Origin of the sequence: Komagataeibacter xylinus, from assembly GCF_004302915.1 — a bacterium.
Lineage (GTDB): Bacteria > Pseudomonadota > Alphaproteobacteria > Acetobacterales > Acetobacteraceae > Komagataeibacter > Komagataeibacter xylinus_C.
On sequence record NZ_QQBI01000002.1, the window covers coordinates 1 to 57,671 of the forward strand.

At 66.6% G+C, this 57,671-nt stretch carries 49 protein-coding genes; 22 read left to right on the forward strand and 27 right to left on the reverse strand.

Annotation, left to right across the window (positions count from 1 at the left end):
* Positions 1-106: 106 nt before the first annotated feature.
* Genes DV027_RS01695 through DV027_RS01720 form a run of 6 tightly spaced genes read right to left on the reverse strand, consistent with a single transcriptional unit; the run spans position 107 to position 6,230 of the window.
* Entirely contained in the window at positions 107-547 is a 441-nt protein-coding gene (locus DV027_RS01695; protein ID WP_130730261.1) for an NADH-quinone oxidoreductase subunit B family protein, read from the reverse strand.
* Complete coding sequence (locus DV027_RS01700; RefSeq protein ID WP_130730262.1) at positions 547-1,947, reverse strand: NADH-quinone oxidoreductase; 1,401 nt, start codon at positions 1,945-1,947, stop codon at positions 547-549. The genes DV027_RS01695 and DV027_RS01700 overlap by 1 nt, the downstream gene beginning before the upstream one ends.
* On the reverse strand, positions 1,944-3,008 hold the full coding sequence (locus tag DV027_RS01705; protein WP_130730263.1) for a hypothetical protein: 1,065 nt from the start codon (positions 3,006-3,008) through the stop codon (positions 1,944-1,946). The genes DV027_RS01700 and DV027_RS01705 overlap by 4 nt, the downstream gene beginning before the upstream one ends.
* The gene (locus DV027_RS01710; RefSeq protein ID WP_130730264.1) at positions 3,005-3,550 is read right to left on the reverse strand and encodes a hypothetical protein; all 546 of its coding nucleotides are present in this window, start codon (positions 3,548-3,550) and stop codon (positions 3,005-3,007) included. The genes DV027_RS01705 and DV027_RS01710 overlap by 4 nt, the downstream gene beginning before the upstream one ends.
* A gap of 2 nt (positions 3,551-3,552) precedes the next feature.
* Positions 3,553-4,518: a hypothetical protein gene (locus DV027_RS01715; protein ID WP_242621692.1), complete on the reverse strand. Its 966-nt coding sequence runs from the start codon at positions 4,516-4,518 to the stop codon at positions 3,553-3,555.
* Complete coding sequence (locus DV027_RS01720; RefSeq protein WP_242621693.1) at positions 4,518-6,230, reverse strand: hypothetical protein; 1,713 nt, start codon at positions 6,228-6,230, stop codon at positions 4,518-4,520. Before DV027_RS01720 ends, DV027_RS01715 begins: the two co-directional genes overlap by 1 nt.
* A 983-nt stretch (positions 6,231-7,213) precedes the next feature.
* Here DV027_RS01720 and DV027_RS01725 point away from each other — a divergent pair.
* Positions 7,214-7,519, forward strand: coding sequence for a hypothetical protein (locus DV027_RS01725; RefSeq protein ID WP_130730266.1), 306 nt, complete (start codon positions 7,214-7,216; stop codon positions 7,517-7,519).
* A gap of 109 nt (positions 7,520-7,628) precedes the next feature.
* Here DV027_RS01725 and DV027_RS01730 read toward each other — a convergent pair whose 3' ends face one another.
* The 3 genes from DV027_RS01730 to DV027_RS01740 are packed head-to-tail and all read right to left on the reverse strand — an operon-like array spanning position 7,629 to position 10,491.
* The gene (locus DV027_RS01730) at positions 7,629-8,480 is read right to left on the reverse strand and encodes an aldo/keto reductase (protein WP_130730267.1); all 852 of its coding nucleotides are present in this window, start codon (positions 8,478-8,480) and stop codon (positions 7,629-7,631) included.
* A 52-nt stretch (positions 8,481-8,532) separates the two neighbouring features.
* Positions 8,533-8,979: a DNA polymerase III subunit chi gene (locus DV027_RS01735; RefSeq protein WP_130730268.1), complete on the reverse strand. Its 447-nt coding sequence runs from the start codon at positions 8,977-8,979 to the stop codon at positions 8,533-8,535.
* Positions 8,980-9,021: 42 nt separating this feature from the next.
* Positions 9,022-10,491, reverse strand: coding sequence for a leucyl aminopeptidase (locus DV027_RS01740; RefSeq protein WP_165399088.1), 1,470 nt, complete (start codon positions 10,489-10,491; stop codon positions 9,022-9,024).
* Positions 10,492-10,644: 153 nt separating this feature from the next.
* On the opposite strand from DV027_RS01740, the gene cysQ reads away from it, so the two are divergent.
* From cysQ to rsmA, 9 genes are all read left to right on the forward strand, one after another.
* Entirely contained in the window at positions 10,645-11,430 is a 786-nt protein-coding gene (cysQ, locus tag DV027_RS01745) for a 3'(2'),5'-bisphosphate nucleotidase CysQ (protein ID WP_130730270.1), read from the forward strand.
* Positions 11,431-11,441: 11 nt separating this feature from the next.
* Complete coding sequence (locus tag DV027_RS01750) at positions 11,442-12,419, forward strand: L-threonylcarbamoyladenylate synthase (RefSeq protein WP_130730271.1); 978 nt, start codon at positions 11,442-11,444, stop codon at positions 12,417-12,419.
* A gap of 38 nt (positions 12,420-12,457) precedes the next feature.
* A complete protein-coding gene (locus DV027_RS01755) occupies positions 12,458-13,111 on the forward strand; it encodes a hypothetical protein (RefSeq protein WP_130730272.1) in 654 nt (217 codons plus the stop codon).
* The gene (locus DV027_RS01760; protein ID WP_130730273.1) at positions 13,108-14,565 is read left to right on the forward strand and encodes an FAD-binding oxidoreductase; all 1,458 of its coding nucleotides are present in this window, start codon (positions 13,108-13,110) and stop codon (positions 14,563-14,565) included. The genes DV027_RS01755 and DV027_RS01760 overlap by 4 nt, the downstream gene beginning before the upstream one ends.
* A gap of 100 nt (positions 14,566-14,665) precedes the next feature.
* Positions 14,666-15,832, forward strand: coding sequence for an LPS export ABC transporter permease LptF (gene lptF / locus DV027_RS01765; RefSeq protein ID WP_130730274.1), 1,167 nt, complete (start codon positions 14,666-14,668; stop codon positions 15,830-15,832).
* Complete coding sequence (lptG, locus tag DV027_RS01770; RefSeq protein WP_130730275.1) at positions 15,829-16,944, forward strand: LPS export ABC transporter permease LptG; 1,116 nt, start codon at positions 15,829-15,831, stop codon at positions 16,942-16,944. Before lptF ends, lptG begins: the two co-directional genes overlap by 4 nt.
* Positions 16,944-19,322 (forward strand): LPS-assembly protein LptD, encoded by a 2,379-nt coding sequence (locus DV027_RS01775; protein WP_130730276.1) that lies wholly within the window; start codon positions 16,944-16,946, stop codon positions 19,320-19,322. The genes lptG and DV027_RS01775 overlap by 1 nt, the downstream gene beginning before the upstream one ends.
* 25 nt (positions 19,323-19,347) lie before the next feature.
* Positions 19,348-20,724: a peptidylprolyl isomerase gene (locus DV027_RS01780; protein ID WP_207303394.1), complete on the forward strand. Its 1,377-nt coding sequence runs from the start codon at positions 19,348-19,350 to the stop codon at positions 20,722-20,724.
* 8 nt (positions 20,725-20,732) lie between these two features.
* Positions 20,733-21,584, forward strand: coding sequence for a 16S rRNA (adenine(1518)-N(6)/adenine(1519)-N(6))-dimethyltransferase RsmA (rsmA, locus tag DV027_RS01785; protein ID WP_130730278.1), 852 nt, complete (start codon positions 20,733-20,735; stop codon positions 21,582-21,584).
* A 100-nt stretch (positions 21,585-21,684) separates the two neighbouring features.
* Here the strand turns inward: rsmA and DV027_RS01790 are convergent, their stop codons facing one another.
* The 9 genes from DV027_RS01790 to DV027_RS01830 form a co-directional block, all read right to left on the reverse strand.
* Entirely contained in the window at positions 21,685-22,908 is a 1,224-nt protein-coding gene (locus DV027_RS01790; protein ID WP_130730279.1) for an SAM-dependent methyltransferase, read from the reverse strand.
* Between the two features lie 121 nt (positions 22,909-23,029).
* On the reverse strand, positions 23,030-23,620 hold the full coding sequence (gene rplI / locus DV027_RS01795; protein WP_061271280.1) for a 50S ribosomal protein L9: 591 nt from the start codon (positions 23,618-23,620) through the stop codon (positions 23,030-23,032).
* 13 nt (positions 23,621-23,633) lie between these two features.
* A complete protein-coding gene (gene rpsR, locus DV027_RS01800; protein ID WP_061271282.1) occupies positions 23,634-23,909 on the reverse strand; it encodes a 30S ribosomal protein S18 in 276 nt (91 codons plus the stop codon).
* A 6-nt stretch (positions 23,910-23,915) separates the two neighbouring features.
* Positions 23,916-24,401 carry a 30S ribosomal protein S6 gene (gene rpsF / locus DV027_RS01805; protein ID WP_061271284.1) on the reverse strand — a complete coding sequence of 162 codons (486 nt, stop codon included), beginning with the start codon at positions 24,399-24,401 and terminating at the stop codon, positions 23,916-23,918.
* A gap of 159 nt (positions 24,402-24,560) precedes the next feature.
* Positions 24,561-25,115, reverse strand: coding sequence for a hypothetical protein (locus tag DV027_RS01810; RefSeq protein ID WP_130730280.1), 555 nt, complete (start codon positions 25,113-25,115; stop codon positions 24,561-24,563).
* A gap of 93 nt (positions 25,116-25,208) precedes the next feature.
* On the reverse strand, positions 25,209-25,811 hold the full coding sequence (locus DV027_RS01815) for a GNAT family N-acetyltransferase (protein WP_130730415.1): 603 nt from the start codon (positions 25,809-25,811) through the stop codon (positions 25,209-25,211).
* Positions 25,801-27,780, reverse strand: a complete 1,980-nt coding sequence (gene rpoD, locus DV027_RS01820; RefSeq protein WP_130730281.1) for an RNA polymerase sigma factor RpoD — start codon at positions 27,778-27,780, stop codon at positions 25,801-25,803. Before rpoD ends, DV027_RS01815 begins: the two co-directional genes overlap by 11 nt.
* Positions 27,781-28,000: 220 nt before the next feature.
* Positions 28,001-29,794, reverse strand: a complete 1,794-nt coding sequence (gene dnaG / locus DV027_RS01825; protein WP_130730282.1) for a DNA primase — start codon at positions 29,792-29,794, stop codon at positions 28,001-28,003.
* 21 nt (positions 29,795-29,815) lie between these two features.
* Entirely contained in the window at positions 29,816-30,274 is a 459-nt protein-coding gene (locus tag DV027_RS01830) for a GatB/YqeY domain-containing protein (RefSeq protein WP_130730283.1), read from the reverse strand.
* A 152-nt stretch (positions 30,275-30,426) separates the two neighbouring features.
* Between DV027_RS01830 and carA the strand changes: the two genes are divergently transcribed.
* The 4 genes from carA to DV027_RS01850 all read left to right on the forward strand — a co-directional run bounded on the left by carA (position 30,427) and on the right by DV027_RS01850 (position 36,908).
* Positions 30,427-31,824 carry a glutamine-hydrolyzing carbamoyl-phosphate synthase small subunit gene (gene carA / locus DV027_RS01835; protein ID WP_130730284.1) on the forward strand — a complete coding sequence of 466 codons (1,398 nt, stop codon included), beginning with the start codon at positions 30,427-30,429 and terminating at the stop codon, positions 31,822-31,824.
* A gap of 13 nt (positions 31,825-31,837) precedes the next feature.
* A complete protein-coding gene (carB, locus tag DV027_RS01840; protein ID WP_130730285.1) occupies positions 31,838-35,092 on the forward strand; it encodes a carbamoyl-phosphate synthase large subunit in 3,255 nt (1,084 codons plus the stop codon).
* A 134-nt stretch (positions 35,093-35,226) separates the two neighbouring features.
* Positions 35,227-35,700, forward strand: a complete 474-nt coding sequence (gene greA / locus DV027_RS01845) for a transcription elongation factor GreA (RefSeq protein ID WP_078524521.1) — start codon at positions 35,227-35,229, stop codon at positions 35,698-35,700.
* A gap of 11 nt (positions 35,701-35,711) precedes the next feature.
* Positions 35,712-36,908: a threonine ammonia-lyase gene (locus tag DV027_RS01850; protein WP_130730286.1), complete on the forward strand. Its 1,197-nt coding sequence runs from the start codon at positions 35,712-35,714 to the stop codon at positions 36,906-36,908.
* A 146-nt stretch (positions 36,909-37,054) separates the two neighbouring features.
* On the opposite strand, the gene upp is transcribed toward DV027_RS01850, so the two are convergent.
* Positions 37,055-37,708 carry a uracil phosphoribosyltransferase gene (gene upp / locus DV027_RS01855; protein WP_130730287.1) on the reverse strand — a complete coding sequence of 218 codons (654 nt, stop codon included), beginning with the start codon at positions 37,706-37,708 and terminating at the stop codon, positions 37,055-37,057.
* Positions 37,709-37,805: 97 nt separating this feature from the next.
* Positions 37,806-38,207: a peptide-methionine (R)-S-oxide reductase MsrB gene (msrB, locus tag DV027_RS01860; RefSeq protein ID WP_130730288.1), complete on the reverse strand. Its 402-nt coding sequence runs from the start codon at positions 38,205-38,207 to the stop codon at positions 37,806-37,808.
* Between the two features lie 92 nt (positions 38,208-38,299).
* On the opposite strand from msrB, the gene gpmI reads away from it, so the two are divergent.
* Positions 38,300-39,856, forward strand: a complete 1,557-nt coding sequence (gene gpmI, locus DV027_RS01865; protein ID WP_130730289.1) for a 2,3-bisphosphoglycerate-independent phosphoglycerate mutase — start codon at positions 38,300-38,302, stop codon at positions 39,854-39,856.
* A 59-nt stretch (positions 39,857-39,915) separates the two neighbouring features.
* On the opposite strand, the gene DV027_RS17810 is transcribed toward gpmI, so the two are convergent.
* Positions 39,916-40,224: a hypothetical protein gene (locus tag DV027_RS17810; RefSeq protein ID WP_242621694.1), complete on the reverse strand. Its 309-nt coding sequence runs from the start codon at positions 40,222-40,224 to the stop codon at positions 39,916-39,918.
* Between DV027_RS17810 and DV027_RS01870 the strand changes: the two genes are divergently transcribed.
* The 3 genes from DV027_RS01870 to DV027_RS01880 all read left to right on the forward strand — a co-directional run bounded on the left by DV027_RS01870 (position 40,201) and on the right by DV027_RS01880 (position 43,496).
* Complete coding sequence (locus tag DV027_RS01870; protein WP_242621695.1) at positions 40,201-41,220, forward strand: murein hydrolase activator EnvC family protein; 1,020 nt, start codon at positions 40,201-40,203, stop codon at positions 41,218-41,220. The genes DV027_RS17810 and DV027_RS01870 overlap by 24 nt on opposite strands.
* 147 nt (positions 41,221-41,367) lie before the next feature.
* Complete coding sequence (locus DV027_RS01875; RefSeq protein ID WP_130730291.1) at positions 41,368-42,972, forward strand: S41 family peptidase; 1,605 nt, start codon at positions 41,368-41,370, stop codon at positions 42,970-42,972.
* Positions 42,973-42,992: 20 nt separating this feature from the next.
* Entirely contained in the window at positions 42,993-43,496 is a 504-nt protein-coding gene (locus DV027_RS01880) for an RNA pyrophosphohydrolase (RefSeq protein ID WP_130730292.1), read from the forward strand.
* Here DV027_RS01880 and DV027_RS01885 read toward each other — a convergent pair.
* The 6 genes from DV027_RS01885 to DV027_RS01910 form a co-directional block, all read right to left on the reverse strand.
* A complete protein-coding gene (locus DV027_RS01885; RefSeq protein WP_130730293.1) occupies positions 43,478-43,897 on the reverse strand; it encodes an NUDIX hydrolase in 420 nt (139 codons plus the stop codon). The two genes, DV027_RS01880 and DV027_RS01885, sit on opposite strands and share 19 nt — an antisense overlap.
* Positions 43,898-44,006: 109 nt before the next feature.
* Positions 44,007-45,581 carry a DHA2 family efflux MFS transporter permease subunit gene (locus DV027_RS01890; protein WP_130730294.1) on the reverse strand — a complete coding sequence of 525 codons (1,575 nt, stop codon included), beginning with the start codon at positions 45,579-45,581 and terminating at the stop codon, positions 44,007-44,009.
* A complete protein-coding gene (locus tag DV027_RS01895; RefSeq protein ID WP_130730295.1) occupies positions 45,578-46,666 on the reverse strand; it encodes an HlyD family secretion protein in 1,089 nt (362 codons plus the stop codon). The genes DV027_RS01890 and DV027_RS01895 overlap by 4 nt, the downstream gene beginning before the upstream one ends.
* 143 nt (positions 46,667-46,809) lie before the next feature.
* Positions 46,810-48,594, reverse strand: a complete 1,785-nt coding sequence (locus tag DV027_RS01900; RefSeq protein ID WP_408884442.1) for an ABC transporter ATP-binding protein — start codon at positions 48,592-48,594, stop codon at positions 46,810-46,812.
* A 59-nt stretch (positions 48,595-48,653) separates the two neighbouring features.
* Positions 48,654-49,841: a CCA tRNA nucleotidyltransferase gene (locus DV027_RS01905; protein WP_130730416.1), complete on the reverse strand. Its 1,188-nt coding sequence runs from the start codon at positions 49,839-49,841 to the stop codon at positions 48,654-48,656.
* Positions 49,842-49,870: 29 nt separating this feature from the next.
* Entirely contained in the window at positions 49,871-50,440 is a 570-nt protein-coding gene (locus tag DV027_RS01910; RefSeq protein ID WP_130730297.1) for a DUF1285 domain-containing protein, read from the reverse strand.
* Positions 50,441-50,534: 94 nt separating this feature from the next.
* Here DV027_RS01910 and DV027_RS01915 point away from each other — a divergent pair, with 94 nt between their 5' ends.
* The 4 genes from DV027_RS01915 to DV027_RS01930 are packed head-to-tail and all read left to right on the forward strand — an operon-like array spanning position 50,535 to position 57,473.
* Positions 50,535-51,587 carry an AAA family ATPase gene (locus DV027_RS01915; RefSeq protein WP_130730298.1) on the forward strand — a complete coding sequence of 351 codons (1,053 nt, stop codon included), beginning with the start codon at positions 50,535-50,537 and terminating at the stop codon, positions 51,585-51,587.
* A gap of 2 nt (positions 51,588-51,589) precedes the next feature.
* Positions 51,590-52,591 carry a DUF58 domain-containing protein gene (locus tag DV027_RS01920; protein ID WP_242621696.1) on the forward strand — a complete coding sequence of 334 codons (1,002 nt, stop codon included), beginning with the start codon at positions 51,590-51,592 and terminating at the stop codon, positions 52,589-52,591.
* Positions 52,588-55,332 (forward strand): DUF4159 domain-containing protein, encoded by a 2,745-nt coding sequence (locus DV027_RS01925; RefSeq protein WP_130730299.1) that lies wholly within the window; start codon positions 52,588-52,590, stop codon positions 55,330-55,332. The genes DV027_RS01920 and DV027_RS01925 overlap by 4 nt, the downstream gene beginning before the upstream one ends.
* A 5-nt stretch (positions 55,333-55,337) precedes the next feature.
* On the forward strand, positions 55,338-57,473 hold the full coding sequence (locus tag DV027_RS01930) for a VWA domain-containing protein (RefSeq protein ID WP_130730300.1): 2,136 nt from the start codon (positions 55,338-55,340) through the stop codon (positions 57,471-57,473).
* Positions 57,474-57,671: the final 198 nt, after the last annotated feature.

A 57,671-nucleotide genomic window follows, 5' to 3' on the forward strand; every position in this document is an offset into this window, starting at 1 on the left:
ATGAAGCGCTCCATATGGCCTTTGAATCATATTTAGAGACTTCAAAAAAGCATAATTCCCAACAGGCCCTGAAAAAAGCTTCACCAAAAACTTTTATCTTTTTACTTCAGGACTCTCCAGCAGCCTGCCAGCGCACCAGGGCTGTCAGGATTTCATCCGGCGCGGGCGGGCATCCGGGTAGCGACACGGTGGTGCGCGCCCGCACGCCCACGCCGCCCAGCACGGCGTAATTGCCGCCAAACAGCCCCCCATCCACCGCGCAGTCTCCCACCACGGCCAGCACGCGCGGACCGGGCATGGCCTGCCAGGCCAGTTCGACCACGGGCGCCATGCCCACCGTCAGGCTGCCGGTCAGCAGCAGCATGCCCGCCTGCCGGGGCGTGGGCACGAAGCGGATGGGGTGATTGCCTGCCAGCAAGGCGCGTGACAGGCTGGCCAGTTCAAGCGCGCAGCCGGTGCAGCCGCCACTTTCGATATGAAAGACATCCAGCGCCTCAAGTCGCGGCAGCGGCGTGCCTTCGGGCCAGAACAGGTGCAGTTGCGCCATTACAGGTCCGCCCCGGTGGCTGACAGGCCCAGCGAGACCAGAATCAGCTCCACATCCTCACAGGCCGCGCCCGACAGGATCGTGGGCAATGCCTGCACCAGCGCCAGTGACGGGTCACCACACCACCAGGCCGCAACATGCCCCGCCTCAAGGCGCAGCCAGTGCCAGACCGGGCCTGCCGGGCCATCGGCCCGGCCCAGACCTTCCCCCCCTCCGCCTTCGACCTCCATGACAGGGCTTTCGGGCAAGGCTGCAAGCAGGGACAGGCTTTCCCCGATCTCGCTCAGGCGGGCATCAAGCCGGTCGGTCACATCGCCCTGCCCCCTTTCCGCCGCCCGTGCGTTACAGCCCATGATGCCCCAGCGGGCAGCCGTTGCGGCTGATAGCACGCCCTTGCCACGCGCCTGCGCCGCAAGGCCACGGGGCCGCCAGAACAGCCGGTGCAGGGCGGTGTGCCCTGCTGCCAGCATGGTCAGTTGCGTGTCATCCATACGCGGCTTCAGGGCGGCCGGGGGCGGGATGACATCGAACAGCAGGCGCCGCCCGCACAGATCCCGGCAGGCCTGCCGCACCTGCTCCAGCATGGTGGCGGCCAGGGTGGCGCTGCGTCCATCGCCCAGCATCGAGCCGGCCTGTGCCAACACATCCAGATGGGTGGCAATCCGCTCCACATGACCCAGCATCACGCCTGCCGCCACGCCCTGCGCGGGCATGGGGGTGCCGGTGGCGTTGTGCAGGGCACGGGCAAAGGCAAGCTGGTGCGCGACGGTTGCTGTCGCATCAATCCGGGCGACCAGCCTGACTGCCTGCTGTGGCGCAAGCCCCCGCAGCCGCGCGGCCAGACCCCGATGCGCGTAGCCCATGCAGGGCTGCACTGCCACAATGCGCTCGCCCGGCAGGCCGAGCCGCAGATGGAACGGGGCGCGAAAATTCCCTTCCGCCGGACCATGACCCAGCACAGTGCCGCCTGCCTGCATCACTGCCGGTCCATCAATGAACTCCCGCCCCTCCGGCAGGCCAGGCGTGGGGGCGGGATGGGCCGCCAGCGGGGTTGCCACCGGCCATCGGCCCTGATCCAGCCACGGATCGCACCGCCCCCCGATGGCCGGAATACCCCACAGCTCATGGATGATGCGCTCGGGCGCCTGGGCCCCCACCCGCACGGGCGACAGGGCGGGATAGCCATCGGGTGATACCGCAACGCTGGCAACCAGCGGTGTTGGGCCATGGCGGAACAGGGCATGCACCTGCACGCCGTCAGACCATAGCCCCAGCAGGGGCAGGTCGGTCGCGCGCAACCCCGCGATCATGGCCTGCCACGCATCAGCCTCCAGCACAAAGCGCCCGGCGCAGGGCGTGGGGGCACCGTGCCGAATGAGGGCTGCGGCATCGGCGCTCATGCCAGCACCATCCCGCCACGCAGGGCCAGCGCCAGCACCATGCAGCCCAGTGCCAGCGCCAGACCTGCCCGCGCCCGTGCCGCCGGGTCCGGTTCTGTCCCGGCAGGCGCAGCACCGGTGAACACTGGCCACAGGCAGGCCCCGGCCAGAAGGGCCACCCCCGGCGTGGCCTCCATCTCGGCCAGCAGCAACAGGGCCAGCGCCACCCCGGGCAGGAAAGGTGGCCACAACAGGCCCGGAGCCCCGGCCCCGCGCCCGGCCCTGCCACCACAGGCCAGCGCCAGCAGGCAGGCCGCAAGCGGCAGGGATGCCGTAGCAGAGGGCAGCCCCGCAGCCAGCACGGCACAGCCCGACCAGTCCACACCGCCTGAAGGTGCGCGGAACCGGGGCAGGAGCGACCACAGCAGGCACACGCCGCCCAGAAAGGTCAGCGCGGCATGAAGGGCAGGCCACGTTATCGCCGCCTGCGCCAGCACTGCCGTCGTGGCCAGCAGCGCCATCTGCCCCTCTGGCGCCCCCGCCGGGCGCTCCTTGCCCGACAGCACGCCACAGGCCAGCAGCAGCCCGCCTGCCAGCAGCACCGCACCGGCCTGCTCCTGCCGCGCGCCCCACCCGGCCTGCAGCACGAACAGCCCGCCCTGCGCCATGACCAGCCCCCCCAGCCCCACGCGCAGCGCGGTCCAGTCGCCCTGCCTGCCCAAGGCGAGATGCACGCCCAGCCCCAGCCCGATGAACATGACCAGCAGGTCGCACCGCCCGCATGACAGGGCCAGCGTGGCATTGCCTGCCAGGAGAAAGGGCCCAAGCCCCGCCATGCCGCCTGCTTCCCGCGCCACAGTTTCCGGCATGAAAACACGCACGCACAGCGCCAGCGCCGGGCTGGCCAGCATCAGCGCCTGCACCATGGTGTGGGCAGGCTGGCAGCCAACAGCGCACAACCCCATGAGCAGCACGGCCAGCAGGCCACGCAACGCCTGTGAGCCGCCGGTTGCCAGCAGGGCAGTAAACGCCAGCACCATCCAGCCCGTCACCAGGCTGATGAAAAGAGCGGGCGACATCATGATGCTGACCCTCCGGACCGGCGCGCGCGCAGCAGCATGAGGTTGAGGGCCGCTGCCGCCACGAGTGTTTCCGCCATGACCAGCGGGCTATCGGCCAGCCCCGCCAGCAGCATGACGCCATCAAGCCCGCAGGCCAGCCCCGCGCACAGGGCGGGAGCCGCCCGCGCAATGCACGCGCCCCACACCCCGCACATGATGGCGGATAGCCCCGCCAGGCCCATGAGCCGCCCCGTCATGCCGCCGGGCATGCCGGGCACGATCACCTGCGCCAGCACCGCAACACAGACCAGCCCACCGGCAAGGCGCAGGCCAGTGCGCTCACGCGGGCCTGCCTGCCCGTACAGGAGTTGCAGGCCCAGCAGGCCGACCATCCCCGCCTGCGCCACCGCCAGCAGGCATGCGACCCCCACCCTGCCCTGTGCCCATTGCCACAGCCACACGCATGCCGCCGCAAGCCCCGCATGCCAGGCAAGGCCGCCGCCTCGCCCCCCGGAGCCCGAAAGCGACAGGATCACCACCATGCCCAGCAACAGCACCAGCATGCTCAATCCGCCCCCCGGCCCGCAAACAGCAGCACCCCGGCCATCAGCGCGCATAACAGGGCAAGCCCGGCCCGCCAGCCCGCATGCTGCCTGCCCGCCGCGACCACGAATACCCGCAGCCCCGCAACACATCCGCACGCCAGCAGCATATGCCCGGCCCACACCCCCATTGCCTCCAGCAGCGACACACCCCGCCATGAGCGGGCCATGAGATCGGGCTCCACGATCGCTTCGGGCCAGACCAGATCACGCGCCACCATCATCCACACCACCGCCAGCAGGTCACGTGCATACAGCGCCACCGCGCGGTCGGGGCCTGCCAGATCCTCCAGCATGGTGGCAAACAGGCGTAATGCCGCGCCATCGCTTTCCTCCACCCCCGCCAGCACCAGTGCAGCCGCCACCAGCGCCAGCGGCACGCGCACCACGTTCATATCCGCCACATGCGCCTGCCGCACCAGCCCCGCCAGCGTGCCATCGGGCAGGCACAGCCCCAGCACCACGCACACCAGCAGCAGCACGGGCTGGATCATGATGCCCATGCACGCCGCCTTCAGCCCCGCATGGCCGGGCCGGGCCAGCCCTGCCGCAAGCGCCGTGACCACAAGGGCCAGAAACGCCATTTCCAGCAACCCGCCCACGATCAGCAGGTCCGACAGGTCGCTGCCGGGCAGGCCGATGCAGAACGAAGGCACCAGCCCTGCCGCAGCCAGGCCTGCCGCAAGGCCCAGCCAGGGCGCCACCGCCGTAACCTGCGCGCCCGCGGCCGAGCGCACCCCCGCCTGCCGCCATGCATGGCGCAGCACGCGCCAGTGGGCCAGCGGGGCGGGCGGGCGGCGCTCGCCTTCCATGCAGGCTGCCATCCAGCGCAGCAGGGCAATCCAGACCGGCGCCATCAGTGCAACCAGCGCCATGTGCCAGCCCGCCAGCAACAGCGCCTGCATGCGTGCCGCAAGGAACGGTGCCATCACCCCTGCCCCCGCCACGCAATGAACATGAGCGCCCCTACGCAGGCCGCCAACAGCACTACCGGCCCCGGCACCCGCCGCCAGCATGCTGCGCCTGCCACCCGGCCCGCGCCCACCCGCACGAGCCTGCGCGCCAGCCGCAGGCCATGCGCGTAATCGCGCACGAAATACTGCCGCGCCGGTGCGGCCGCGACCATATCGAGCAGCATGCGCGCGGGGTTGCCCGGCCCCACCTGCGTGAGCGGATCACCAAATACCATCCACGGTGGCACCCCGGGCGCACCCTGCTGCCACCCTGCCACCTGCCGCGTGGGCGCGCGGCAGGCCAGCCAACGCACCACCGCCACAACGCCCCCCACCAACGCTACAAACAGGCACAGGCGGGCGGGATGCAGGGCTGCGCCCCCATCGGGCGATGTCAGGGCAACCACCGCAAGGCCGGACCATCCGCCTGCCCCCCCCGCGCCCTGCATCAACGCCAGCCACCAGCCGGGCCAGATGGAAACCAGCACGATCGGCAGCCCTGCCACCAGCACGGCCCACTGCTCCTGCGCGGGCGGGTCCGCCGCCCCCGCGCCGCGCGGCGTGCGCGGCCTGCCACACAGCATGACTGCCACAATGCGCACAAGGGCGAGCATGCGCACCGCCCAGCCCACGCCCAGCACGGCCAGAGCCAGCAGCAGTGGCGCCTCGCCCGCCAGCCCGCCCGCATGCGGCATGGAGGCCAGCAGGCGCAGCAGCATCCAGATAATGGAAAACCCCAGCAGCGGCGGCAGCCCGCTTTCGGCCAGCAGCGCCAGCGCAAACAGCGCGGACAGGCGCGGCATGAGCACCCCAAGCCCGCCCAGCCTGCCCAGCGAGAGCGCGCCCGCCTCGCATTCCATCACATCAAGCGCGCGGGCGCCCAGCACGCCAGCAAGCAGCAGCCCCGCCACCAGCAGGTAGGTGCGCTGGGCGCAAGCGGCCATGCCCGGCAGGTCATCGGCGCGCGCCAGCAGCATGAGGCCCGCGAGCGTGATAATGATGGCCCCCGTGCCGCCCGCCAGCCCGGTCAGGACCCGGCGCGCATCAGGAGCCCGCAGCGCCCGCCACGAGGCGGTCATGTAAAACAGGCACCCCGCCACGATCAGCACGCCACCCCAGCGCATGTCGGCCACCGCCGTGCCCGCGGGCAGGCGCGCCCACAGGCTCATGGCGGCGATCATCGCGGCGATATCGGCCATGTGGAACGGCCGCAGGCCACGCGGGGCCACGCGCAGGGAGAGCGAAAGCCCCAGCAGCCCCCGCGTGGCCAGCCAGCACAGCCCCGGCAGCAGATAATCGACGTGACCGGGCGACCGGCTGCCCGCCGCCACCAGCAGCAGGGCCATCATGTCGGGCGCGTGCCGCCTGCCTGCCTGTGGCGTGCGGCACAGCGCCAGCAGGACCCACCCCGCCCCGATGGATGACACGACGCCCCCCCCGATTACCACAAGGGCCGCGCCAAAGCTGGCCGAACAGTCACGCGGGGTGCGGGCCAAAGCTGCGACAAGCCCGAGCGGCACCAGCAGCATCACATCGGGGCCACCAGCAAAAACGCCCGGCCATGCCACCACCCCGCCGGGCAGGGCACACCCGTGCGAACAGGCCATGGCCATGCCGCACACCACCAGCCAGCCCGCCGCCAGCACGGGCCTTGCCCAGCGCGCCTGCCGCGGCAGGCCGACGCACAAAGCAGTTGCCAGCCCTACCACAAGCAGGGCAACGACAAGGATGACAGGAATGATAATGGCCCTCCGGCTTGCTCCCGGCTGGCCGGGTGGATCAGATCATGGCCGGCGGCCCCTTGCGGCGCGGCGGCGCGATGCTCCATCAATCTCCGCCAGACCGTCGCGCGTCAAGATGATCGCGGTTGCGCTGGCGGTTTCATGCGGGCAGCACGCTGACCGGCCATCATGTCATGCGGCTCCTCCCGCCACGACACGGCGGGCGGCCCACGCATGGCGAGACATCGCCCCCAGCGGTGCCGGTCTCTAAAGCAGGCACATGCCACGCCCGCACAGGCCCGCCCGGCCACGATACCGACCGGCGGCACGTCTCCGTGGCCGACATGTTCTCTCGCAGTGCTCTTTGGGCATGGAAGGGTTCAGGTTTTGCGGGCACTTTACTTTCATGGCGGGCCGCATGTCACGGTGACCGGGCCGGTTCATTCCGGCCATGCCTGCGCATGGATGCCCATGACCGGACAGGCGCGACTTGGTCGGTTCATGAATAGGTTTGTGGCGGATATATAAAATTTTGGTTTGTTCAGCCTGATCGGCCTGCTCTGCGCCCTTGCCCCCTGGGGTGCGCGCCCTGGCTTAACAGCCCGTTTGCGCGTTTTCTGAATCTTGGCCCGCTGGTAACCGTGGTTCTTGCTTTCTTTTACTACAGGCGGGGCCTCAACGCCCTGACGGAGAAGGCAACCGGAGCCTTCAGTGGGCTTGGCGGATCGTTCGCATCTTCAATGGCTGATGAATTAACAAAGCGAATCCATGATTCCGTATCATTGGGGTTCGGTTTCTATATCTGCACCCTGACCGCGATCATCATCGCCGTCTCCGGGATGAAAAGCAGAAACGACTGATACAACCTGCAATGGCATAAGCATAAGGCTGTGCAGGCACGATCTGTACAGCCTTATCCTGCATTCCATATCGTGCAAATGAGTAAAGACATGCGCCTCAATACCAGACATATCCGCAGCCTGATGTTCGCCCTGCCCGTTGTCGCCCTTTCCGCCTGTGGTGACAAAGCCCCTGAGCCACAGGACCTCAAGCAGGTCGCGCAGGAGTATATCAATCAGAAATTCAGCTATGACAAACCCGTCGTGACCGAAGTCAGGGATTGCGCCTTCGCTGACGAGAACAAGAAAATTTTTAAATGCCATATTGTCATGCAGTTCCCCAACCAGGCCACTGATGAACGTGTTCAGTTTTTCAGGCAGGATGACAAGAAGCAGTGGGTTGCATCAGACCAGTAAACTGGCCATCACGCTTACTGCCCATAGAGCAGAATAATAAATAAGGTTTTCAAACGCCGCCTTTATTAAAGTAAAGACGGCGTCTTATTTATCCAGACCTGCGGGCCTGTCAGATCATGGCCAGCGGTTCCTTGCGGCGCGGCGGGGCGATGGCGGCGTCAATCTCGGCAAGATCATCACGCGTCAGGGTAATTTCGGCTGCGGCAAAGTTTTCGTGCTGGTGCTTCGGGCTACCTGCCTTGGGTATGGCCAGCACGTTCTCCTGCCGCAACACCCATGCCAGCGCAATCTGGGCGGGGCTTGCCGGGCCGAGCGAGGTCTTGTGCCGTGCAGCCACCCGGCCCAGCACCGGCGCACGCAGCAGGTCGCCGCCCTGTCCCAGTGGCGAGTAGGCCATGGTTACGATGCCCGCTTCACGGTCACGCGCCAGCAGGTCGAATTCCGCACCGCGGTAGTCAAGGCTGTACAGCACCTGATTGGCGGCGCACGGCGTGGTGGCCTTTATGCTTTCCACCTCGCGCATGGCGTCGGTATCGAAATTGGAAACACCCCAGCTACCGATCAGGTCCGCTGCCACCAGGTCATCAAAGCCTGCTATGGTTTCCTCCAGCGGCTCGCTGCCTTCCCAGTGCAGCAGGTAGAGGTCGAGATATTCGGTGCCCAGCCGTTTGAGCGAGGCCTCGCACGCGCGGCGCACGCCCTTGCGCGAGGCGTTCGAGGGCAGCACCTTGCTGACCAGGAACACATCATCGCGCCGCCCGCGTATCGCCTCGCCCACCAGTTTTTCCGACCGGCCAGAGCCATACATCTCCGCGGTGTCGACAACGCGGATACCGGCCTCGAGCCCTGCATGGATGCTTTTTATTTCATCCGCACGGCGGCTGTCGCTGTCCCCCATGTTCCATGTGCCCATGCCTAGGGCCGGGACGGTGGTGCCGTTGGGGAAAGTGACCGTTTTCATACGCAACCTGCCTTTCGTCCATGCCGCGCGGGATTGCCCCGCGCGATGGTGCCTATTTGCGACGCGCCCAGCCTTTTGGCTGCTGTTGCCAGTAGCTCAGCTCATGCCCGGCCTCGCGCCACGCCACCCAGCGCGCGCGGGCGCCCGCCACGGCGGCCTCGTCATGGCCATCGAACAGGTCGAACACCCGCTCGAAGGGAGAAAGATCGGGCATTTCCACCCCATCGAGCAGGAAGGCGAAGGTTGCGCCATTGGGCACGTCCTCGCCCTCCGTCAGCCAGATGGGCTGCCATTCCCCGTGCCCCATGGCCTTTGTGCCATGGGGCAGCCACAGCGGGTTGGCGGAGCGCCATAGCCCGTCATCGAGTTCGGCCACCCGCTCGGCCGTGCCACAGCGGATGACCGCGCGCCTGCTGGCTGCAAGCGTGCGGCCAAGCAGCGCGGGCAGTACTTCCACCGCCTTGGAACGCGTCAGGTGATAGAAGCCGATCTGCGCCATGGAGTTCCCTGTCCTGCCCTGTCCTGCCACGCGGGGCAGGCATTACCCCTCGTAATGCGTGCTGACCAGACGGTCGAGCAGGCGCACGCCAAAGCCGGTCGCCCCTTTGGGCGCGTGCGAGGTGGCGCGGGATGAAAACACCGTGCCCGCAATGTCGAGATGCGCCCAGGGCACTTCGTTGACAAAACATTCAAGGAACTTGGCCGCCGTGATCGACCCGCCGGGGCGGCCGCCGATGTTCTTGAGGTCGGCAATGTCCGAGCGCAGCAGTTCAAGGTAGGCGGCATCGAGCGGCATGCGCCACAGCTTCTCGCCCGTCGCCTCGCCCGTGCCGGACAGGTGGCCTGCCAGTTCATCATTGTTCGAGAACAGGCCTGCGCGTTCCACGCCAAGGCTGACCACGATCGCACCGGTGAGGGTTGCGAGGTTGACCATGAAGCGCGGCTTGAAGCGGTCCTGCGTGTACCACAGCACATCGGCCAGCACGAGGCGGCCTTCGGCATCGGTGTTGAGCACCTCCACCGTCTGGCCTGCCGCCGTGCGCACCACGTCACCGGGGCGCTGGGCATTGCCGGACAGCATGTTCTCCACCAGCCCCACCACGCCCACGGCGTTGACCCTGGCCTTGCGCCCGGCCAGGGCGGCCATGGTGCCAACCACGGCGGCGGCACCGCCCATGTCGGTCTTCATCTCGTCCATGCCGGCGGCGGGCTTGATCGAGATGCCGCCGGAGTCAAACGTGACCCCCTTGCCCACGAAGGCCACCGGGGCTTCGCCTTCCACGCCGCCATTCCAGCGCATGATGACGGTGCGGGGCGGCGCATCGCTGCCCTGGGCCACGCCAAGCAGCGCGCCAAAGCCCAGCTTGTGCATGGCGTCGCGGTCGAGCACCTCCACTTCCACGCCAAGGCCGCGCAGGGCGAGGATGCGCTGTTCGAATTCCGGCGGGCGCAGCATGTTGGCGGGCTCGGATACGAGGTCACGGCACAGGAACACGCCCCGCGCCACCGCCAGCAGCGGCTGCCACGCGGCCTGCGCCGCTGCGGGGTCTGCTGCCAGCACGCTCACCGTTGCCAGCCTGTCGGCCTCGCCCTTGCGCGGGGTGGTGCGATACGAATCGAAGCGGTAGCTGCCCAGAACGGCGCCGAGTGCGGCATGGGCGGCAAGGCCGGGGGAGAGGCTGTCGGCCACGATCGCACCCTGCGCGCCACCCTGCGCCAGGGTGCGTGCGGCGGCGACGCCCGCGCGTTCGGCCCCGGTCGCGCACAGCTCGCCCATCGCACCCAGCCCGACAAGGATCACGCGGTCATAGCCTGCGCCGGGTGCCAGCACCACGCAGGTCTTGGCCAGCTCGAAGCCAAAGCGGGCGGCACGGGCGGCTCGTGCCAGCGCCCCGCCGGTGGCGGCATCGATCTGGGCAAACAGGCCCGCGGGCGCCGTGCCGGAGGGCGCGAGGATGGCGATCGTGCCGCCGGCAGGCGCCGTGGCATCGGAAAAGGCAATATCGAGCATGGGGGTCACGGGGCTCCGCTTTGACAAAGGGTGGATGAACGGCGCGAAATCCTGCCCCGCCCCATGCGGGAAAAGGCCGGTTTTTCGCCATCGTGCACCATCAGGGCCGATAAAGGCATGACGGCGCGGCACGAGTAAGCTAATGCGAACAGCATGAATACGCCATCCATGCCAGCTTATGAGGACAGATTCCTTCTGGATCTGGCCCTGCGCCTTGCCGATGAAGCAGCGGAGCTGATCCGCGCCATCCGCGCGCGCGGCTTCGCCACCACGGTCAAGACCGACAGCTCCCCCGTAACCGAGGCCGACCACGCGGCGGAGGCGCATATTCTCAAGGGCCTGCGCGCCCATGCGCCCGCCATCCCCGTCGTGGCGGAGGAGGAGATGGCCGCGGGCATCCGCATCGATCCCGGCAGCGAGTTCTGGCTGGTCGACCCGCTTGATGGCACGCGCGAATTTGCCGCGGGCCGCGATGATTTTACCGTCAATATCGGCCTGATCCGCCATAACCGCCCGGTGCTCGGCGCCGTGGCCCTGCCCGCCTACCACCAGCTTTATGGCGCGGGTGCGGGGCGCGGGGCCTTCCGCATCGACAAAAATGGTGAGCAGGCGATCCATGTCCGCCACCCCCCGGCACAGGGGCTGACCGTGCTGGCCTCGCGCCATTATGCCGATGACCCGCGGCTGAAGGAATTCCTGGGCGGCCATCCCGTCGCCCACCTGGGCAATATCGGCTCGGCGGCCAAGTTCATCCGCGTGGCGGAAGGGCTGGCCGATCTCTACCCCCGCCTCGGCACCACCATGGAGTGGGACACCGCCGCCCCGCAGGCCGTGGTCGAGGCCGCCGGTGGCGCCATCCTCACACCCGATGGCAGGCCGCTGGCCTATGGCAAGCCGGAATGGCGCAACCCGCACTTCGTGTGCCGTGGGGCGCGGTAGGTCCGGCCCGCATGCAAACCCGCCTGCTCCCTGACACCCCCGCCGGGATCGAGACCGCAAGCGCGATTTTGCGCGCGGGCGGCCTCGTGGCCTTTGGCACCGAGACGGTTTACGGCCTTGGCGCGGATGCGGGCAATGACCGGGCGGTGGCCGCCATCTATGCCGCCAAGGGCAGGCCGGGGCGCAACCCGCTCATCAGCCACTTCGCCAGCGCGCAGGCCGCCTTCGCGCAGGTCGTGGCAACGGAACTGGCCCATGCGCTGGCCGCACGGTTCTGGCCCGGCCCGCTGACCATGGTGCTGCCCCGCGCGCCCGGCTGCGCCATCTCGCCCATTGCCACGGCAGGGCTGGGCACCGCCGCCGTGCGGGTACCCGCAGGCGCCACCACGCTGGCGCTGCTGCAGGCGTGCGGCTTTCCCGTCGTGGCCCCCTCGGCCAACCCTTCGGGCAAGGTCAGCCCATCGGATGCGCAGCATGTCATGGCGGGACTTGCCGGGCGGATTGACGCGGTGCTTGACTGCGGCCCCTGCACTGTTGGTGTGGAGAGCACGATCATCGACCTCAGCGGCCCCGTTCCGGTGCTGCTGCGCCCCGGCGGCATCACGCTCGAAGCGCTGGAGGAAGCCTGTGCCATGCCCCTCGCCCTGCCGCAGGCCGCAAGCAACGATGCCCGCCCTTCCGCCCCCGGCCAGCTTTCATCGCATTACGCGCCCGGCCTGCCGGTACGGCTTGACGCCACGAGCGTGGGCGCGGATGAAGCCCTGCTGGCCTTTGGCGCCCCGCTGCCGGGCAGCAGGCTGGTGTGGAACCTGAGCGAAGGCGAAGATTTGCATGAAGCGGCAGCCCGCCTCTTCGCGGGGCTGCGGTTTCTTGATATGGAGGGGCAGCGCCGGGGACTGGTCGGGATTGCCGTGCAGCCCGTGCCCCGGCACGCGCTGGGGCGGGCCATCCGCGACCGGCTGACCCGTGCGGCCTGTCCGCGTTCGTAATGATTTCAACCGCATGATCCGACCCTGGTGCAGCTGACATGAGCGATACACAGACAATCGACCCAAGGGAACTGAGAATCCTTTCGGATATTCTCGCCCTTGTTCTGGATGAGAATGCTGGCCAGTCGGAAGCAGCGCTGGCAACCATCCGCACGCGCGCTGGCAAGAACCAGGTCACGGGCGGCGCGCTCAAGAACCTGTTCACCGCGATCGCGCCCAACCCGCCGCCCAGGGCAGCCCCCAAGCCCCGCGCGCCGCGCGCCACCAAGGCCAGCGCCGCCGCCAAGAAAGAGATCGAGGAGTCGCACGCCCGCATTGCCGAAATGGCGGAAAGCATCCGCACGCTCGATGCGACGCTGCGCGACACGCGGGTTGAACTGCGCGCCTCCCTTGCCCGCAACGACGCGCTGACCGCCGAGTTGCGCCAGACCCAGCAGGCCCGCGCCGAGACACTGACCGCCCTCTCGGTCGCGCACAACAACACCCGCCCGGCCGGCCGCCGCTCATCGGGCCTGATCGTGGCCGCCGCCGTGGGCGCGCTGACCGGCTTCGCGCTGACCGAGGCCTTTCACCTGCTGGCCCAGCCCAGCCCAGCGCAGGCCAGCGCCACCTACCCGCCGGTGCGCCACCATGGGCAGGCATGGCTCGTGCCCTCATCCTTCCCCTCCCATACAGGACACATGCTGTCATGACCGTATCCCCCTCGCCCGCGCCCACGCGCCCTGACCTGATCGCGCGCTTTACCGATCTGCTCGGCCCGGTTGGCGTGCTGGTGGATGCGACCGATACCGACAGTTTCTGCACCGACTGGCGCGACCTGTACCATGGCCGCGCGCTGGCCGTGCTCCGGCCCGCCAATACGGCGGAACTGGCCGCCATCGTGCGCCTGTGCAACGAGCACGACGTGCCCATGGTGCCGCAGGGGGGCAATACCAGCATGGTCGGCGGCGCCACACCTGACGGGAGCGGGCGCGAGGTGGTGATCTGCCTGACACGCATGAACCGCGTGCGCGCCATCGACCCCGCCGACCTGACCATGGAGGTGGAAGCGGGTGTGACGCTGAAAGCCGCGCAGGATGCCGCGCGTGAGGCAGGCTTCATGCTGCCGCTTTCCATCTCATCGGAAGGATCGGCGCAGATGGGCGGCGTGCTGGCCACCAATGCGGGCGGCAACAACACGCTGCGCTATGGCAATGCGCGTGAACTCACGCTGGGCATCGAGGCGGTCATGCCCGATGGCAGCGTGTTCCATGGCCTGCGCCGCCTGCGCAAGGACAATACCGGCTACGCGCTGCGCCAGCTGCTCATCGGCTCGGAAGGCACGCTGGGCATCATCACCACCGCCATCATCCAGCTCCACCCCCAGCCCCGCGCCATCGAGGCCGCCCTGTGCGCGGTGGACGACGCCGATGCGGCGCTGAAGCTGCTCGGCCTGCTGCGCGCGCGCGACCCGGCCCTGGTGCAGGCGTTCGAGTTCATGTCCGGCACCGGCATGGACCTCGTGACCAGCCTGATCGCGGGCGCCACCGTGCCGCTGGGCGAGCGCGCGCCGGCCTACGTGCTGGTTGAACTCGCCACCCCCCGCCCCGATGCCGACCTGCGTGAATACACCGAGGAAGTGCTGGGCGAGGCGCTGGAGGAAGGCATCATCACCGATGCCGTGATTGCCGAGAGCGAAGGCCAGCGCGCGGGCCTGTGGAAGCTGCGCGAGGAACATGCCGAAGCCCAGCGCCGCGCGGGGGCGAGTGTGAAAAACGATGTCTCGGTGCCGGTCACGCACGTGCCGGAACTGATCCGCCGCGCAACAGCGGCGTGCGAGGCGCTGATACCGGGCATCCGCCCCGCCCCGTTCGGCCACATGGGCGATGGCAACATCCACTTCAACCTTGTCCAGCCCGAGGGCATGGACCCTGCCGCCTTCCTGGCGCGCAGCCATGACATCATGGATACGGTGGCCGATATCGTGAAGGACCTTGATGGCTCTTTCTCGGCCGAGCATGGGGTGGGGCAGCTCAAGCCCTACATGATGCCCGCATGGCGCGGCGGCGCGGAGCTTGCGGCCATGCGCCACATCAAGGCCGCCCTCGACCCCAAAAACCTCATGAACCCCGGCAAGGTCCTGCCACCCGCGCAACCGGGCGCATGACCCCACGCCCCGCCGTGCCGCGCGTAACAGACTGTTCCACCCCCCCATCCGGGCGGGGTTCACCCCTTTTGCCCCGGCGCGAACAGGGTTAGACAGGGGCATGCCTGCCCTCCGCCCTGGTCCCGATCGCCTCGCGCCGCGCCTGTCGATTCTGGATCGTTACATGCTGCGCCAGCTCCTGCTGGCGCTGGCGGCAAGCACGGGCGCGCTGGCAACCCTGATCTGGCTCACCCAGTCGCTGCATTTCGTCTCGCTGGTGGTGGGGCGCGGGCTGTCGCTGCGCGTGTTCCTGGAACTGACCGGCCTGCTCATCCCGTCCTTCGTGGCGGTGATCCTGCCCATCACCACCTTTGTGGTGGTGCAGTTCATCTACCAGCGCTTCGGCACCGACCGCGAACTGACCGTGATGCAGGCGGCCGGCCTCTCGCCCTTCATGATGGCGCGGCCGGGGCTGATATGCGCGGCCATTGCCACCGGGGCGTGCCTGCTGCTCAACGTATGGGTGGTGCCGGTTTCGTACCACGCCTTCCGCCAGTACGAATTCCAGATCCGCAACCGCATGGCCGCCTTCCTGATCCAGGATGGCGTCTTCACGCAGGTGTCGGACAGCATGACGGTCTATATCCGCACGCGCGACAAGGACGGCACGCTGCATGGCATCATGGTGGAAGATGACCGCACGCCGGGTGCGGAAGCCACCATCCTGGCCGAGGAAGGCAACCTCGTGATTGTGGGCGACCAGCCGCGCGTGGTACTGTTCAACGGCTCGCGCCAGGAAATCGATGCCCATACCGGCCGGCTGAACGTGCTGACATTCGCGCGCAACACCATCGACCTGTCCAGCCCGCACGGCAACCATACCCGCCAGCCCGATGCCAATGAACTGCCGATCGCCCAGCTGCTGCACCCGGACATGCACCTCTATTCCCGCCGTGATGAAAGCAAGATGGTCATCGAGGCCTGGCGCAGGCTCAGCACGCCGTTCTGCGCCTTCTCGTTCGCCATGATCGGGCTGCTTGGGGCCATGGGGGGCAATTATTCGCGCCAGGCCAGCATCATCCGCCCCGTGCTGGCCATACTGGGCGTGGTGGCCGTGCAGGCGCTCACGCTTGCGGTGCAGAACCTCGCCTCACGCAACCTGCAGCTCATGCCGCTGATGTGGATCTGCACGCTCACCCCCGGCCTGGTCTGTGCGGCGATCCTGTTCTGGCCCGAGATCCGCACCGAGCGCGAAAAGCCTGCCCCGGCGGGCAGTTCCAGCCCATGAACATGGCCTTTACGCTCTCGCTCTACATCGCGCGGCAGTTCACCTATGCCACGCTGGCCGTGATCGCCTTCCTGACCGGGCTGATCACGATGTTCGATTTCATCGACCTGCTGCGCCGGGTCTCGACGCGCCCCAACGTACCGACATCGCTGGTCAGCGAGATCGCGTTCCTGCACATTCCCTTCGCCTGCCTCGAGATCCTGCCCTTTGGCGTGCTGCTGGGCGGCATCATCTGCTTCTGGCGGCTTGCGCGCACGTCGGAGCTGGTGGTGGCGCGGGCGGCGGGCATCTCGGCATGGCAGTTCCTGGCGGGCCCGGTCATCTGCGCCGTGCTGATCGGCACGGTGGCCACCACCGCCATCTCGCCCCTTTCCTCCGTCATGTATCGCCGCGCGGAGGCGCTCGACCGGCAGTACCTGCGCGACAATAACGGCAAGTCGCTCAACATGACCGGCGGCACGCTGTGGCTGCGCCAGAGCGATAACGGGCTGGTCAGCCACGGCACGGCCATCATCCATGCCCGCCGGGTCAGGCTCAGTGGCGGCATGCTGCATGTGGGGGCTGTCACCGTCTTCCGCATGGGGCCCGATGATGACCTGATCACCCGCATCGAGGCCGAGAGCGGCTATCTGGGCAAGGGGCGGTGGATCCTGACCACGGCCCGCCTGCTGCGCCCCGACGAACTGCCCGAGGCGATGGGCGAGATCACGCTCCCCGCTGACCTAACCCTGGCCGGGGTGGAGGAGAGCTTCGCCTCGCCCGATACGCTGTCGGTCTGGGCGCTGCCGGGCTTCATCCGCCAGCTCAGGCGCTCGGGCTTTTCCACCATCCGCCACCGGCTGCATTTCCAGACCCTGCTCACGCTGCCGGTGCTGTCGGGCACCATGGCGCTCGTGGCCGCCGGTTTTTCCATGCGGCCCGCGCGGCGCGGCGGCGTGGTGCGCATGATCAGCTTTGGCGTGGCCGCCGGTTTTGCGCTGTTCGCCATCTCCAAGATCGCGGCGCAGTTTGGTGAAACGGGAACCCTGCCGCCCCTTCTGGCCGCATGGGCGCCCACCGTGGCCGGGCTTTGTCTTGCAGTCACGCTACTTCTTCATCTAGAGGACGGTTGATGTCCCGTCCCGCCCCTTCCCCGCGCGCGCCGTCACCTGTGCGGCTCCCCGCCGCCATGCGGCGGTTTTCGCGCGGGCTGCTGCTTGCGGCCACGGCACTGGGCGGGCTCATGTTCGGGGCGGATGCACGGGCGGACGGGCCGGTGCGCGCCATGCCCATCCATGCGCCCAAGAGCCAGCCCGAACCCCCGGCCTCGTTTACCGGCACGGTCTCGAATACCGACCCGATGACCTTCCAGGCCGACCATGTGGCCTATGACAGCAAGAACGGCATCGCCACATGGACCGGCAACGTGCAGCTGTGGCAGAATGACCAGATCATGCGCGCCGACAAGGTCGTATACGACCGCAACACCGGCATTGCCGCGGCGCGGGGCAACGTGGCACTCGTCGAGCCTGACGGCACCGTGCTGTTTACCGAATATGCCGAGCTGAGCAACGGCATGCGCGATGGCATCATGACGCGCATGTACGCCCAGATGTATGACAACGCCCGCCTTGCCGCCAACGGCCTGCGGCGCACCAACAGCAAGGTCAATGACCTCACGCGCGTGGTCTATACCGCATGCGAGATCTGTGCCCGCCACCCCGAGCGCGCGCCGTTCTGGCAGTTCCGCTCCTTTGACGCCACGCATGACCTGCAGCACAAGCGGCTGGAATTCCGCGATGTGTTCTTTGATTTCTTTGGCGTGCCGGTTTTCTACCTGCCCGCCTTCTCCATGACCGACCCGTCCGTGCGGCGGCAGAGCGGGTTCCTCACCCCCGGCTTCACCCCGCATGACCGCTACCTGGGCACGTATGTCACCATCCCGTATTACTGGGTGATCGACCGCTTCTCCGATCTTACGGCAACCGGGCTGTTCGCCACGCGCACCGGGCCGGAACTCATGATGAATTTCCGCCGGTATTTCAAAACCGCGCGCCTCAACGTCAATGGCAACATCGCCTATGACACCCACCATGACAGCACATACGTCAATACATTTGGCGATACGGTGGACAGCTCGAACAATCACGGCGTGCAGGGCTATATCTCGGCCAGCGGGCAGGTGAACATCAACAAGTCCTGGCGCGCGGGCGGCAACATCCGCTGGGCCAGTTCGCCCAACTACATGCGCGACTACCGCGTGAGCGGCTACGGGCAGGATACGCTCAATTCCAACCTCTACCTCGAAGGCTTCGGCACGGGCTCGTATTCGCGCATCGATGCCGAGGGCTATCAGGGCATGAACCAGGGCATCATCAACAACAAGGACCTGCCCTGGGTCCTGCCGCGCTACACCTACAGCTATTTTGGCCAGCCCGATGCGCTGGGCGGCCGCTTCGCGCTTGATACGACGGATTTCTATGTCTATCGCCAGAACGGCACATCCGACCAGCGCGGCCAGCTCTCGCTCAACTGGGACCGCCCCTTCCACAATTCCCTGGGGCAGATCTGGAACCTGACGCTGCATGTCGAATCCGCCGTCCATCGCGCGACCGACCTCAACGCCCAGCCCAATTTTGGCCGCACGGCGCGCGCGCAGGTGCAGGGCCAGGTGGAGCCTACGGTGGCGCTGAAGATGAACTGGCCCTTCCTGCGCAGCTTCAACCACAATACCGGCACCCAGATCCTCGAGCCGATCGTGCAGTTCATCGCCGCCCCCAACACCGGCAACAGCACGTCACGCAATATCCCCAACGAGGACAGCCTGACCTACGAGTTCACCGATTCCACGCTGTTCGCCATCAACCGCTACGCGGGCACCGACCGGCTCGATGGCGGCCTGCGCGCCAATGTGGGGCTGCATAACAACTGGACCTGGAACGGCCACCAGATCGACGTGCTGATCGGCGAGAGCTTCCAGGAACATATCGACCATAACCGCATCCCCTATTCGGGGCTGAACCATCACCTGTCGGATGTGGTGATGGGCACGCACATGGTGCCCAACCAGTATTTCGATTTTGACGGCAAGATGCGGCTCGACCCCTATGCGGGCAAGGTCGACTTTGCCGATGCGCTGGGCAGCGCGGGGTTCCGCCATTTCCGCGTAACGGGTGGCTACCTGTTCGAGCCGGTGACGCCGTACTACTATTACGCCCAGCGCTCCTATGCCTCGGTGCCGCCAGCCATTTACTACAAGCCGGTGAGCGAACTCACGGTGGGCGCCGCCTCCAACTGGGATAACTGGCACATCGCCGCCTACCTGCGCCGCAGCCTGTCGCGCAAGGAAAGCGTGGCGGTGGGTGGCGATGCGGGCTATCAGAATGACTGCTTCGGGCTGGATGTCATGTATCTCAAGCAGTACACCACGATTGGTGGCCAACAGAGCAATTCGACCGTAATGTTCTCCCTTACGTTCAAAACCATCGGCACGTTTGGTATAAATGGCTGACCTGATGCGCGAAAGACCGAGCCGGATGTCCCTCTTCCCCGCCACCCGTGGCACAGCCTTCCCCCCCGCACCCCGCAGCCGTGGCCCGCGCCGTACGCTGGCGGCCACCCTGCTGGCCTGCCTGGCGCTGGTGGGGCACCAGCCCGTGGCCAATGCCCGCAGCGCCCATGCCATTGCCCAGCAGGCCCAGGCGGCGGAAGATCAGGATGCCATTGTTGCCACCGTCAATGGCGCGGTGCTGACCAAGCGCGACATCGACACGCGCGGACGGCTTTTTGCGCTCTCCTCGGGGCTGGATGTGAGCGATGATGTGATGCAGCGCCTGCGCCCGCAGATCGTGCGCCAGCTGATCGATGAAAAGCTGCGCATGCAGGAAATGCTCGATCGCCACATCAACGTACCCCTCCAGCAGATCGCGGATGCCATTGCCGGCATCGAGCAGCGCAATGGCATGCCCCAGAACGCGCTGCGCAACAAGCTGGCGGAAGATGGCGTGTCGCTTACCACGCTGATCGACCAGATCCGCGTGCAGCTTGGCTGGTCGCAGGTGCTGCGGCAGGAAACGGCGGAGCATGGGCGCATTACCGCAGCCGAGATCGAACAGCGCATGGCCGCGCTCAAGCGCGAAGACGGCAAGCCGGAATACATGATCAGCGAGATCTTCATTCCCGTCGAGGACCAGCGCCACCCCGAAGGCGAACTGAAATTCACCGAGACCATCATTCAGGAACTGCGCGAGGGCGCGCCCTTCCCCATTGTCGCGGCCCAGTTCTCGCAGGGGCAGAGCGCGCTTGACGGCGGCATGATGGGCTGGACGCAGGAAGACGGACTCGACCCGCAGGTGGTGACCGTCGCGCGCCAGATGCCCGATGGCGCCATTTCCAACCCCATCCGGGTGGCGGGGGGTTACGTGATCGCCACCATCGCCGAGCGCCGCACGGTGGGCCACCAGATGGTGACCGTGCTGTCCATCCGGCAGGCCTTCTTCCCCTTCGATGCGCCGCTCGACCCCGAGAACCCGACGGACCAGCAGAAGCAGACGCTCGATGCCGCCAATGCCTTTTCCACCACGGCCAAGAACTGCGACCAGGTGGAAGCGCAGAACAAGAAAAACGGCGAAAAGCACCCCTCTGACCCCGGCGACCTGATGCTGAACCACCTCAACCCGCAGATGCGCGAGGTGCTCGAGCCGCTCCCGCCCGGCAAGCCCAGCCACCCGCTGGTTTCGGTGGATGGCATTCTAGTGCTGATGGTCTGTTCGCGTGAAGAGCGCAACATCGCCATCCAGACGCCCAGCCAGATTGCCGATCACCTGCTGAGCGAGCGCGTGGAGCAGACCTCGCGCCAGCTCAACCGCGACCTGCAGCGCCGTGCGATCATCGACATGCGCTCCAAGACCTGAGTGCTTTCATGACCATGCCACAACGCCCCCACGGGCTTGAGCCGCTGCGCGATACCATCGCGCGGCATGGGCTGGATGCCCGCAAGGCGCTTGGGCAGCACTTCCTGCTTGATCCGGGCATTACGGCGCGGATCGCGGCCCTGGCGGGCGACCTTGCGGGGCAGCATGTGGTCGAGGTCGGCCCCGGCCCCGGCGGCCTGACCCGCGCGCTGCTTGACACGAAGGCGGCCAGCGTCATCGCCGTCGAGGTCGATCCACGCGCAGTGGCGGTCATTACCGAGCTTGCGGCGCACGCACCGGACCGCCTGCAGATCATCGAGGCGGACGCCATGCGCCGGGATCTCGCCACGCTGTGCCCCGCCCCGCGCCAGATCATTGCCAACCTGCCCTACAATGTGGGCACACCGCTGCTGGTGGGCTGGCTGCGGCAGGCAAGCGCGTGGTCGCGGCTGACGCTCATGTTCCAGCAGGAAGTGGCCGAGCGTATCTGCGCCGCCCCCGGCTCCGACCATTACGGCCGGCTGGGCGTGCTGGCGCAGTGGACATGCCGCTGCGGGGTCATGATGCATATTCCCCCCGGCGCGTTCTCGCCGCCGCCCAAGGTCCACTCCGCCGTGGTGGGGCTGATCCCGCATGCCGAGCAGCCCGATGCGGCCCTGTTCCGCGCCATGGAGCAGGTCACGGCCGCAGCCTTCGGGCAGCGGCGCAAGATGCTGCGCGGGTCGCTGAAATCCATTGGCGGCGAAGCACTTCTGGCCGAAGCGGGAATTGAGGGCAGCCGCCGGGCGGAGACGCTCGAGATCGCGGATTTCGACCGCCTCGCCCGCCTGCATGCCCGCCGCAGCGCCGCCGTAACCTGAAGAGATAAAAGTTTTTGGTGAAGCTTTTTGCAAAAAGCTTCAGGAGAATGCCGCCTTTCTGAAAAAAGGCAGCGCCCGAAAACTTTTATTCTGTTGCGGCTTACGCAGCACTTTCCACCCGCTGCCCGCGCGCCATCATATAGTCACGCGCCAGCGGCAGGGCATCGATTTCACGCGAGAGCGTGAGCTGGAAGTTCATGTGCCCCTGCACGCGAAATGCCAGTTCCGACACCACCAGATAGAACTCGAACATGCGGCAGAAACGCTCATCATACAGCCGGGCGATCTGGGCGCGCCGGGCTGCGAACCGGGTGCGCCAGTGAGCGATGGTGCGGGCATAATGCAGGCGCCATATCTCGCAGTCAGCCAGCCACAGCCCGGCCCGTTCCACCGCCCCCACCACCTCGCTCACGGCGGGGGAATAGCCACCGGGAAAGATGTAGCGGTCAATCCACGGATTGGTCACGCCCGGGCCTTCCCTCCGGCCTATGGCGTGCAGCACCATCACGCCATCGGGCCGGAGCGCGCGGCGCATGGCGGCAAAGAAGGCAGGATAATGCGCCACCCCCACATGCTCGAACATGCCGACTGAAATGATCCGGTCATACTGCCGGGCCACGGTGCGGTAATCGAGCAGCTCGAAGCGCACCCTGCCCTCCAGCCCGGCAGCACGCGCCCGGCCCTGGGCAATGTGCAACTGCTCGCGCGACAGGGTAATGCCGGTGACATACGCGCCGTAATCACGCGCCAGCGTCAGCCCCAGGCCACCCCAGCCACAGCCGACATCCAGCACGCTCATGCCGGGGCGGTGCAGGTACAGCTTGGCGGCAAGATGATGCTTCTTGGCCGCCTGCGCCTCGGCCAGCGTTTCGTGCCCGGTGGGAAAATAGCCGCAGGAATACTGCATGTCCTCATCAAGGAAATGCCGGTACAGCGTGCTGTCGAGGTCATAATGGTGGGCGACATTACGCCGGGCGCGCTGGCTGGTATTATTTTGCAGCCACGACCGCGCCATGTAGCGCAGGGTGGAAAACACGCGCTCGCCCGCCGGGCTCCGCTCCATCACGTTGCGCATGAGCACATGCATCAGCTCATACAGCGTGCAGCCCACGGGGTATAACGTGCCCGCCATGTAGGCCTCGCCCACCTTCAGCGCGGGATCGAGCAGCAGGGCACGCGCGGTGGCCGGATCGGCAAGGCGCATGGCGGCCTCCGGGCCGGGCCTGCCCACGTAGATGCGCCGGTCTCCATCAGGGTAATAGACCTCGAGCCGGCCTGATGTGATGAAATGGGCGAACGCCCGGTCCAGCAGTACAGGCGCCATCGGTCTTCTCCCCGCATGCCTCATGCTGCAACCCGAACGGCAAAAGCCCGGAAGAGTTTCCTCTTCCGGGCTTTCACAACCACTCCAGCCACCCGCCAGGCGGGTTGCAGGGTCAGGTCAATCAGACAGCCGGGGTTTCCTCGATGGCGGTCTCTTCCGAAACTTCGCCCTCGGTTACCACGCCTTCGTCAGCCAGTGTGGGTTCGTCGTCGATATCAACGCCGATTTCCTCGCCACGGGCCTGACGCTCTGCTTCTTCCTCAGAGCGGGCAACATTCACGGTGACCTGCATGGACACTTCCGGGTGCAGGGCAACGCTTACGTCATACAGGCCAAGCTGCTTGATCGGCTCGGGCAGGATCACCTGGTTGCGGGTGATGGTCAGGCCGGCCTTGGTCGCCGCTTCAGCGATGTCACGGGTCGTGACCGAGCCGTACAGGCTGCCGCTGTCACCCGCCTGGCGGATCAGGATGACCGACAGGCCGTGCATGCGCTCGGACAGGCGCTCGGCCTCCTCGCGGTTCTTGAGGTTCTGGGCCTCAAGCTGCACGCGCTCACGCTCGAAACGCTCGCGGTTATGTGCGTTGGCGCGGATCGCCTTGCCCTGGGGCAGCAGGAAGTTACGGGCATAGCCCGGCTTCACCGTGACGATCTCGCCCATCTGGCCCAGCTTCTCGACGCGCTGGAGCAGGATGAGTTCTACTGCGGACATGATTCTGCCTCCCTCAGCTTACAATGTAGGGCAGCAAAGCCAGGAAACGCGCACGCTTGATGGCCTGGGCCAGTTCACGCTGCTTCTTGGCGGAGACTGCCGTGATGCGGCTGGGAACGATCTTGCCACGCTCGGACAGGAAGCGGCTCAGCAGGCGCACGTCCTTGTAGTCGATCTTCGGCGCGTTGGGGCCGGAGAACGGGCAGGACTTGCGACGACGGTAGAACGGACGGCGCGCGCCAACCGCAACGCGGCGGGCGGCGGGGTTGATCTCGGTGGTTTCAGACATCAGCTCTTACTCCGCTTCGGCGCTGGCAGTGGCGTTGGCGCGCTGCTGTTCTTCACGCTCGTTACGGGCGCGGAACTCCTCGCGGTCATCGAAATTGCGGCGCGTGCCACGACCGCTCTCGAAACGGCCGGTGGGCTTGGGCCCACGGAAGCCACGCTCACGCTCATCGCCCTTGCGCGACAGGATGACCGAGGGAGCCTCGTCGATCTCGTCGATGCGCAGGGTCAGGACGCGCAGGATATCTTCGTTCAGGCCGAGCTGGCGCTCGATTTCCTTGACCGCGGCAGAAGGCGCATCAAGGCCGAGGAGCATGTAATGGCCCTTGCGGTTCTTCTTGATACGGTAAGCCAGCGTACGCAGGCCCCAGTATTCGCGCTTCTTGATGGAGCCGGACTCGGCTTCCAGATAGGTGGCGATGCCATCAGCAATGGCTTCGACCTGCTGCTGCGACACGTCATTACGTGCAATCAGCACGGTTTCATACAACGGCATTGGAACTCCCTTCGGATCACTTCAACCCCCGCATGGACGGACACGGTCCGCCATGTTGCCCATAGGGCACGGGTATAGCCGGGAGCGATGCCACGCACCCGGCAGGGAAGGAGCGGGTTGAAACACAAACCCCGTCCCTGCACAAGGAAAAAGTACGGTTTACTTCGGATCTTTCGGCGCCAGCCACGTAAAGACGGGCTCGGGCGAGACAAGCTGCGGCTCATCATGGCGGAACCCCGTGACCGACTTGACCACCGCGAGCGGCACGTCAAGCATCGGGCCGGGGTCACGGGTCTCGCCCTGCGCCATCAGGGCGCGGGTGGCGGCAAAGGCCTCCTTGTGCAGCATGGGCACGGCGGGCGGGGCCTCGCCGCGTATGTCGAGCGCGAGCATCTCCCCTCCGCGCCCGTCATGCACCACGCTCCAGCGCTCCTCGCCCGCCTCATAGCCCTGGGCCTGGCTGACGGGGTCGACGCTCCCGACATCGCATGTGACCAGCTTGCCCTCGCGCACCAGGGTCCTGCGGTCATAATCGGCCAGAAGACCGCTATCGTTATCAACGCGGATAACAAACCACCCGTTGGGCAGGTCGGCTATGGCATAAGGCGCCTCACCACCCGGGTCCGGCGTGCCGGTGTCACGCAGGCCAAGCGCATCGATCAGGGCAGCCCGATCAACGCCGTGGAATTTGTAATAGGATACGTCGAACTCCATTTCCCTCTCTCCAATTATGGGACAGGAAGGAAATGGTAACGGTTTTGTGTTATAACAATATCTGGAATACTATTTTTATGCGCATGCCTGCATTCAGGCCAGCCGCAGCCGCGCGGGCGGCACAAGGCCGAGCGCATGCGGGATGGTCCATACCTCATGCAGGGTGCGCACCTTGCGAAAGCCTGCCCGCAGGTAATTGGGCAGGGCGCGCGGATGGTCGGCCGAGCAGGTATTGACCCTGACCACGGCAGGCCGCAGCCCCCAGGCCCGCGCCACCATGTTGTGCAGGAAGGCCTGCCCCACCCCGCGCCCGATCCATGCGGGCAACAGGCCGAAATAGGCGATGTTCACGTCAGGCGCGTAGCGGCTGTCAAGTTCGCAGAAACCGGCGGGCTCACCGCCATCATAAAGCACATGCACGGCAATGCCGGGGCCCGAGAGCAGGCGGGCAAGCTCGGCATCGGGCATGACGCGGCGCAGCCACCAGCAGTAATCCTGCCCCACCGCATCATACAGGGCGCGGTACCACGCCACCCCGGGGCGGAAGGTCTGGCGGATGCTGTAGCCCGGCGGCAGCGCCGGGGGGATCCCTGGTGGCGGGCGGTCCATGCACAGGAACGTCACATCCACCCCGATCCGTGTTCCACCCCCATCCGGCTCATCGCGGCTGGGGGCACATGGAACCTCAGTTATCATCAAGGAACGAGCGCAGCTTGCGGCTCCGGCTCGGGTGCTTGAGCTTGCGCAGCGCCTTGGCCTCGATCTGGCGGATACGCTCGCGCGTCACGTTGAACTGCTGGCCCACTTCCTCCAGCGTATGGTCGGTATTCATGCCGATGCCAAAGCGCATGCGCAGCACGCGCTCCTCACGCGGGGTGAGCGAGGACAGCACCCGTGTCGTCGCCTCGCGCAGGTTGGTCTGGATCGCGGCATCGAGCGGGATGACGGCAGCCTTGTCCTCGATGAAGTCACCAAGGTGGCTGTCTTCCTCATCACCGATCGGGGTTTCGAGCGAGATCGGCTCCTTGGCAATCTTGAGCACCTTGCGCACCTTTTCCAGCGGCATGCCCAGCTTCTCGGCCAGTTCCTCGGGTGCGGGCTCACGCCCGATCTCGTGCAGCATCTGGCGCGAGGTGCGCACCAGCTTGTTGATCGTCTCGATCATGTGCACGGGAATGCGAATGGTGCGCGCCTGGTCGGCGATCGAACGCGTAATGGCCTGGCGGATCCACCATGTCGCGTAGGTGGAGAACTTGTAGCCACGGCGGTATTCGAATTTGTCCACCGCCTTCATCAGGCCGATATTGCCTTCCTGGATCAGGTCAAGGAACTGCAGGCCGCGATTGGTGTATTTCTTGGCGATCGAGATCACGAGGCGCAGGTTGGCCTCGATCATTTCCTTCTTGGCGCGCGCCGAATCCCGCTCCCCGCGCGAAACGGTGGCATACACGCGACGGAACTCGCCCACCGGCAGCCCGGTTTCCTGCGTCAGCTCTGCCACCTGGTTGCGCAGGCGGATCACCGTCTCGGCATGCTTGGCCAGGAAGTTCTTCCACGACTTGGCGGGCAGCCCCGCCACCATGTCCATCCAGCCCGGATCGAGTTCGCGGCCACGATATTTGAGCAGGAAGTCATCACGCGAGACGCGGGTGCTCTCGGCCAGGCGCAGCATGCGGCCCTCGAGGCCGTTGAGGCGCTGGAAGATTTCCTTGAGGTGCTCGACCAGCACCTCGATGCGGGCATTGTGCAGGTGAACCTGCTGCACCTTGCCCACCAGTTCCAGGCGCAGCTGCTCGTAGCGGCTTTCCTCATCGGGGGAGATTTCAAGCCCGGCGGTAAATTTTTCCAGCCGCTCGGCCTGCACCTTGTGCAGCGCCTCATACAGCGCCTCGACTTCCTTGAACTGCTCGAGGATCTCGGGCTTGAGCTTTTCCTCCAGCGCGGAAAGCGACAGGCCGGCACCTTCGCCCTCACCCTCGCCTTCGCTCTCGCTTTCCTCGGCCTCCTCGGTCTCGTTGCCCTCGTTCTCGGTAAAGGCATCGTCGCCTTCAGCGGCCTCGGCGGGGTCGTTGCCGCCTGCCTGCATGGCCTCGAGGTCAACGATGTCGCGCAGCAGCATCTCACCGGCCTTGAGCCGCTCATGCCATGAAATGATGGCGCGGAAGGTCAGCGGGCTTTCGCACAGGCCGCCGATCATCTCGTCGCGGCCGGCCTCGATGCGCTTGGCGATCGCGATCTCGCCCTCACGCGAGAGCAGCTCGACCGAGCCCATCTCGCGCAGGTACATGCGCACCGGGTCATCGGTGCGGCCAAGGCTTTCGGTATCGACGTTGCCGGCAGCGGGTTCCTCGCTCTCGGTCTCTTCCTCGGCGGTGTCGTCGCTCTTGGTTTCAGCCGCGGGGGCGGCCTCGGTGTCGTCGTTATCCTCGTTCTCGACCACCTGCATGCCCATCTCGGACAGTGCGGCCATCACATCCTCGATCTGCTCGGAGGACATCTGGTCCTGCGGCAGGACGGCGTTGAGTTCGTCAAACGTGATGTAGCCGCGTTCCTTGCCGCGCGCGATCAGCTTCTTTACGGCGCCGGAGCGGGTGTCCAGCAGGGTTGTATCGTTGTCCTGATCCCCTGAAGCCGTGTCCGTACCCGTGGCTGTCTTTGTCGCCATGCCCGATCAATCCCTACCCAGCAAATCCGTTTACTCGCGTGCGCCCGAACCGGCCCGCGCACAGGGGCCGCGCCCTTGTTCCCGCCCCCTTCGCGCAGCGGGACAGGATACGGCCAATCATACCGTTTTCATCTGCATTTGTCTGGTGCAGGTGGTCGATAACATGGTCGAAGTCAAGGGCAGGCGCGCCCCATTTCATGCAATCGGCCCATTTTCCGCCTCATTCCTCCTCCTCATCGCCGCCGCGGCGCAGGGCGTCGAGGGCGATAAGGCGGGTGCGCAGGCTGTTCCATTGTGCCTCATCCGGCGTGCCCGCGCACAGGCGCTCGGTATCGGCGCGCAGCTCGGCGGCGAAGCGCTCGACGTCAAGCAGCCCGTAGAAATGCCACCACTCCTGCACGGGGTCGGTGTCAAACAGGTCGGCATCGGCGGCCTGCCCCCGCCGCCCGCGCGTGGCGTCCACGCGCTGGCGCACATCGGCAAGGCCCGCTTCGGCCAGCCGGGACGCGAGTTCGTCCGCATCGGGCAGTGCGCCATTGCGGTCATACAGGTCGAGCAGTTCCTCGCGCAGGGCGGCGAGGTCGGGGGGCAGCTCAAGGCTGCAATAGGCATCCTGCACCACGTCAAGCACGCTGGGCTGCTCGATCAGGATGGCGCTGAGAATGCACTGGCGCTGCAGGTCGGCGGCCATGGGGGCGACCGGGGCCGTGGCCACGGGCACCCTTTTTGCGCCACCGCGCCCATCGCGGCGGAAGGTCTGGAAAAAGCTGTCGAGCAGGGTCGAGCGGTATTCGGCCGCCAGCGTCTTGTCGGGTATGAGGGCCGCCACCGCCACGAGCCTGCGCCGTAGGGCCGCGCGCTGCTCGGGGCCGGGGTCGCGCACGCCCTCGCTCATCAGCCCGAACAGCACCTGCCCCATCGGGCGCGCGCCCTCGATCATGGCGGCCATGGCGGCACTGCCATGGCGGCGCACGAGGCTGTCGGGGTCTTCGCCCTCGGGCAGGGTGCAAAAGCGCAGCGTGCGCTCGACATTGAGCAGCGGCAGCGCGGTCTCCGCCGCCTTCACCGCCGCGCGCTGGCCCGCGCCATCGCCATCGAAGCACAGCACGGGGGCGGGGGCGACCTGCCACAGCGCCTCAAGCTGCTCGGCGGTGAGCGCCGTGCCCAGCGGGGCGACCGCGCCATGAAAGCCTGCCTGATGCAGTGCGATCACATCCATGTAGCCTTCAACCACCAGCAGCTCGGCCCCTGCCCCGCTGCCGCGCACGCCCTCGCGCGCGCGGTCCAGGCCGAACAGCACCCGGCGCTTGGAGAAGATCGCGGTCTCCGGCCCGTTGAGGTATTTGGGCTGGCCATCACCCAGAATGCGCCCGCCAAACGAGACCAGCCGCCCGCGCCGGTCGCGGATGGGAAAGGTCACGCGGTTGAAGAACAGCTCGCGCTGCGGCGCGCCACTCTCATCGGCGCGCATCACCCCCGCATCACGCAGCATGGCGGGTGTTATGTCGAGCCTGGCCATTTCGGCCACCAGTTCGCCCCGCCCGGCACCCGACCAGCCCAGGCCGAAGGCGGCGATGGTCTCATCGGTCAGGCCACGGCCGCGCAGGTAGGCCAGCCCCTCGCGCCCTTCGGGTTCATGCAGGCGGCGCTGCCATGACTGCTGCACGGCCTCGAGCACATCGCCCAGCGTGCGGGCCTGCTCGGCACGTTCGCGCCGCACCGGGTCGGGCTTTGGCATGTCCATGCCCGCCGCGGTGGCCAGTTCCTCCACCGCCTCGGGGAAGGAGCGGCCCTCGCTCTGCATGACAAATGTAATGACATCGCCATGCGCCTGGCAGCCAAAGCAGTGGTAGTGGTCGTCATAGACGTAGAACGATGGCGTCTTTTCCCCGTGGAAGGGGCAGCACGCCTTCCAGTTCTTCCCCGAGCGCACCAGCTTGGTGCGCCGCCCGATCACGGGGGCGATGGGCGTGCGGGCACGCAGTTCGTCAAGGAATGCGGGGTCAAGCGCCATCGTATCCGGACTCCGGCGCGATCAGGCCGAAAGCCGCGCGCGCACGACAGCCGAGGCGCTGGCCGGGTTGAGCGCCGCGCCAAACTGCTCCTTGAGGGCTGCCATGACCTTGCCCATGTCCTTCATGGAGGTGGCATCGGTGCGCGCGATGGCTTCGCGCACGGCGGCCTCGATGGTGGCGTCATCCAGATCGGGGGGCAGGTAGTCGCGGATGATCGCGATCTCGGCCTCTTCCTTCTCGGCCAGTTCGGGGCGGCCGCCCTTGATGTACATCGCCGCCGATTCCGTGCGGGACTTGATCATGCCGCGCAGCATGGAAATCACCGCCTCATCGCTCACCTGGTCCTCGCCCTTGGCGCGGCCTGCGATATCGACATCCTTCAGCTTTGCCGTAATCATGCGGATGGTGCCGACCTTTTCGCTCTGGCCAGCCTTCATGGCGGTTTTCAGGTCATCCATGAAACGTGCGCGCAGGGACATGCTGTCAACTCCTCTGCCCGGCGGGAGGGCACGATGCCCCCTTGCATGCCGGGAATAATTTTCCCAATGTCTCGGTGCAAGGGTATGTGGGAATTTTCTTCCCAATTACCAGAGACGCTGTTAGGCAATACTCCCGGAAGGGACATCATCCAATGCCGATGACGATAGAAAGTATTATCGAACGCCTTGGCGGGGCCGAACAGGCCGCGAAGCTGGCTGGCGTCAGCACCGAGGCCATTCGCAAATGGCGGCAGGCCCGCGCCATTCCGCCCAAGCACTGGACCACCGTGCTGCGCGCCACCGGCCTGTCACTGTCCGACCTGCAACCCGCTACAGAATCCGACCGACCGGAGCCCCCGATGAGCACGTCAAACCCGATCGCACCGGCCGACAGGCCCAAAGCTGCGACAGCCGCCCTGATCCTGGCCGATGGCACCATCCTGTGGGGGCGCGGATTCGGTGCGCACAGCACGGAGCGCGCGCTGGGCGAGATCTGCTTTTCCACCGGCATGACCGGCTACCAGGAAACGCTGACCGACCCCTCCTTCGCAGGCCAGATCATTACCTTCACCTTCCCCCATATCGGCAATACCGGCACCACGCCGGAGGATGATGAGGCCACCGCCATCAACGCCCGCGCGCTGGTGGTCAAGGAAGACCTGACCGCGCCCGCCAACTGGCGCGCGACCGAATCGCTCGATGCATGGCTCAAGGCGCAGGGCGTGCCGGGCATCTGCGGCATCGACACCCGCGCCATCACCCGCCGCATCCGCGAGGGCGGACCGCAGACGGCCATCGTGGCCTATCCCGCCGATGGCGAGTTCGACATCGCGGCCCTGCAGGCACAGGCCCGCGCCTGGCCGGGGCTGGAGGGCATGGACCTTGCGCGTGAAGTGACCTGCGCCAAGGCTTACGGGTGGAGCGAAGGCGTGTGGCAGTGGCCGCATGGCACCGCCCCCCTGCCCGCCAAGCGCCGCAAGGTGGTGGCCGTTGATTATGGCGCCAAGCGCAACATCCTGCGCTGCCTCGCCTCGGCTGGCTGTGACGTGACCGTGGTGCCCGCCACCACCACGGCGGAGGAAATCCTCGCACTCGACCCCGCGGGCGTGTTCCTGTCCAACGGGCCGGGCGACCCGGCGGCCACCGCCACCTATGCCGTGCCCGCCATCAGGGGCGTGCTGGAGGCGGGCAAGCCGGTCTTTGGCATCTGCCTCGGCCACCAGCTTCTGGCCCTCGCACTCGGTGCGAAAACCTACAAGCTGGCGCGCGGCCACCGGGGTGCCAACCAGCCGGTGAAAGACCTTGAAACCGGCAAGGTGGAAATCACCAGCCAGAACCACGGCTTTGCGGTGGATGACAAGTCGCTGCCCGCTGACGTGCGCGCCACCCATACAAGCCTGTTTGACGGCTCGAACGAGGGCATCGCCACCAGCCGCTACCCGGCGTTCTCGGTGCAGTACCACCCCGAGGCCAGCCCCGGCCCGTCAGACAGCCACTACCTGTTCCGCCGTTTTGTCGACCTGATCGACACCACAACCAAGACCGCGTGAAAGCCGACCCGACATGCCCAAACGGACAGACATCAGCTCCATCCTGATTATTGGCGCCGGCCCGATCGTGATCGGCCAGGCGTGCGAATTCGACTATTCCGGCGCACAGGCGTGCAAGGCCCTGAAGGAAGAGGGCTACCGCGTCATTCTGGTCAACTCCAACCCCGCCACGATCATGACCGATCCGGGGCTGGCGGATGCGACCTATATCGAGCCCATCACCCCGGAATTCGTCGAGCGCATCATACTGCGTGAAAAGCCCGATGCGGTGCTGCCCACCATGGGCGGCCAGACGGCGCTCAACACCGCCATGGCGCTCGACAAGTCCGGCTTCCTCAAGAAGCACAATGTCGAGCTGATCGGCGCGAACGCCGAGGTGATCGACCGCGCCGAGGACCGCCAGAAATTCCGCGAGGCGATGGACGAGATCGGCATCGAGAGTCCGCGCAGCCTGATCGCCCATACGCTGGATGAGGCCCGCGCGGCCCTTGCCACCGTGGGCCTGCCTTCGGTCATCCGCCCGTCCTTCACCATGGGCGGGTCGGGCGGCGGCATTGCCTACAACAAGGAGGAGTTCGACCGCATCGTCACCTCCGGGCTTGATGCCTCCCCCACCACGGAAGTCCTGATCGAGGAATCCGTGCTGGGCTGGAAGGAGTATGAGATGGAGGTCGTGCGCGACACGGCTGACAACTGCATCATCATCTGCTCCATCGAGAACATCGACCCGATGGGCGTGCATACCGGTGATTCCATCACCGTCGCCCCCGCCCTGACCCTGACCGACAAGGAATACCAGCGCCTGCGCGACATGTCGCTGGCCTGCCTGCGCAAGATCGGGGTGGAGACTGGCGGCTCGAACGTGCAGTTCGGCATCAACCCGGCCGATGGCCGCGTGGTCGTGATCGAAATGAACCCGCGCGTGTCGCGCTCCTCTGCACTGGCATCCAAGGCCACGGGCTTCCCCATTGCCAAGATCGCGGCCAAGCTGGCAGTGGGCTACACGCTCGATGAACTGACCAACGACATTACCGGCAGCACGCCTGCCTCGTTCGAGCCCACGATCGACTACGTGGTGGTCAAGATCCCGCGCTTCACGTTCGAGAAGTTCCCCGGCACGCCGGCCCTGCTGTCGACCAGCATGAAATCGGTTGGCGAGGCGATGGCCATTGGCCGCTCCTTCCCCGAGGCCATGCAGAAGGGCCTGCGCTCGATGGAAATCGGGCTGGCGGGTCTGGACCCGGTCGAGGCGCCGGGCGATGGCGGGCCGGATGCGTTCCGCGCTGCACTTTCGCAGCCGCGCCCCGAGCGCATCCTCATGGCAGCCCAGGCCCTGCGCGCGGGGCTGAGCGTTGAAGACATTCACGATGCCTGCCGCTTCGAGCCGTGGTTCCTGCGCGAACTGGCCAAGATCGTGGCTGCCGAGCACGCGGTAGTGCGTGACGGCCTGCCCGAGGATGCCGACAGCCTGCGCGCACTCAAGGCCATGGGCTTCTCCGACATCCAACTTGCCCGCCTGTCGGGCACGCAGGCCGAAGAAGTTGCCAGGCTGCGCGAAGGCCGGGGTGTTACCCCGGTGTACAAGCGCATCGACACCTGTGCCGGTGAGTTCGCCTCCCCCACGCCCTACATGTATTCCACCTATGAAGGCGGTTACGGCGTGCCGGAATGCGAAAGCAGGCCGACGGACCGCAGGAAGATCGTCATCCTTGGTGGCGGGCCGAACCGCATCGGCCAGGGCATCGAGTTTGACTACTGCTGCGTCCATGCCGCCTACGCCCTGCGCGAGGCCGGGTTCGAGACCATCATGGTCAACTGCAACCCCGAGACCGTCTCGACCGACTATGACACATCGGACCGCCTGTATTTCGAACCGCTGACCGCCGAGGACGTGATCGCCCTGATCCGCCGCGAGCAGGAGAACGGCACGGTTCTGGGCTGCATCGTGCAGTATGGCGGGCAGACCCCGCTCAAGCTGTCGCGCGCGCTCGAGGCCGCGGGCATTCCGCTGCTCGGCACCCCGGCTGATGCGATTGACCGGGCCGAGGACCGCGAGCGCTTCCAGGCCATGCTGCACAAGCTCGGCCTGCGCCAGCCCGCCAACGGCATCGCCCGCAGCCCGGCGGAGGCCGAGGCCGTGGCCGAGAAGATCGGCTACCCGGTCGTGGTCCGCCCGTCCTACGTGCTGGGAGGGCGGGCAATGGAGATCGTGCATGACCGTGCGAGCCTGCAGCGCTACATGCGCGTGGCGCTCCAGCTTGCGGGGGCCGAAGTGGCCAACGGCCCGGTGCTGATCGACCATTACCTCAATGATGCGATCGAGGCCGACGTGGACTGCATTGCCGATGGCAGGGAAGTCTATGTGGCAGGCGTGATGGAACACATCGAGGAGGCGGGCATCCATTCGGGTGACAGCGCCTGCTCGCTGCCGCCCTACACGCTCTCGCCCGCCATCGTGACCGAGCTCAAGGCCCAGACCGAGGCCATGGCGCGCGAACTGGGCATTGTGGGCCTGATGAACGTGCAGTACGCGATCAAGGGGCAGGAGATCTTCGTGCTCGAGGTCAATCCCCGCGCCTCGCGCACCGTGCCCTTCGTGGCCAAGGCGACCGGCGTGCCGGTGGCCAAGATCGGCGCGCGCGTCATGGCTGGTGCCAAGCTGGCCGAGTTCCGGCTTGATGACCGTGCCGTGGCCCCGCATGTGGCGGTGAAGGAGGCGGTGTTCCCCTTCAACCGCTTCCCCGACGTGGACACGATCCTCGGCCCCGAGATGCGCTCGACGGGTGAAGTCATGGGGCTTGATGCCTCGTTTGAGCGGGCCTTCGCCAAGTCGCAGCTTGCGGCAGGCGTGAAGCTGCCGCTTTCGGGCACGGTGTTCCTGTCGGTGCGCGACAGCGACAAGGCTGCAGTCAAGTCGATTGGCCGCCTGCTGGTCGAGATGGGCTTCAGGGTCGTGGCAACCCGCGGCACCGCCAAATACCTGCGTGAAGCCGGTGTTGCGGTGGACGTGATCAACAAGGTGCTCGAAGGCCGCCCCAACTGTGTCGATGCCATCCGCTCGGGCGAGATCCAGATGGTCATCAACACCGCCCAGGGCGCCCAGGCGGTGAGCGACAGCTTTGACATCCGCCGCTCCGCACTCACCCACGGCATTCCGCACTACACCACCATTGCGGGAGCCAGGGCTGCAACGCATGCCATTTCGGCCATGCGCGAGGGGGTTCTTGAAGTCGCGCCGCTTCAATCCTATTTTAAGGGATCATTCTGAGCGCATCGCCACAACGCGGGTGGTCTGCTGGTCCCTGGGCTGGCAGGCTGCCCGCGTCGTATTACAGGCAATACGCCCGGACACAGCAACCAACCGTCAGTTGCGGAAACTGACCTTCACCTCGGGGACAAACCTTGCAGAAATTTCCGATGACAGCCCCCGGGCTCGAACGGCTTGAAGACGAACTGCGCAAGCTCAAGAGTGAAGAACGCCCCGCGATCATACGCGCCATTGCCGAAGCGCGGAGCCACGGCGACCTTTCGGAAAACGCGGAATACCATGCCGCGCGTGAGCGCCAGTCCTTTACCGAAGGCCGCATTCAGGAACTTGAGGAAATCGTCTCCTCCGTGGAGGTGATTGACCCGGCCTCGCTCTCGGGCGACCAGGTCAAATTCGGCGCGCGCGTCAAGCTGGTGGATGAGGAAACCGACAAGGAAGCCACCTACCAGATCGTGGGCGTGTACGAGGCCGACATCAAGCAGGGGCTCCTGTCCATCTCCTCGCCGCTGGCCAAGTCGCTGATTGGCAAGAGCGTGGGCGACAGCGTGTCCGTGCCCGCCCCCGGCGGTGACCGGACCTACGAAATCCTGGAAGTTACCTACGGCTAGGCCATAAACCCGTGATCACGCTTGAAGATATCACCGCCGCCGCACAGCGGATAAAGGGGCGCGTACTCCACACGCCCACCATACCGTGCCAGACCCTCTCGCGCGCAACCGGCGCGGATATCGTGCTCAAGCTCGATAACCTGCAGGCGGTGGGTTCGTTCAAGGAGCGCGGGGCAGCCAACAAGCTTGCCCTGCTCACCCCACGCGAGCGCGAGCGTGGCGTGATTACCGTCTCGGCAGGCAACCATGCGCAGGGCGTGGCCCGCCATGCTTCCCTGCTTGGCATTGACGCGGTGATTGTCATGCCGCGCTTCACGCCCGCCGCCAAGGTCACGCGCACGGCTGCGTGGGGGGCGACCGTTGTGCTTGAGGGCGACAACTTCGCCGAGGCCACGGCGCATGCCAACATGCTGTGCCAGCGCGAGGGGCGGGTATTCGTCCACCCCTATGATGACCCCGAGATCATGGCCGGACAGGGCACGTTCGCACTCGAACTGTTCGAGGATGCAGGCCCGCTTGACACCTTCGTCTGCCCCATTGGCGGCGGCGGTCTGCTCTCGGGCTGCGCCGTGGCCGGGCGGGCGCTCCAGCCGGGCATGGACATCATTGGCGTGCAGGTGGAAAACTTCTCATCGCTCGCGGGCTTCCCCGGTGATGAGGTGATGCCGCCGGGTGGCGCCACCATTGCCGAGGGCATTGCGGTGCTGCAGATCGGCCGCCAGCCGCTCGAGGTCATCCGTGAACTCGTATCAAGCGTGCTGGTCGTGCCTGAAAGTGCGATCGAGACCGCCATCACCATGCTGGCCGAAGGAGCCAAGCAGGTGAGCGAGGGTGCGGGCGCCACGGCCCTTGCCGCCGTGCTGACCTACCCCGAACTGTTCCGGGGCAAGCGCGTGGCGCTGCCCATTACGGGTGGCAACATCGACAGCCGCATCCTGGCCAATACCCTGCTGCGCTCGCTGCTGCGCGACGGGCGGCTTTTGTGCCTGAAGATGGAAATACCCGACCGCCCCGGCGTACTGGCCGACATCTCGCGCAAGATTGGCGATGAGGGCGGCAACATCATCGAGGTCTCGCACCAGCGCCTGTTTACCACGCCCAGCGTGCAGGCCGCCGAGCTTGAGGTCATGATCGAGGCCCGCGACCCCGAGCATGCCCGCGCACTCGAGGCCGAACTGGCCAAGACCTATATCGTGCGCCGCGCCTGACGCGGGCACTCAAAAAGCTTCGAAGAATGCCGCCTTTTTGAAAAAAGGCGGCACCCAAAAACTTTTATCGTTTTTTATCAAGGAATTGTTTTCAAGCAGTTTCTTGAAATCACAGACCTGCGGGGCAGCATATAGCTCCGTGGGTTTCATTTCGTGCCGAACAGGCGGTCGCCCGCATCGCCAAGGCCCGGGCGGATATAGCCGTGCTCATCCAGCCCGCGATCAATGGCGCAGGTCACGATCCGCACATCAGGGTGTGCGCGGCGCAGGCAGGCCACCCCTTCGGGCGAGGCGAGCAGGCACACGAACACCATCCTGTTGCACCCGGCCTGCTTCAGCCGGTCAATGGCCGCCACGGCGCTGTGGCCCGTGGCCAGCATGGGGTCGACCACAAGGCAGATGCGGTTGCCGATATCATCAGGCAGCTTGAGGTAATATTCGACCGGCTCCAGCGTTTCAGGGTCGCGATACAGCCCGACATGGCCAATACGCGCCGAGGGCACAAGGTCGAGCAACCCGTCAAGGATGCCATTGCCCGCGCGCAGGATGGAAACAAGGCACAGCTTCTTGCCCGCCAGCCGCCGGGCCTCCATGCGCTCCATGGGGGTGTCGATTTCCACCGGCTCAAGCGGCAGGTCGCGCATCGCCTCATAGCCAAGCAGCAGGCTGAGTTCACGCGCAAGCCTGCGGAATTCCCCGGTCGCGGTCTGGCGTTCGCGCAGCAGCGTCAGCTTGTGCTGCACCAGCGGGTGATCGACAACAACAACACCCGCATCATGCGGGGTGGCAGGCTCGGTCATCTTTATTCCTTCTAAGGGTCATGAAAGTTTCCGGGCGCGGCCTTCTTCGGAGCTGTTTGAAAAACGCTTCGCCAAAAACTTCCTTCCGGCGCATGCTTCAGTCGGCACCGTCACGTGGCACGAATGTCAGGGCCAGCCCGTTCATGCAATAGCGCAGGCCGGTGGGCGGCGGCCCGTCGGGAAAGACATGGCCCAGATGCCCGTGGCACTGCGCGCAGTGCACCTCCGTGCGGGTCATGCCGTGGCTGGTATCGGTGGTGGTGCCCACCGCGCCGGGAATGGCCTCGAAAAACGAAGGCCAGCCGCTGCCGCTTTCATATTTCGCGCCGGAATAAAACAGTGGCGCGCCACAGCCCGCGCAACGATATTCACCGGCACGCTTTTCGTTATTCAGCGGGCTGGAGCCGGGGCGCTCGGTGCCGTGTTCGCGCAATATGCGCAACTGTTCGGGGCTCAGGCAGCCGCATGCGGCACCTTCCCTGCTTGCGGGATCAGACATGGCTGCTTCCTTCCTTGGCTACAGAGGCATTTGACGCTGAACGCTTTTAGGGCATCATGCCACACAAAATAAAACAGGGAGAAAATAACCCCATGAACGACCATGAATCGGTGAACAGGCCGCCCCGCCCCGTCATGCTGGTGGTGCTTGATGGATTCGGCTGGCGCGAGGATGAAGCCAATAACGCGGTAAAAGCCGCGCGTACCCCCGCCTTTGACAAATTATGGGCAACCGGCCCCCGTGCCTTCCTCAAGACGTGTGGCGAGGACGTGGGCCTGCCGGGCGGCCAGATGGGCAATTCCGAGGTGGGTCACCTCAATATCGGCGCGGGCCGCGTGGTCATGCAGGAACTGCCGCGCATCACCGCAGGCCTGGCTGATGGCACGGTGGCAGACAGCGCCGTGATGCGTGATTTCATTGCCGCGCTGAAAAAAACCGGCGGCACCTGCCACCTCATGGGCCTTGTCTCGCCCGGGGGCGTGCATGCCCACCAGGACCACGCGGTAGCCCTTGCCCACATCGTGCGCGCAGCGGGCGTGCCGGTCACCATGCACCTCTTTACCGATGGGCGCGACACCGCGCCGCAATCCGGGCACGGCTATGTGTGCAGACTGCTCTCGGCCCTGCCCGAGGGCACGCGCATCGGTACCGTATCGGGCCGCTATTACGCCATGGACCGCGACCGCCGCTGGGAGCGGGTGGAAAAGACCTACAACGCCATCGTGGCCGGTGAAGGCCCGCATGCGGGCGATGCGCTCGATGTGCTCGACAAGGCCTATGAGGCCGGCACTACCGATGAGTTCGTGATCCCCACCGTCATTGGCGAATATGGCGGCATGCGCGATGGCGACGGGGTGCTGAGCTTCAATTTCCGCGCCGACCGCATCCGCCAGCTGCTCGATGCGCTGCTTGAACCCGGCTTCGAGGGCTTCACGCGCGTGAAGCTGGTCAACCTTGCTGCCGTCACCGGCATGACCCGCTACAGCGACCGGCTGGCCGAGCTGATGACCGTGCTCTTCCCGCCCGAGGCGCTGCATGACCTGCTGGGCGATGTGGTGAGTGCGGCAGGGCTGAAACAGCTGCGCATGGCCGAGACGGAAAAATACCCGCACGTGACCTACTTCCTCAATGGCGGGCGCGAGGCGCAGCTTGCGGGCGAGGACCGGATCATGGTGCCTTCCCCCAAGGTCGCGACCTATGACCTCCAGCCCGAGATGTCGGCTCCCGAACTGACCGACCGCGCGGTCGAGGCGATCGGCAGCGGCAGATACGACCTGATCGTGCTCAACTTCGCCAATGCCGACATGGTGGGCCATACCGGCGTGCTCGCCGCCGCCATCAAGGCGGTCGAGGCGGTCGATACCGGGCTGGGCCGCATTGCCAGGGCCATCGAACACGCAGGCGGGGCATTGCTGGTCACCGCCGATCACGGTAATGCGGAAACCATGTTCGACCCCGAAACCAACGGCCCCCACACCGCCCATACGCTCAACGTGGTGCCCGTGGTGCTCGCGGGCGGGCCGCAGGGCGTGGGGCTGCATGATGGCCGCCTGGCCGACCTTGCGCCCACGCTGCTACAGCTCATGCACCTGCCCCAGCCCGCCGCCATGACCGGGCACTCACTGCTGGATGGGTCCACGCCATCCTGACACCACGCCTGCATGCTACAGCCCGCTGGCCGCTCCGCCTGGCCAGCGGGTTCCTGCTTTCATGCGCAATACACGCACCTGCCGGGGCCGTACCTACCCATGCGGCGGGCGGTACGTCCCATGCCCATACCGGCCATGCCACGCACGCAACACCCCATGCCCCCACGGCCAGCGAGCAGCGCATCCGCCAGCAGCTTGAAGCCGCACGCAGCGCGCATGAAAACCTGCTGGCGCGCGAGCAGCAGCAGGCCCACGACCTCGAGGCCCGTCGCAGGGAGCAGCAGCAGGCCCGCGAGCAGGCCCGCGCGGATGCGGAAAAAGCGGCCAGCCTGTCCGCCGCCACGGTGGATGCCACGGCACGCCTGCAACAGACCGAGCAGCAGGCCGCCGATATTGACGACCGTATTGGCGACCTGCATGCCGAGCAGGCGGCCCTGCGCCAGCAGCTTGCCGCCCAGGTCGCCCGCCTCGCCCCCCTGCTGCCGCTGGTCGAGCGCCTGTCGCTCTACCCCGCTGACACATTGCTGGCCGTGCCGCTGCCAGCCGACCGCGCCGTGACCGGCCTGCTGGTGGTGCATGGCATGATGGCCGATATCGCCCGGCAGGCCCACGCCATACACGACCGCCGCGCCCGCCTGCTCGCCCTTGATGATGAACTCGGCCGCCAGCAGCAGCAGATGCGCCAGGTGGTCAGCCAGCGCGAAAGCCAGCGCGATGCGGTCAACCGCGCGGCCCGTGCCGCCCTTGAGGCCCAGCAGCGCTCGAACGCCGCGGCCGAAAGCGCCACCCAGGCGGTGGAAGAGGCCGCCCGCCGCGCCTCAAGCGTGCAGGACGCCATCACCCGCATCGAGGAAACCGAAGATCAGGCCGAAAAAAAACTCGAGCAGGCCGCCCGCGCTGCCGAGCGCGCGCATAACATGCAGGCCGCCACCGCAGCGCGGCGCCAGGCGCATGAAATGGCCGATGGCGCAGGCCCCGGCATCAGCACCACGAACGCCAGCGCGGGCGCGCCCGTGGCGGGCACGGTGCTGACCGGTTGGGGCCACCCGACCGAAAGCGGGCCCGCCACCGGCATCACCTACGCACCACCTTCACGCGCGAGCGTACGCGCGCCATGCACGGGGCGCATTGATTTTGCCGGGCCGTTCCGTACCTATGGCCAGATGATGATCCTTGACTGTGGCAAGCATTACCGCTTCGTGCTCGCGGGCCTTGGCGAGATCGCGGTGGCGGCGGGCCAGCAGGTCAGCCGCGGGGCGGCAGTGGGCCAGATGCCGCAATGGAGCGGCGGCGGCGCGCGCCCCACCCTGTTCGTACAGCTGCGCCACGGGGGGAGCACGGTCAATCCGGCGCCATACCTGTAATGGCGCGCAAGGCGGTTTTATCCCAGCACGGGTTCGGTATATGCTACCGACCCGTGACGGATGGGCAAGACCACGTTACAACGCAACGCGAAGATTACGTGCAGGCCTGCCGGAGCATGGCGGCGGGCACCCAGGAGACAACGACGCATGAAATTCCGTAATGGCCTGCTGATCGGTTGCGCCTTTCTTGCAGGGATCGTGGCGGCCCCGCAGATTGCCCACTATTCAGCCAGCAGGTGGGGCGGCCTCGCCCCCATGGCCCATGCGGCGGATGCAGTCTCGAAGGATGACAATTCCCCACAGGAAATCGAACAGCTCATGTTCCTGTTCGGTTACGTGCTGGAGAAGGTGAAGGCCAATTATGTCGAGCCGGTCTCCACGCGCGACCTCATCACCAACGCGCTCAACGGCATGCTGAGCGGGCTGGACCCGCACTCCTCCTACATGACCGAGAAGCAGTTCTCGGACCTGCAGGTCCAGACCAAGGGCTCGTTTGGCGGCCTCGGCCTGGAAGTGCAGGGCGAGGACGGGCACGTGCGCGTGGTCTCCCCCATTGATGACACGCCTGCAGCGCGCGCAGGCATCAAGCCCGGTGACTTCATCGTGGCCATTGATGGCAAGAACATCGATGGCCAGCCGCTCGATCAGGTCGTGACCCGCATGCGCGGCAAGCCCGATACCCGCATCACCCTGACCCTGATCCGTGAAAAGACGCCCAAGCCCGTTATCGTCACCCTCACGCGCGCCATCATTCCGCTGCAGGTCATCAAGTCCGCGCTGTATGACAATGTGGGTTATATCCGAATCGCGCAGTTCAACGAGGAAACGCAGTCCGGCCTGATGACAGCCTATAAAAAGCTGCAGGCCCAGACCCATAACAAGATGGCAGGCCTGATCATCGACCTGCGCTCCGACCCCGGCGGGCTGCTGACACAGGCGATCGACGTGGGCTCCGACTTCATCCGCAGCGGCGAGATCGTCTCCACCCGCGCCCGCCACACGCAGGACAGCCAGCGCTGGGATGCGCATAACACCGACATTACCGGCGGCCTGCCCATTGTCGTGCTGATCAATGGTGGCTCGGCCTCGGCCAGTGAAATCGTGGCCGGCGCGCTGCAGGACCACCAGCGCGCCGTGCTGCTGGGCGAGAAGACCTTTGGCAAGGGCTCGGTGCAGACCATCCTGCCCATTCCCGGCGAGGGTGCGATCCGCCTGACCACGGCGCGCTACTACACGCCATCGGGCCGTTCCATCCAGGGCCTGGGTATCATCCCCGACATTCCCGTGCGCGAGGCGCATGATGATAGCGGCTACAGCATTCACGAGGCCGATCTCGCGCATATCATCAAGAACCGGGGCGGCAACACCGCCCAGCCGCCCACGCGCACCGACCTGCCCGCCATAGCCAAGGCCATCCCGACGCAGCCGCCCGCGAACTGGCCCGAATTCGACCCGACCAAGCCCACGACCGACTTCCAGCTTCAGGAAGGGCTGCGGGTCGTGCGCGCCATGGCCGGGCTGCCGGTGCCCCCCGAGCCGCCCGCACCCCCGGCTGGCAAGGCGCCTGCCACCGCTGCTGCCACACCAGCCCCCAAGGCCGCGCCGCCTGCCGCCCCGTCGCCTGCGGCCCCCACCACCACGCCGGATGCAACGCCCCCCGCAACCCCTGCCCCTGCGCCCGCACCGGCGGAGAAGCAGGCCCCCGCGGCCCCGGCAACGCCTGCGGTTCCCGCCGCACCGGCTCACCCCTGATCGTGCCGGAAGACCAGCCTTTGACCAGCAAGACCACCCTGCCCTACCGCCCCAATGTGGGCGCGCTCGTGTTCAACCCGCGCGGGCAGGTGCTTGTCGCCCGCCGCACCGACATGCCGGGCGCAGGCGGCCCACCGGAGGAAGGCGTTTGGCAGTGCCCACAGGGCGGCATTGATGAAGGCGAAACCCCGCAGGTTGCCGTCTTGCGCGAACTGCATGAGGAAATCGGCACCGACAGGGCCGAGATCCTGGCCGCCTACCCCGAATGGCTCAGCTACGACCTGCCCGCCCACCTGATTGGCAAGGCGCTTGGCGGCCGTTACCGGGGACAGACGCAGCAGTGGTTCGCCCTACGCTTTACCGGGCAGGACGGGGACATACGGCTGGATACCCACCAGCCCGCCGAATTCGATTTATGGAAATGGGTGGCGCTTGCGCAGCTACCCCACCTGAATGTTGGCATCAAAAAAGATATTTATGCCAAGCTTGCCACCTATTTCGCGCCTTATGCCACTGCCAGCTGAGGCATAAGGCTCGCCTGCGCCAGGGCTGTCCATGTCTTGCCACTGAGCAGCGGAGCGAGGCACAGCGTTGCCGCATCGGCTGCCGTAATCCAGCGCAGTTCGGCAATCTCGGCCGCGACAGCGGGCGTGCCGTCAAGCCGCCCGGTCCAGATGCGGGCCTGCACGGTATAACCCGGCTCATTGGCGGCGGGCGCTGAAAAATCGCCAGCCAGTTCTGCCCCCAGTGTCAAGGCGCAGCCCAGTTCCTCATCGATTTCACGCCGTAACGCCTGCTCCGGGCTTTCACCCGCCTCCGGCTTGCCGCCGGGCAGCATGAAGGCCTTGGTGCCACGCTTGCGCACGACCAGCAGGCGTTCGCGTTCAATAACGGCTGCACAGACAACCCGGATTATGCCTGCCATGATCCCTCTTATGCTCAAACTGACAAAAGTTTTTGGGGGCCGCCTTTTTTCAAAAAGGCGGCGTTCTTCGAAGCTTTTTGAAAAAAGCTTCGCCAAAAACTTTCATACATTACTTGTCCCCGCCCTTGAGCGGCGACATGAGAAAGCAGAATGGCACGACCAGCATGCACCCGATACCGAGGATCATGAAAACCTCGTTATAGGCAAGGATCGCAACCTGGCGCTGGAACTCCTTGTACAACCGCCCCATCGCCACGTTATTGAGCGCGCCCTGCGCATAGCCACGCATCACCGCAACGCCCCGGCTGTGGGCCAGGTATTCGTTGAAGGGCTGATGGTAGGGCGTCATCCAGTGCACCATCTGGTTCTGGTGCGCCTGGCGCAGTTCCGTCACCAGCGCCGTGGCCCCTGAAATGCTGAGCGAGCCCAGCACGTTACGCGCCATGCTGAACAGCGCCGAACCATCGGCGTTCAGGTTGCGGGGCAAGGTGGCGTAGGTAATGGTCGAGATCGGCACGAACAGGAAGGCCATCGTGCCCGTCTGGCTCATGCGGAACATCACCAGATGGCGGAAATCAAGGTCAGGCACCAACTGCGCCGACCAGATCATGGATATGCCCATGAGGAAGAAGCCCAGCGCGATGATATAGCGCAACTGCACATATTTCATCGCAATGCCCACCAGTGGGATGAGCACGATCACCACAATGCCGCCGGGCGAGAGAATCAGCCCCGACAGCGTTGCGGTGTAGCCCATGATCTGCTGCGAGAACTGCGGCACGATAATGGCCGAGGAATAGAGCAGCGCGCCCACCGCCCCCATCAGCCCGGTGCCCACGGCGAAGTTGCGGTCCTTGAACACCCGCAGGTCCACCGCCGGGTTCTTGACCCGCAGCAGCCAGATGATGGCGCCGCCTATGCCGAGGAAGGCAAGGATGGCCATGGTGACGATAATGCGCGAGCCGAACCAGTCCTCGTCCTCGCCACGGTCAACCGCCACTTCAAGGCAGCCAAAGCCGATGGTGATCAGCCCGATGCCCACGAAGTCGAGCGGTGCATGCTGCTTGCGCGCCCATGGCGGGTCATCAACCATGATCGAGACCGCGATGGTGGCCAGGATACCCACCGGCACGTTGATGAAGAACACCCACCGCCACGAGTAGTTATCCGTAATCCACCCGCCCAGCGACGGACCGAGCACGGGGGCAACCACGGTGGCGATGGCGGTCAGGCCAAAGGCCGCGGCCCGCTTGTCGGGCGGGAAGGTGTCAAGGATGATGGACTGCTGGTTGGGCTGCAGCCCGCCGCCAAAAAAGCCCTGCATCAGGCGGAAGAAGATCAGCTCGGGCAGGCTGGTCGCAATGCCGCACAGGAACGACGAGAGCGAGAACATGGCAATGCAGATCAGGAAGTAGCGCTTGCGCCCGAACAGCTTGCCCAGCCAGCCCGATATGGTGAGTACGATGCCATTGGCCACCAGGTAGGAGGTGAGCGTCCAGGTCGCGTCATCATAGGTTGAGGACAGGCTGCCCGCGATATGCGGCAGCGCCACGTTGACGATGGTGGTATCGAGAATTTCCATGAAGGCGGCCACCGTCACAACCACGGCGATCAGCCATGGGTTGTGCTTCGGTTTCCAGCCCGCGCCATCCGCCGGGGCCGCGGGCGCTGCCTGTGCGCTCATTCCGTATGGACCGTAGGTTCAACCGACAGCCCGATGGACAGCGGCAGGTCGCTGCGCAGCCCCTCGTCGATCAGGATCTTGACCGGCACGCGCTGCACGATCTTCACGTAGTTGCCCGTGGCATTCTCGGGCGGGAAAGCGCTGAAGGTCGCCCCGGTGCCAAGCTGCAGCGAGTCCACATGGCCCCTGAGCTTGAGGAAGGGGTAAGCATCGATCGCGATATCCACCTTCTGGCCGGGGCGCATGTGGGTGAGCTGCGTTTCCTTGTAGTTGGCCACGACCCAGATTTCGGGCTCGACCACGGACACCACCGTCTGGCCTGCGGTGACATACGTGCCACGCTCGATGTTGCGCTGCGAGATCCAGCCATCATGGGGTGCACGGATGGTGGTCCATTCCACGTTCAGTTCTGCCTCGCGCAGCCTTGCCTCGGCCTGGTTCAGGGTAGCCTGCTGCTCGCTCACGCGGGCCTCGGTGCTGGCGATGTTGGGGATGACGGGCAGCGCGGTTTCAAGGTTGCCCTGCGCCTCGAGCACCTGCGCCTTGGCCGCGTTCAGCGCTGCCGTGGCGTAATCGATGTTCTGCTGCGATGTCGCCTCACGGGTTACGCCATGCTGGCGGCGGTAATCGGTCTCGGCCCTGAACTCCTGCGCCTGCGCCTGCTGCAACTGGCCCTGGGCGACCATGAGGTGACCGGGGAAGTTCTTTTTGGCCACTTCGGCCAGCAGGGTATAATTCTGCACCTGCGCACGCGCGATATCGACGGCAGCCGCTGCCTGGTCACGCTGGGCGCGCCAGTTGCGGTCATCAATCAGGGCAATGACATCACCCTGATGGACGAACTGGTTGTCATTGACCAGCAGTTCGGTCACGTAGCCGGACACATGGGGGGCCACCGCCACGGCACGGCCTGCGGTAAAGGCGTCATCGGTTTCCACCTCGTTGCGGTGCAGGAACCAGTAGAGCGCACCCAGCACCACCACCGCCACGACAAGACCGATCAGGATCAGCTTGCGGCGCGGCGATACTTCCTTTTTCTTTTTATCCTGTCCGTCTTCAGGTGCGTTGCCTTCGTCCGCGGCCATCTGCTTTCCTTATCATCAACTTGATTGCAGCCCCTGATCCTGTCATCTCGCGCATTGACCGAACGGGTCGGTCAATCCATTGCACGAAGCTTGCCACACTTCAACCGCCAACCCCGGCCCACATGCACATTCGCCCGGTCAGGTCAGAGCGTGAAGGCCTGATTGCGCACCATGCGGGCGTACAGGCCATCATGATCCATCAGTTCATCATGCGTGCCGCATTCCACCGCCTCCCCCTGCGCGATCACCACCACCAGATCAGCCGAGCGCACGGTGGAAAGCCTGTGCGCCACCACAATGGTCGTGCGCCCGTGGCGCAGATGGGTCAGGGCCTCCTGCACGATGGCTTCGCTCTCGCTATCGAGCGCGCTTGTCGCCTCATCAAGCAGCAGCACGCGGGGGTTGCGCAGCAGGGCGCGGGCCAGCGCCACGCGCTGCCGCTGGCCGCCTGAGAGGCGCTGCCCGCCGGGGCCGACCACCGTGGCATAGCCCTGCGGCAGGGCCTGAATGAACGTATCGGCCGCGGCTGCCCGGGCGGCTTCATGCACCTGCGCGTCAGTGGCCCTGGGGTTGCCCATGCGGATGTTGTCGATGACCGGCAGGTCGAACAGGAGCGTGTCCTGGCTGACATAGGCAATGGCATCACGCAGCTCGGCCAGGATCAGGCGGCGCAGGTCCACGCCATCGAGCGTGATGCGCCCTCCGGTGACATCATGCAGGCGCGGAATGAGCGAAAGCGCTGTCGACTTGCCCGCCCCGGATGGCCCAACAAGGGCCACGGTCAGGCCGGGTGCGGCCACGAAATCCAGCCCGGTCAGCCCCATGCGCCCATCGGGGTAGCGAAAGGCCACCTGCTCGAAGCGCAGGTCGCCGCCGCCCGCGGGCAGGCTGATGGCATCGGGCGCCTGGGCCACGGCCACGGGCTCGTCAATCACGTCAAATACGCGCTGCAGGCCGCCAAGCCCTTCCTGCAGGGCAATGTTGAGCGTGCCGAGCGCGCGCAGCGGGCGGGCGGCGAGCAGCAGGGCCGCCACAAAGCCCGAAAAATCACCCAGCGTGGCGCCGCCCTGCGTGGCCCGCCAGCCCGCAAAGCCCAGCACGGCGGCCACGGCAATGCCGCCAAGCACCTCAAGCATCGGGTCCACGCGCGCGCGACCGCGCGCAATGCGCAGCAGGCGGTCATGCAGGGTGTCGAGCACGCGGGCGGCGCGGCCTTCCTCCTCGGCTTCAAGGCGGTAGACGCGGATGGTGCGCGACTGGCCAAAGCTTTCGGCCAGCATGGCGCTGGTCTCGCCAATCTGTTCATGCACGCCACCGGATTCCCGTCGCAGCCGTTTGCCCAGGCGGCGCACCGGCAGGGCGGCGATGGGGTAGAGCACGGCGGCGATCAGGCTGAGTTCCCAATCCATGTACAGCATGGAGGCGATCAGCCCCACCACGGTCACCGCATCGCCCAGCGCATTGGTCGCGCGGATCATGGCCTCGCGAATCGAGACGGCATCGGTGGTGAAGCGCGCCGCGATCTGGGCCGGGGCCTCGGTTTCGATGCGCGAGATATCGGCATTGACCAGATGGTGGAACATACGCCCCTGCAGGCCCCGGATCACCAGCAGCACCAGCGACTGCACCGCAATCGACTGCCCGTACTGCGAGATGGCCTTGGCCACCGTAATCACCACAACCAGAATGGGCACCTGGTACAGGATGCGGGGATCATGATCGGCAAACATGTCGAGCGCGCGCTGGATCACCAGCGGATAGAGCGCGCTGAAGATGGCCATGAGCGCCGTCAGCACCATGACCGCCATGATACGCAGCTTGTGGCAGGCCAGTTCATCGCGCCACAGCCGCCGCATGAGGCGGCGTGACGACACCGTTGCATCAGGCGCCGTCGCACGATCAGGCGCGGTCATTTTTATTGCATTCATCAATCGGCCTATAGCCGCAAGCCTACGCAAAACAAAGCGCTGCGACATGCGGTTACAAATTATGTCGTGCGCGCGGCGTCTTCAGCCAGCACGGCGCGCAGGCGGGCGATGCAGGCGGCATGGTCCGGCGCGCAGCCCTTTTCAAGCCACCAGTGCCGCACCTGCCCCAGCACCTGCCCCACCATGGCGCCGGGTGGGCAGCCCGCGCCGATCACGTCGCCACCGTTAAGGGGAAAGACCGGGGGCTGCGTGTGCGCAAGCTGGTGGCGCAGGGCATCCCACCCCGCATCGGGGTGGGCCAGCTGGTCAGCCTGCCGCAGCCACGCGCGCCAGATCAGGTCGCACGGCGCGTGGTCGGCCAGCAGGCGCAGGATGGCAGGTGCGTCAAGGCCGGGGCACGGCACCGGCCCGCCGCGCGTGCGGACCAGCGCGCCCGTTTCCGCGCGCGACAGCTTCAGCCGCCGCGCCGCTTCACGCCCGTCGCCCACCACCAGCGCCGCCAGACGCAGCACCGGCTCATCCGGCGCGCCACAGGCCAGCAGGTGCTCGAGGCGGGGGATGGCGTAGCCTTCGGGCAGGACATGGTCCAGCACGCCGCAATCGTGCATCTGCCCAAGCGTGCGCGCCACCTCGGGGCCTGTGAGGATGCGCCGCAGCTCCGACCATATCCGCTCGACCGAGAGGCGGTCGATCAGGCCAGCAAGACCCGTCATGGCATCGATCGCCTGCGGGTCAGGCCTGCCGCTGCCATACCGGGCCTGAAAGCGGAAAAACCGCAGGATCCGCAGCGCATCCTCGGTAATGCGCAGGCGGGCATCGCCCACAAAACGCACCCTTCCTGCCGCCAGGTCAGCCTGGCCGCCAAAATAATCATGCACCACGCCCGCGCTGTCGCACGACATGGCGTTGATGGTGAAGTCACGCCGTGCCGCATCCTCGCGCCAGTCCTGCGTCCAGGCCACGGTGGCGTGGCGGCCATCGGTTTCCTCATCGCGCCGCAGGGTCGTGATCTCGAAGGGGCGGCGGTCAATGACGGCGGTGACCGTGCCATGCGCAAGGCCCGTGGGCACGACCCGTATGCCTGCGGCCTTCAGCTTCGCCATCACCACATCGGGGGGCGCGGCGCAGGCCAGGTCGATATCGGCCACCGCCTGCCCGCGCAGCAGGTCGCGCACGGCGCCGCCCACCAGCCTTGCATCGGGGAGGATGGTCCAGATCCGGCCAAGCTGCTCCAGCACGTCAGGCATGGCATGGCCCAGCGTGGCGAGCGGGCTGGTCACGAAGCCGCCTCCATGGCGGAAAGCGGGAAGAACATATGTTGGCTCCACACGCCAAGGCAGGGCACGCCCTGGTAGTGGCCCTCCACCGCAAGGGCGGCGAGTTCGTAATAGACCGGGCGGGCGATGCGGGCCTCGATGGGCAGCGCGCCGTCGCCATCGCGCACATGCAGGTAAGGCACGGGGCCGGTGCCGCAGCCTTCGCACGGCACGTTCCAGTCACATCGAATCGGGTGGTCGGGGCCTGCGCAGATCACCTGGTCGACATTGGTGCGAAACGAGAGCACCTGCCCCCGCCCGCAGCCGTGCCATTCAAGGTGGTTGGCCACGAAGGGGGCATCCTCCACCTCGATCGTGCCCTGCTCCACCGGGGTCTGGAGCCTGAAGCCGCCCTGGGCGTCACGCCGCAGGGTGGAAGCGAACAGGCAGACCATCGGCTTGCGGCGGATGGGGGAGCCACGGTACAGCCACGTTCCGTCACGCCTGATCACGAACGGCAGCGCGCCGCATGTTCCCCCCTGCCCCGGCGAGCGGGCCGGCGGGTTCTGTCCTGTCTCGAAATCGTCCATCAATTGCGTTAACCCGACACTATGGAAGCTGCTGGACTTGATATAGGGATCAACACTGCCTTGATGAAACCCCCGGACCTGTCAGACTGTTGGAATGATGACCATGGATGATACCTCCCCCCTCCATGCGGCGCCGCAGGCGGGCATGACATCCCCCCCTTCCCTGACCGGCGAGCAGATCGCGGCCCGGGCCGAGAGCATGGGCGCGCGCCTGCGGGCGGCGCGGGCGGAAATCGGCCGTGTCATACTGGGGCAGGACCGGGTGATCGACCTGGTGCTGACCACCATCGTGGCGGGCGGGCACGCGCTTCTGGTCGGCGCGCCGGGCCTGGGCAAGACGCTGCTGGTCACAACGCTGGGTCACGTGATGGGCATGGACGCACGCCGCGTGCAGTTCACGCCCGACCTCATGCCTGCCGATATCCTGGGCAGCGAAATCCTTGATGAGGACGAGGCCGGCCGCCGCAGCTTCCGCTTCGTGGCGGGGCCGGTGTTCTGCCAGCTTCTCATGGCGGACGAGATCAACCGCGCCAGCCCGCGCACGCAATCAGCCCTTTTGCAGGCCATGCAGGAGCGCGAGGTGGCCATTGCGGGCACCAACCACCCGCTGCCCCGCCCCTTCCACGTGCTGGCCACCCAGAACCCCATCGAGCAGGAAGGCACCTATCCCCTGCCCGAGGCGCAGCTTGACCGTTTCCTGATGCAGGTCACGCTCGACTTCCCCACGGCCGAGGCCGAGCGCGCCATGCTGCTGGCCACCACCGGCACCACCACCGCCACCGCCAGCCCCGTGCTCACAGCGGCTGACGTGATCGAGGCGCAGGCGCTGGTGCGCGCCCTGCCGGTGGGCGAGCAGGTGGTCGATGCGATCGTGCGCCTCGTGCGCGCGGCCCGGCCCGAGACCAGCGATGACCCCACCATCCGCGAAGCCGTGGCCTGGGGTCCCGGCCCCCGCGCGGCACAGGCGCTGATGCTGGCCACCCGTGCCCGCGCCCTGCTTGATGGCAGGCTCTCCCCCACCATCGAGGACGTGGTGGCGCTGGCCCACCCCATCCTGGCCCACCGCATGGCGCTGTCCTTTACCGCGCGGGCGGAAAACCTGCGCCTGTCCACGCTGATCGATACACTGGCCGGACGGATCGGCTGACATTGGCCGCCCTTCCCTCCTTCCTGTCGCGGCTGATCCCGAACACTGCCCGCACGCCCGGCGCGCCCCGCCCCGCGCCGGAGGCTGCGGGGGCGGGGCTCCTGCCGCGCAACGCCATTACCGCCACCGCGCTGGCCGATGACCTGGCCCGCAGGCTGCCCGCCCTGCTCATGACCGCCGAGCGCCTTGCCCGCGCCACAGGCCCGGGCAGCCATGCGCGGCGCAGGGCGGGCCAGGGCGACGAGTTCTGGCAATACCGCCCCGCAACACAGGGCGAGGCGGCCAGTGCGATTGACTGGCGGCAGTCCGCGCGGGGCGACCGGGCCTTCGTACGCGAGCGCGAAGCACAGGCCCCGCATACCATATGTATCTGGTGCGATAACAGCGCATCCATGCGCTGGCATTCCGCCCCTGGCCTGCCGCCCAAGGCCGAGCGGGCCTTCGTGCTGGCGCTGGCCAGTGCGGCCATGCTGCTTGGGCAGGGCGAGCAGATCCGCCTGCTGGCCACCAACCCCACAACCCCGCCGCTGCGACTGCACGGCCATCGCGCGCTAGAACAGATGGCCCATGCGCTGCTGGCCGCCCTGCGCCATGCGCCCGATGCACCCGACCTGCCGCTGGCCGCCGCCATACCCGCCCGCAGCCGCGTGCTGCTGTTTGGCGACGGGCTGTACCCGCCCGCGCAACTTGAGACCTTCCTGCGCCAGCTTGCCACGTGCCAGGCCACCGCCACGCTGGTGGAAACCCTCGACCCGGCGGAGACCACCCTGCCCTATGCCGGCCCCACCCGCTTCACCGGCGTGGAGGAGGACACGGCCCGCCTGCTCCATGGCAGCCCCACACTGCAACAGGACTATGCCGTGATCTGGCAGCGCCACCAGGCGCGGCTGCGCACGCTGTGCATGGCGGCAGGCAGCCCACCCGTGGTGCACATGACCGACCAGCCGCCGCTTGCGGCGCTGATGGCGCTCCACACCCTGCTCGGGGCGGGAGGACGGCCATGATCCTGCTGGCACCATGGATGCTGCTGGGCCTGCTGGGCCTGCCCGCCGTGTGGTGGCTGCTGCATGCCCGCCCGCCCGCGCCGCGCACGCAGTCCTTCCCGCCCATGCGGCTGCTTGCTACGCTTGCGGCCCCGCCGCCTGATGCGACCTCCGCTCCGCTGTGGCGCGTGCTGCTGCGCTGCCTGGCCGTGCTGGGGCTGGTGCTGGGGCTGGCGCAGCCGGTCTTTCCGCGCGGGCAGGGCGGCCTGCCCGATGCCGACTGCCTGATCGTGCTCGATAACGGCTGGGCGGCTGCGGGCACATGGTCACAGCGCATCCACGCGCTCGATGGCCTGCTCGACCACCTTGCCCGCACCGGCCACACAGCCCGCCTGCTGCTCACCGCCCGCAACGACGCGCTCGACCCGATCACGGTCCAGCCCGCCATGCAGGCCGACATGCTGCGCAGCCAGATCGACCCGATGCTGCCCCGCGCCTGGCCTGCCGACCGCCTTGCGGCCACCCATGCGCTCACAACCCTTGCGGGCCAGGGCTGGCGCGGGCCGGTCCTCTACATTGCCGACGGGCTGGCCACGCAGGCCGACACGGGTTTTGCCGCAGCACTCGCTGGCATTGGCCCCGTGCATGACATGCAGGTGCCGCAATCCGACATCATGCTGCTCGCCCCGCCTGCCAGCGGGCAGGGCAGTCTGGCCACGCGGCTGCGCACGGTGCCGCGCGACCATCCGCGCACCGGCCAGCTCCGCCTTGAAACCGCAACCGGCGGCACGCTCGGCCTGCTGCCGGTCAACCTGCCCGCAGGCGCCGACCACGCCGACCTTGCCCCCGAACTGCCCGCCGAACTGCGCAACAAGGTCGATCACCTCGCCCTTGAGGGCATGGCCGGGCCCGCGGGCATCCGCCTGCTTGACGAGCGCGAGCGCCAGCGCCCGGTGGGGCTGATCGCAACCGGCAGTTCCGACACGCCGCTGATGGGCAGCCTGTTCTACCTGCGCCGCGCGCTGCAACCCGCCGCCGAACTGCGCGAGGGCGACCTCGATACGCTGCTTGCGCGCCCGCTTTCGGTCATCATCGCGCCCGATGGCACATTGGGCAGCCCCGAAAGCCGCAAGAAAGTCGCGGCCTGGGTGCGCGCGGGCGGCACGCTGATCCGCTTTGCCGGCCCGCTGCTCATCCAGGGGGCAGATGCCACGGATGGCGGTGGCGATACGCCCCAACCGCAGGCCGACCCGCTCCTGCCCGTGCCGCTCATGGCGGGCGCACGTGAACTGGGGGGGGCCATGTCATGGAGCAGGCCTGAGCATCTGGCCCCCTTCCCCGCCACGTCGCCATTCCATGATCTGGACATCCCGGCCGATGTCACGGTGTCACGGCAGGTGCTGGCCCAGCCCGCCACCGATCTGGACAACCATAGCTGGGCGCGGCTCGATGATGGCACGCCGCTTGTCACCCACGCCGCACTGGGCGCCGGGCAGATCGTGCTGTTCCATGTAACCAGCACGGCGGAATGGTCGAACCTGCCGCTTTCGGGCCTGTTCGTGGGCATGCTCCAGCACCTGATCGACCAGGCCTCGGGCATCGAAACGCCTGCGGGCACCACCCTGCTGGCCCCCTACATGGCGCTTGATGGCGATGGCACGCTGGTCGCACCCCCCGCAGGCGCTCAGGCGCTACGGGCCGATGCGTTTGGCCATACCGCGCCCAGCCCCGAACACCCGCCGGGGCTTTACGGCCCGCGCAACAGCCGCCGCGCGCTCAATGTGGGTGATGACCCGGCAGCCCTTGCGGCCCAGCCCGCCATCGGCACCGTATCGGACCTGCGCGGGCAGGTGGCCGACCTGTCCATCGGGCCGGTGCTACTCCTGCTGGCGAGCGTGCTGCTCCTGGCCGATGGGCTGGTCAGCATCGTGCAGCGCGGGCGGCAGTGGCGCGGGCTTGCGGCCCTGGCCCTGTGCTGCGCCATGGGCATGACCGCCGCCCATGCGCAGGCAGCCGACGACATACCGCCCGACGTGCCGCGTGCCGCCCTTGAAACCCGGCTGGCCTACATCGTGACCGGACATGCCGAGGTCGATGATGTCTCGAAAGAGGGGCTGCAGGGCCTGTCGGACTACGTCAACGCCCGCACCTCCGCCGTACTGGGCCACCCTGATGGCGTGACGCCGGAGCATGATGACCTGTCCTATTACCCGCTCATCTACTGGCCGGTCACAGCGGATGCCGCCACCAGCCCTGCCCGCACGGCGGCGCTGAACACCTATATGCACCATGGCGGCATCCTGCTGATCGACACGCAGGGCCAGGACCCCGCCACCGCACCCGAAAACGCCAGCAGCTATACCGGCTCGGCGCCGGGTACGGCGGCGGCACTGAGGCGCATGACGGCGGGGCTGGACATTCCGCCTCTCGCCCGGCTCGACAGCCACCATGTGCTCTCGCACACCTTTTACCTGCTGCATGATTTTCCCGGCCGGTATGAGGGCATGCCCGTATGGGTGGCGCAGGAGGGCGACAGCACCAATGACGGGGTGAGCCCGGTCATCATCGGCAGCAATGACTGGGCGCATGCCTGGGCGGTGGATGAAACGGGCAACACGCCCTACGCCCCCGTGCCCGACGGGGCGGAACAGCGCGTCACGGCCTACCGTTTTGGCGTGAATGCCGTGATCTATGCCCTGACCGGCAACTACAAGGCGGACCAGGTGCATGTGCCTGCCCTGCTCAAACGGCTTGGGGAGTAAGCGGCATGCCTGACCTGTCGCGCCACATGATGGCACTCAGCCCGCTTGTGCCGCCGTGGTGCATCAACCTGCTTCTGGCCGCCTGCGTCGTGCTCGCCCTGTGGGGCCTTGCCCGCCGGGTGCGCGGCAGCGTGTGGCGGCTACTGGCCGGGCTGGGTGTTGCCCTGTGGCTGTACAACCCCCAGCGCATTACCGAGACATGGCACCCCCTGCCTGAAACGGCACTTGTGGTGGTGGACCAGTCGGCCTCGATGAACGAGCGCAACCGGGGCGAGATGGCGCGCAATGCGGCGGCAGGCGTGCAGGCCGCCATGAACCGCGTGCCCGGCCTCGTGCCGCGCATCGTGACCGTGCGCGAGGCGCAGCATGGCGGCACGCGGCTGTTTGCGGCGTTGCAGCAGGCGGCGGCTGACATTCCCCCTTCCCGCCTGGCGGGCGCCGTGCTGATTACCGATGGCGAGGACCATGACGTGCCCGCCACCGTGCCCGACACGCTCAACCCCGATGATGGCCACGGCCACCGCACGCTCCTGCCCCTGCATGTGCTGCTGACCGGCAGGGGCGAGGAAACCGACCGCCACCTGCGCGTGCTCCAGGCGCCGCCCTTCGCCATCGTGGGCAAGGACGTGACCATACGTGTGCAGATCGATGACCAGGGCGCGCCCCCACAGCCGGGGGCCACCACGCAGCTCACGCTCACGCAGGGCGATGGCGCGACCTTCACCCGGCCGGTCAAGATTGGCGAACCACAGGACATTACCCTGCCCGTCACCCATCCGGGCGAGATGCTGGTGGGCCTGTCGGCACCCGAACTGCCCGGCGAGGTCTCGACGCGCAACAACCATGATGTCATCCGCATCAACGGCGTGCGCGACCGGCTGCGCGTGCTGCTGGTGTCAGGCACGCCCAACCAGGGCGAGCGCGTATGGCGGCGGCTGCTCAAGGCCGACCCTTCGGTGGACCTCGTGCACTTCACCATCCTGCGGCCACCCGACCGTGATGACGGCACGCCCCTTTCCGACCTTGCGCTGATCGCCTTCCCCGTCAACGAACTGTTTCAGCAGAAGGTGGGGCAGTTCGACCTCATCATTCTCGACGGGTTTGAAAACCGCGGCATCCTGCCTGAGGCCTATCTGCGCAACATCGTCAACCACATCCGTGAAGGCGGCGGGCTGCTGCTGATTGGCGGGCCGGAATTCCTGACCGCGGGCTCCCTGCAGGATACTCCGCTTGCCGATATCCTGCCCGCGCATGTGAGCACGGCCGATGGCATGGCCATCCAGCGCTTCAGGCCCGACCTGACCGAGACCGGCATGCGCCACCCTGTCACCTCCGGCCTGCCGGGCTCGCCCGAGCATGCAGGCAGCAAGCCGGGCTGGGGGCCGTGGTATCGCAGCCTGCGCAGCGATTCCGCCCGGGGCGAGGTACTCATGACCGGCCCCGACCACCAGCCCCTGCTGGTGCTTGACCATGCGGACAAGGGGCGCGTGGCCTTCCTCATGTCCGACCAGGCCTGGCTATGGTCGCATGGCGAAGGTGGCGGCGGCCCGCAATCCGAGCTGCTGCGCCGCATCTCGCACTGGCTGATGAAAGAGCCGGAACTGGAGGAAAACCAGCTTGAGGCCAGCATTGCGGCAGGGCAAATGACCATCACCCGCCGTTCGGTCACCACCGGGCCTGCACCGGTGGTGCATGTCACGGCGCCCGATGGCACCAGCCAGCAGGTCACCCTCGAGCCCGCTGGCAATACCGGCCTTGCCCGCGCCCGCCTGCCCGCGACACAGGAAGGCATATGGACCGTGCGGGATGATGACGGGCATGCAGCCTTTGCCGCCCCGCGCGCGGAAGACCCACTGGAGTTTGCCGATTTGCGGGCCACGGCTTCGGTGCTTGGCCCCATGGCGGCGGCGACCGGCGGCGGCGTGCACTGGCTTGGCGCGAATGCGCAGGCCCCTACCGTGCCGGAGATGGTGATGGCTGACGGGAGCCATGCTTCATCGGCCAGCCGCTTCGCCTTCCCCGCCCGCAATGCCCACAGCGTATCGGGGCAGCAGGCAAGAGCCATGCTGCCAGCCTGGGCCATGGGCCTGTTCGTGCTGCTGATGGTGTTCATGGCATGGTGGCGGGAGAGCCGCCCCTGAAGGCAGGGACTGCAATCAAGGAACTGACAAAGCGGCGGTCCAAGAGACTGTTTTGAAAAGTTAGCTCAGCAAACATCCAGAAATCATAAGGAAGTTTTTGGTGAAGCTTTTTTTCAAAAGCTTCAAAGAACACCGCCTTTTTGAAAAAAGGCGGCACCCAAAAACTTTTATCATTTTTTATCAATGAGTTGTTTTCAG

What these genes read in the sequence shown, in the direction of transcription:
- lptF (WP_130730274.1), top strand. Translation starts at nt 14,666, where the DNA reads ATGCCTGCCCTCCGCCCTGGTCCCGATCGCCTCGCGCCGCGCCTGTCG.
- DV027_RS01760 (WP_130730273.1), top strand. Translation starts at nt 13,108, where the DNA reads ATGACCGTATCCCCCTCGCCCGCGCCCACGCGCCCTGACCTGATCGCG.
- DV027_RS01890 (WP_130730294.1), bottom strand. Translation starts at nt 45,581, where the DNA reads ATGAGCGCACAGGCAGCGCCCGCGGCCCCGGCGGATGGCGCGGGCTGG.
- lptG (WP_130730275.1), top strand. Translation starts at nt 15,829, where the DNA reads ATGAACATGGCCTTTACGCTCTCGCTCTACATCGCGCGGCAGTTCACC.
- DV027_RS01830 (WP_130730283.1), bottom strand. Translation starts at nt 30,274, where the DNA reads ATGTCCCTGCGCGCACGTTTCATGGATGACCTGAAAACCGCCATGAAG.
- DV027_RS01915 (WP_130730298.1), top strand. Translation starts at nt 50,535, where the DNA reads ATGATGACCATGGATGATACCTCCCCCCTCCATGCGGCGCCGCAGGCG.
- DV027_RS01895 (WP_130730295.1), bottom strand. Translation starts at nt 46,666, where the DNA reads ATGGCCGCGGACGAAGGCAACGCACCTGAAGACGGACAGGATAAAAAG.
- carA (WP_130730284.1), top strand. Translation starts at nt 30,427, where the DNA reads ATGCCGATGACGATAGAAAGTATTATCGAACGCCTTGGCGGGGCCGAA.
- rpsR (WP_061271282.1), bottom strand. Translation starts at nt 23,909, where the DNA reads ATGTCTGAAACCACCGAGATCAACCCCGCCGCCCGCCGCGTTGCGGTT.
- rpsF (WP_061271284.1), bottom strand. Translation starts at nt 24,401, where the DNA reads ATGCCGTTGTATGAAACCGTGCTGATTGCACGTAATGACGTGTCGCAG.
- DV027_RS01740 (WP_165399088.1), bottom strand. Translation starts at nt 10,491, where the DNA reads ATGCTCGATATTGCCTTTTCCGATGCCACGGCGCCTGCCGGCGGCACG.
- DV027_RS01755 (WP_130730272.1), top strand. Translation starts at nt 12,458, where the DNA reads ATGAGCGATACACAGACAATCGACCCAAGGGAACTGAGAATCCTTTCG.
- DV027_RS01790 (WP_130730279.1), bottom strand. Translation starts at nt 22,908, where the DNA reads ATGGCGCCTGTACTGCTGGACCGGGCGTTCGCCCATTTCATCACATCA.
- DV027_RS01735 (WP_130730268.1), bottom strand. Translation starts at nt 8,979, where the DNA reads ATGGCGCAGATCGGCTTCTATCACCTGACGCGTTCCAAGGCGGTGGAA.
- DV027_RS01780 (WP_207303394.1), top strand. Translation starts at nt 19,348, where the DNA reads ATGTCCCTCTTCCCCGCCACCCGTGGCACAGCCTTCCCCCCCGCACCC.
- rplI (WP_061271280.1), bottom strand. Translation starts at nt 23,620, where the DNA reads ATGTCCGCAGTAGAACTCATCCTGCTCCAGCGCGTCGAGAAGCTGGGC.
- DV027_RS01930 (WP_130730300.1), top strand. Translation starts at nt 55,338, where the DNA reads ATGCCTGACCTGTCGCGCCACATGATGGCACTCAGCCCGCTTGTGCCG.
- DV027_RS01900 (WP_408884442.1), bottom strand. Translation starts at nt 48,594, where the DNA reads ATGAATGCAATAAAAATGACCGCGCCTGATCGTGCGACGGCGCCTGAT.
- DV027_RS01910 (WP_130730297.1), bottom strand. Translation starts at nt 50,440, where the DNA reads ATGGACGATTTCGAGACAGGACAGAACCCGCCGGCCCGCTCGCCGGGG.
- DV027_RS01815 (WP_130730415.1), bottom strand. Translation starts at nt 25,811, where the DNA reads ATGATAACTGAGGTTCCATGTGCCCCCAGCCGCGATGAGCCGGATGGG.
- DV027_RS01710 (WP_130730264.1), bottom strand. Translation starts at nt 3,550, where the DNA reads ATGCTGGTGCTGTTGCTGGGCATGGTGGTGATCCTGTCGCTTTCGGGC.
- DV027_RS01750 (WP_130730271.1), top strand. Translation starts at nt 11,442, where the DNA reads ATGCAAACCCGCCTGCTCCCTGACACCCCCGCCGGGATCGAGACCGCA.
- dnaG (WP_130730282.1), bottom strand. Translation starts at nt 29,794, where the DNA reads ATGGCGCTTGACCCCGCATTCCTTGACGAACTGCGTGCCCGCACGCCC.
- gpmI (WP_130730289.1), top strand. Translation starts at nt 38,300, where the DNA reads ATGAACGACCATGAATCGGTGAACAGGCCGCCCCGCCCCGTCATGCTG.
- DV027_RS01775 (WP_130730276.1), top strand. Translation starts at nt 16,944, where the DNA reads ATGTCCCGTCCCGCCCCTTCCCCGCGCGCGCCGTCACCTGTGCGGCTC.
- upp (WP_130730287.1), bottom strand. Translation starts at nt 37,708, where the DNA reads ATGACCGAGCCTGCCACCCCGCATGATGCGGGTGTTGTTGTTGTCGAT.
- DV027_RS01925 (WP_130730299.1), top strand. Translation starts at nt 52,588, where the DNA reads ATGATCCTGCTGGCACCATGGATGCTGCTGGGCCTGCTGGGCCTGCCC.
- DV027_RS01810 (WP_130730280.1), bottom strand. Translation starts at nt 25,115, where the DNA reads ATGGAGTTCGACGTATCCTATTACAAATTCCACGGCGTTGATCGGGCT.
- rpoD (WP_130730281.1), bottom strand. Translation starts at nt 27,780, where the DNA reads ATGGCGACAAAGACAGCCACGGGTACGGACACGGCTTCAGGGGATCAG.
- DV027_RS01730 (WP_130730267.1), bottom strand. Translation starts at nt 8,480, where the DNA reads ATGAAAACGGTCACTTTCCCCAACGGCACCACCGTCCCGGCCCTAGGC.
- DV027_RS01905 (WP_130730416.1), bottom strand. Translation starts at nt 49,841, where the DNA reads ATGCCTGACGTGCTGGAGCAGCTTGGCCGGATCTGGACCATCCTCCCC.
- DV027_RS01695 (WP_130730261.1), bottom strand. Translation starts at nt 547, where the DNA reads ATGGCGCAACTGCACCTGTTCTGGCCCGAAGGCACGCCGCTGCCGCGA.
- DV027_RS01715 (WP_242621692.1), bottom strand. Translation starts at nt 4,518, where the DNA reads ATGGCACCGTTCCTTGCGGCACGCATGCAGGCGCTGTTGCTGGCGGGC.
- DV027_RS01885 (WP_130730293.1), bottom strand. Translation starts at nt 43,897, where the DNA reads ATGGCAGGCATAATCCGGGTTGTCTGTGCAGCCGTTATTGAACGCGAA.
- DV027_RS01875 (WP_130730291.1), top strand. Translation starts at nt 41,368, where the DNA reads ATGAAATTCCGTAATGGCCTGCTGATCGGTTGCGCCTTTCTTGCAGGG.
- carB (WP_130730285.1), top strand. Translation starts at nt 31,838, where the DNA reads ATGCCCAAACGGACAGACATCAGCTCCATCCTGATTATTGGCGCCGGC.
- msrB (WP_130730288.1), bottom strand. Translation starts at nt 38,207, where the DNA reads ATGTCTGATCCCGCAAGCAGGGAAGGTGCCGCATGCGGCTGCCTGAGC.
- rsmA (WP_130730278.1), top strand. Translation starts at nt 20,733, where the DNA reads ATGACCATGCCACAACGCCCCCACGGGCTTGAGCCGCTGCGCGATACC.
- DV027_RS01705 (WP_130730263.1), bottom strand. Translation starts at nt 3,008, where the DNA reads ATGATGTCGCCCGCTCTTTTCATCAGCCTGGTGACGGGCTGGATGGTG.
- DV027_RS01700 (WP_130730262.1), bottom strand. Translation starts at nt 1,947, where the DNA reads ATGAGCGCCGATGCCGCAGCCCTCATTCGGCACGGTGCCCCCACGCCC.
- DV027_RS01725 (WP_130730266.1), top strand. Translation starts at nt 7,214, where the DNA reads ATGCGCCTCAATACCAGACATATCCGCAGCCTGATGTTCGCCCTGCCC.
- cysQ (WP_130730270.1), top strand. Translation starts at nt 10,645, where the DNA reads ATGAATACGCCATCCATGCCAGCTTATGAGGACAGATTCCTTCTGGAT.